Origin of the sequence: Acinetobacter sp. IK40 (genome assembly GCF_035615075.1) — a bacterium.
Taxonomy (GTDB): domain Bacteria; phylum Pseudomonadota; class Gammaproteobacteria; order Pseudomonadales; family Moraxellaceae; genus Acinetobacter; species Acinetobacter courvalinii.
On sequence record NZ_JANBOE010000010.1, the window covers coordinates 57,672 to 115,342 of the forward strand.

Below are 57,671 nucleotides of genomic sequence, written 5' to 3' on the forward strand. Positions count from 1 at the left end.
ATCAATTGAAAATTATTTTGATCGTAATTTTGAGCTGGAAACGACGTTAGAGCAAAAAAAGAAATTCGACTTGCTCAAAGAAATCACTGACATTCTGCCAAAACATGTCAGCGTGGTGAGTGTGCGTCAGCCACAGCCTTTGGGCCTTGGTCATGCGGTACTTTGTGCAAAAGATATTGTCGGCGATGAAGACTTTGCGGTGCTTTTGCCTGATGTGTTAGTAAAAAATGCAACCTCTGAAAATGATCTGTCCTTGATGATTCAACGCTTTGAAGCATCTCAAGCTGCACAAATCATGGTGGAGGCTGTGCCCGATCATCTGGTTGATCAGTATGGGATTGTGGATGTTGCGATTTCACCGAATGAAGGTGAGAGTATTGTGATGCAGGGCATTGTAGAAAAACCGGCAGTCGGTACGGCACCTTCGAATTTATCGGTGGTTGGGCGTTATATTCTGCCTGCCGAGATCATGGAACTGCTAGAAAATACCCCACGCGGTGCTGGCAATGAAATTCAGTTGACGGACGCGATTGCCACTTTACAGCAGGCACAAACCGTTGAGGCGTATCGCATGAAAGGTCAGACCTTCGACTGTGGTAGCAAGTTGGGTTATCTAAAAGCTGTGTTACATTATGGGATTGAGCATCCAAAACTGGGCGCAGAGTTTAAGGGCCTGATTAAGGAATTGGCCCTGTAATCATTGAGGGCAAGCATGTTATGAAAGTTGCAATCTTTGGCAATACCTTATATGCAGGCGTGATGTCTGCATTATTGTCTGAAACGGGGCATCTGGTGTATTGGTGCTCACAGCTCGATACCAAAGCGGATGATCAGCAATATTCCTTTCATGATGAAAATGTCAGTCATTTACTCGAAAAACAGCTGACTACGGGTTTTCTGCGCTATAGCGATTTAGCCAGTATTCCGCTAGATATCGATGCCTATCTGTTCAGTTTTAACCAGACGCAGGAGCAGCAGGTTTTTCAACTGTTGCACTCGCTGAAACAACGTCCGATCATTCATCCAAAACTGATGATCAATGCCTCAACCTTTGGTTTACGCGGAACTGAAAAGTTCCAGCAGATCTTGTCGGATGATGACTGGGTCTATTTGCCGGATACCATGCAGGAAGGTAATGCCTTACAGAGCTTGACTCAGGCGAAACAGCTGATAGTCGGCTGTACGCGCAGTGCAGTGCAGGTCAAGGTCAAAGAGTTGCTCAGACCCTTTTTTCCCTTAGAACAGCAATATCTATTTATGCCGATACTGGATGCCGAGTTTACCAAACTGAGTATTTCCGGCATGTTGGCGACCCGTATTAGTTATATTAATGATCTGGCCGTGGTGGCTGAAAAACTCGGAATTGATATTGCCTCGGTACGGCAGGGCATGTCTGCAGACAGTCGTATCGGCTCGGCGTATCTGGCACCTGGTGCCGGTTTTGGCGGGGAAAACTTCTCGCATGACATTTTGACCCTTGCCAATACCGTTGCCAATACCGGGGTGAAAAGCCAGTTGCTTGCCCAGGTCTGGGAGATCAATGAGCAACAAAAAGAGATCCTGTTCCGTAAGTTGTGGAATTACTACCACGGCGCTTTACAAGCAAAATCTGTTGCAATTTGGGGTGCTTCTTTTAAGGAGAATACCTCCAGCATTCAACATTCTCCAATCCATCAGATGCTTGCCGCCTTGTGGGCGCAGGGTGTCACCGTTCATCTGCATGATCCGCAGGCGCTGGATGAAATCGAGCTGATGTACGGACAGCGCAGTGATCTGGTGTTGCATCATGATCAATATGAAGCTGTACACAACGTACATGGGTTATGTGTTTTAACGGCTTGGAAACAATACTGGAGTCCGGATTTCAAACAGTTAAATCAATTGATGCAACATCCCTTAATTTTAGACGGTCGCAATATTTATGACCCGCACTATGTAAAAGCACAAGGTTTTGCCTATATGGGAGTGGGGCGTTAAAGATGACAAAACAGATACATCCTTTTCCGGTCAGGGAACAGACTTCGGTGGTAGAACAGTTAGCGGTTTTACAGAAACAATTTAAAGACCTGCATCTGAATACCCTGTTTGCAGCAGATGAGGCACGTTTTAAACGTTTTTCCGCTGAGTATGACCAGATTGTTTTTGATTTTAGTAAACATCGGATTGATCAGCAGGTTTTAAGCCAGCTGGTGGATCTGGCGCATGCGCAGGATCTGGATGGATGGATTAAACGTCTATTTTCATGTGAGCAGATTAACTACACGGAACAACGCGCTGCGATGCACTGGGCCTTACGTCTGCCTAAATCTAGTCCAACGCTGCCCGTCGTGAATCAGGCGGTCCAAGCGCAACTTGAGCAAATGTATGCACTGGTTGAAAAAATTCATGCCGGCCAATGTCGTGGCGCAACGGGTGAAGTGATTCAGGATGTGGTGAATATTGGGGTTGGTGGATCAGATCTTGGTCCACTCATGGTCACGCATGCACTTTCAGATTTTAAGGTCAAAACGGCAAAGCCCTTAGATATTCATTTTGTTTCAACCATGGATGGCAGCCAGCTCTCCGGGTTGTTGCATCAGCTGCGCCCTGAAACCACCTTATTTATTATTTCTTCCAAGTCGTTCGGGACCATTGATACACTTTCCAATGCCCAGACCGTACGTCAATGGCTAGAGAAAGCCTTAGGCAATAATGAAAAAATCCTCAAGAATCATTTTGTGGGGGTATCGACCAAACCGGATAAAATGACCGAATGGGGTATTGCAGCGGATAAGCAGCTTTTACTGTGGGATTGGGTCGGTGGCCGTTATTCATTATGGTCGTGTATTGGTCTGCCAATTGCACTGACCATTGGCGTGGAAGGCTTTAAGCAATTCTTGGCCGGAGCATACGCCATTGACCAACATTTCCAGACGACGCCGTTTGAACAGAATATTCCGGTATTAATGGGCCTGTTAGGGGCGTGGAATAATAACTTTCTCGATATCCAGACCCACGCCGTGCTGCCTTATGACGGACGGCTCAAGTATTTTGCCGCTTATTTGCAGCAACTGGAAATGGAATCGAACGGCAAATCCATCCAGCGCAATGGCGAAAAGGTCAGTTCAGTGACGTGTCCAATTGTGTGGGGTGAAGTGGGGCCGAATGCGCAACATGCGTTCTATCAGTTGTTGCATCAAGGTACCCATTCGGTCAGTTGTGACTTTATTGCTCCGGTCAAACGTTATAACGCTAATCAGTTTACCTATGCAGAAAGTGCCGAAGCCTTAGTCGAGCAACATCATCTGGCCTTATCCAACTGTCTGGCCCAGTCACGCCTGCTGGCTTTTGGTAATCAGGCCTTGGCGGCAGATGAACTGCAAGGCCTACCTGCCTATAAGCAATATGAAGGCAATCAGCCGAGTTCAACCATTTTACTCAAAGAGTTGAATCCATATAGCTTGGGGATGCTGATTGCGATGTACGAACATAAAGTGTTTGTGCAATCGGTATTGTGGAATATCAATCCCTTTGATCAATGGGGCGTTGAAAAAGGCAAGGAAATTGCCAATCAGCTGTTGCCGATTCTTAACCGTGAGCAGGAAGATCTATCTAGCTTTGATGCATCAACCCAAGGCTTGCTTAAAATATTGCTAGGAAAAACAGATGGCTAAGATTTTAGTCACCGGCGGGGCTGGCTATATCGGTTCGCATACCTGTGTAGAATTATTGGATGCAGGCCATGAGGTAGTGGTATTCGATAATCTATCCAATAGCTCGGAAGAGGCTTTACGCCGTGTCGAAAAACTGGCCAATAAAAGCCTGGTATTTATACAGGGTGATATTCGCCATGCCCATGAACTGGACCCTGTTTTTCAAAATCATCAGATTGATGCCGTAATTCATTTTGCTGGCTTAAAAGCAGTGGGAGAGAGCCAGCAAATTCCTTTGGCATATTTTGATCATAATATTGCTGGCAGTGTTCAATTGTTCAAGTCAATGGAGAAAGCTGGCGTATTTACCTTGGCCTTTAGCTCCTCTGCAACGGTATATGGTGAGCTGAATCCATCTCCTTATCAGGAAGACATGCCGCTGAGTTTGCCGAATAATAATTATGGTTATACCAAACTGATCATTGAGCAGATGCTAGAAAAAATGGCGCTGGCAGATACAAAATGGTCGATTGCCTTACTGCGTTATTTTAATCCGGTCGGTGCCCATAAGAGTGGACAGATTGGGGAAGACCCGCAAGGCATTCCGAATAACCTGATGCCGTATGTGACTCAAGTCGCTGTGGGACGTCGTGAAAAACTTTCTATTTTTGGTCATGATTATCCAACCAAAGACGGCACTTGTGAGCGGGACTTTATCCATGTAGTGGATTTAGCGAAAGCCCATGTGCTGGCGGTCACCAATCGGTTAAACAGTCACGGTTGTCGGGCCTGGAATATTGGAACAGGTACACCAATTTCAGTTCTACAAATTAAAGAAACCTTTGAAAAAGTGAATGGGATTCAGATTCCAACCGAATTTGCGGAGCGCAGAGCCGGGGATTTGCCAGCATTTTATGCAGATGCTTCGCGAGCGCAAGCTGAGCTCGGTTGGCAGCCGCAATATACGCTGGAAGATATGTTGGCGGACAGCTGGAACTGGCAAAAGCAAAATCCAAATGGTTTTAAATGAGTTTGGTTGTCATAAAAAAAGGAGCATAAAGCTCCTTTTTTTATTTGGACTAAATTAGCCCTGAATCAACGCAGTTAATTCATCGACATAGTGCTGCATCGGTTGCGGATTTTGATCGGCACGACTTTCAATATTTAAGCGCAATAATGGCTCGGTATTCGAAGCACGCACATTTAAGCGCCAAGCACCAAAATCCAGACTCACGCCATCCGTGCGGTCTACCTGTGGGTTTTGATCGGCATAATGATCAAAGATTTTTTGTACCGTCGCTTGGGTGTCTGCGACTTTAAAGTTGATTTCACCACTACACGGGAATTTGGCAATCATGTTTTCAACTAGGGTGGAAAGCGATTGACCTGTTTCTGACAGTAGCGCAATGGTGAGTAACCACGGAATCATCCCGCTATCACAATACGCAAAATCACGGAAATAGTGATGGGCGCTCATTTCGCCGCCGTACACCGCATTGTGTTCACGCATCACGTCTTTAATGAAGGCATGGCCTGATTTCGACTGTACCGCGACGCCTTGGTATTGATCGACGATATCAAAGGTATTCCAGACCAGACGTGGGTCATGCACGATTTTCTCGCCAGCCTGTTTGATCAGGAAAGCTTGTGCCAATAAACCGACAATGTAATAGCCTTCAATAAACTGCCCTTTTTCATCAAACAGGAAGCAACGGTCAAAGTCACCATCCCAGGCAATACCCATATCGGCCTGATGCTGCAGTACAGCATCACGGGTGCTGTCACGGTTTTCAATCAGGATCGGATTCGGAATACCATTTGGGAAGGTACCATCCGCTTCATGGTGGATTTTAATAAATTCCACAGGGATGTTGAGTTGCTGGAATTTTTGTTCAATCGCATCAATCACATGACCTGCTGCGCCATTTCCGGCATTCACTACCAGTTTAAGTGCTTTGATTTTTTGCGGGTCAATATAAGTGAGAAGATGCTCAACGAACTCAGGCAAAATATTATAGTTTTGCGTAGTACCTTTATTCGCAACTTCAGTGAATTGCCCTGATTCCGCTAGGGTCTGAATTTCTTTTAAGCCTGTTTCCGCACTGATCGGGCGTGCATTTTCACGTACCAGTTTCATGCCGTTGTAATCCATCGGGTTATGGCTGGCAGTGACTTCAATCCCGCCCTGGACATCGAGATGGAACGCTGCGAAATACACTTCTTCGGTGCCGGTCATGCCCAGATCAAGCACATTGACGCCTGCATCATTCAGACCCCGAATGGTGGACTGTTTTAGACTCTCACTGCTTAAACGGATATCACAGCCAATCACGACGGTTTTAGGCTGATAGATCTGTCCATAGGCACGACCAATGTTATAGGCAATCTCTTCATTCAGTTCAGTACCGAGTTTGCCGCGAATATCGTAGGCTTTAAAGCAAGTCAGTTGAGTCATATTGTTCAATTCATGGTGATGTGATTTGAGTTGTGAACACATTATACAGATATCGCCAGCAAGTCATATTTATAGTTCTGAGTAGGCTGGTTTAAGTTGAGTATGCTTTCGAATAGAGATCGTAAAGACAAATCATTTATCAGACTTTAGTCGAATGGGGAATAATGCGTGCAAGCTAAACAGGTTGATTTAATTTAATTATTATTGGTCATACCAATTATTGTTATTCTGGTAGGCTTGATCCTGAGAATTCATATAATTAAGATGCATAAGGATTGCAAATTGATGATATTTGCCAGTTTGGTTAATATTGGTCATACCAATATAAAAAGATTCGTTCAAGATCGAAGTGAAAACAAAATGACGCCCAGCATTTCAAGGAGATGAGAATGCTAAATGTGTGGCAACAAATTTATGATCCTTTCAATAATATCTGGCTATCCAGTGTGGTGGCGCTGATCCCGATTATTTTCTTCTTTTTGGCTTTGGCGGTATTTCGTTTAAAAGGCAGTGTGGCGGGAACCTGTACCGTTATCATTGCCCTGCTGATTGCGTTATTCTTTTATCAGATGCCCGCTGAAATGGCATTTGCTTCGGTGATTTATGGCTTTTTTTACGGCTTATGGCCGATTTCATGGATTATTATCGGTGCGGTGTTTCTGTATAAAATTTCCGTCAAAACCGGGCAGTTCGATGTTATTCGTTCCAGTATTTTATCGATTACAGAAGACCAGCGCTTACAGATGCTGTTGGTCGGTTTTGCCTTTGGGACCTTTCTGGAAGGCGCAGCAGGTTTTGGTGCACCTGTTGCGATTACCGCAGCCCTGTTGGTGGGATTGGGCTTTAAGCCGCTTTATGCTGCGGGACTCTGCCTGATCGTCAATACTGCCCCAGTGGCTTTTGGCGCAATGGGCATTCCGATTATTGTGGCGGGGCAGGTCTCGGGTGTAGAGACCATGGAAATCAGTCAGATGGTGGGTCGCCAGTTACCTTTCTTAACCCTTATTGTGCTGTTCTGGATCATGGCGATTATGGATGGCTGGCGCGGAGTAAAAGAGACCTGGCCTGCGGTACTGGTCGGCGGTAGTGCTTTTGCAATTGCGCAATATCTAACCTCAAATTTTCTGGGGCCCGAGCTACCGGATATTACGGCATCAATTGCTTCACTGGTCAGCCTGACCTTACTGTTCCGCGTCTGGAAGCCAAAGCATATTTTCCGTTTTGAGGGTGTAGAGCCACAAAATACAAGCTCAGCAGCGCATACGCCACAACGCTATAGCATTGCGCAGATTGCCAAAGCATGGTCGCCGTTTATGATTTTAACCGTGATGGTCACCATCTGGAGTGTGCAACCGTTTAAAGCCTTGTTTAGCAAAGACGGTGCCTTGGCGGACTGGATGGTTAAAATCGAAGTGCCGTATCTGCATAAGCTGGTAGAAAAAATGGCACCGATTGTGCCTGAAACCACGGCCTATGAAGCGATCTATAAATTTGACTGGTTCTCTGCCACAGGTACCGCGATTTTCATTGCCGCACTCATCACGATTATATTCCTGAAAATGAAAACCCGTGAAGCGGTCAGTACCTTTGCTGAAACCTTGAATGAATTAAAAACCCCGATTTATTCGATTGGTATGGTGTTGGCCTTTGCCTTTATTGCCAATTACTCTGGTCTGTCTGCGACGCTGGCTTTGGCATTATCGCATACCGGTCATGCCTTTACCTTCTTTTCTCCTTTCCTGGGTTGGCTTGGTGTCTTCCTGACGGGGTCGGATACCTCATCCAATGCGCTGTTTTCGGCCTTGCAAGCGACTACCGCTCAGCAAATCGGGATTCCAGAAGTATTGCTGGTGGCGGCCAATACCAGTGGTGGGGTAACGGGCAAGATGATTTCACCACAATCGATTGCGATTGCCTGTGCCGCGGTGGGCCTGGTGGGGAAAGAATCAGACCTGTTCCGTTTCACGGTAAAACATAGCATCATATTTACAGTCTTTGTTGGCATCATCGTCACGGTTCAGGCTTATCTGTTGCCGTGGATGATTCCATAACTCTACTCAAGGAAATGTGATGAGAATCTCCGATCAAGTGGTCATGAAATTACAGGCACTCATTGAGCAACGCCAGATGAAACAAGGTGATCGTTTGCCCGCCGAGCGTCAGCTTGCGACCAGTTTGGGGGTCTCTCGTCCGTCCTTACGTGAAGCGATCCAGCAATTAAATAGTCAGGGCGTGCTCAGTAGCCGCCGTGGTGACGGGACTTACATTCAACAGTTACCAGAGCAATGGTCACAACAGTTGATTGTGAATCCGATCAGTAACCTGATTGAAGAAGATCCGTTGTACCGTTTTGATGTGCAAGAAGCGCGTTTGTTGCTGGAAGGCGGCACCGCATGGTATGCGGCATTGCGCTCAACCGCTGAGGATCGCGCCAAAATCCATCATTATTTTGATGAGATTAGCCGCCATCAAAATGCAGGCGATTCGGCTCAGGCCGCTGTGGCGGATGCTGAATTCCACTTAGCGATTGCTGAGGCCTCGCACAATATTGTGCTGATCCAGATGATGCGCGGCTTGTTTGACCTGTTGCAATACAACGTCTTACTGGGACGCAAGAAAGTTTATAACGATCCTGTCAATGGTGACTTGCTCAGTGAGCAGCATTTTCAGGTGATGGATGCGATTGATCGTAAAGATCCCGAAGCTGCACGCCAGGCGGTGTGTGGTCATATTGAATTTGTGATTAATCATGTACGTGCTCTGGATGAAGATGAAGCTCGCCAGAAACGTGCAACACGTTTAAGTAGAGTTGACTCAAAATGATTATTTCTTCTGGCAATGATTATCGTGCTGCGGCACAACGTCGTTTACCGCCATTTTTATTTCACTATATCGATGGGGGCGCCTACTCGGAATACACCTTAAAACGCAATGTGCAAGACCTTTCTGAAATTGCCTTACGCCAGCGGGTGCTGAACGACATGTCGGCATTGAGTCTGGAAACCAGACTGTTTAACGAAACCTTGTCCATGCCAGTGGCTTTGGCACCTGTCGGTTTAACCGGTATGTATGCACGTCGTGGTGAAGTGCAAGCGGCGGTGGCAGCGGATAAAAAAGGCATTCCATTTACCTTGTCGACGGTTTCGGTCTGTCCGATCGAAGAAGTGGCACCTGCGATTAATCGTCCAATGTGGTTCCAGCTCTATGTATTGCGTGATCGTGGCTTTATGCGCAATGCCTTGGAACGTGCCAAGGTAGCAGGATGCTCAACACTGGTGTTTACTGTGGATATGCCGGTGCCGGGTGCACGCTATCGTGATGTGCATTCAGGTATGAGTGGGCCGAATGCGGCAATGCGCCGTTATCTACAATCCATGTTGCATCCGCATTGGGCATGGAATGTCGGGATGTGTGGCCGTCCGCATGACTTGGGCAATATCTCCAAATATCTGGGCAAACCGACCGGGCTTGAGGATTATATCGGCTGGCTGGGTTCTAACTTTGATCCGTCAATCTCATGGAAAGATCTGGAGTGGATTCGTGAGTTCTGGGATGGCCCGATGGTGATCAAGGGCATTCTGGACCCAGAAGATGCCAAAGATGCCGTGCGCTTCGGGGCAGATGGCATTGTGGTATCCAATCATGGTGGACGTCAGCTGGATGGGGTGATGTCTTCTGCACGGGCTTTGCCTGCGATTGCTGATGCGGTGAAGGGTGATCTGGCGATTTTGGCAGATTCAGGCATCCGTAATGGTCTGGATGTGGTACGTATGTTGGCCTTGGGGGCAGATACGGTGTTATTGGGTCGTGCCTTTGTGTATGCCTTGGCGGCGGCAGGCGGGCAAGGGGTGTCGAATTTACTGGATTTGATTGATAAGGAAATGCGGGTGGCAATGACATTGACGGGTGCGAAGTCGATTTCGGATATTAATGCGGATTGTTTAGTACAGGCGATGAAGCAAGGTCTTTAAGACATAGTAAGTAAAGCAGTAAGCACAGCCTCAAAATTTGGTAATTTGCTAATGTTTTACGTATAGGCATTTGTCACTTTTGAAAGGTCAAAAGTAACCAAAAACCTTTTGTTGAGCAAACAGTACTTCCTTGTACAGTTGCTCAACAGGCGGCATCCTTGCCGCCAATCGCGATAGTATCTGTAAGGGATTTAAATTTTAAAATTGTATTTTTTAATATAATTTTCAGTGTATTACGTAGATGATCCAAAGGAGCCATCATGCAAACATTTTCTCCTAAAGTGGTGATTGATCGTTTACAGCAGATTGTTGGACATCAGCATGTACTGAGTGATGATCAAAGTACACGGCAGTATCGTCAGGGCCGTCGTTTTGGTGAAGGCAAAGTATTTGCAGTGGTGATCCCTGGCACCTTGCTGGAACAATGGCAGGTGCTACAAGCCGCTATCGAAGCGGACTGTATCGTCATCATGCAAGCGGCCAATACGGGGCTGACCGGTGGTTCCACACCCTATGGCGATGATTATGACCGTCCTGTGTTAGTAATGAGTACCCGTCGTTTAAAAGGCATTCAGGTCATCCATGACGGCAAGCAGGTGATCTGTTTGCCGGGGGCGACTTTGGACAATCTGGAGCAGATATTAAAAGGCTATGACCGTGAGCCGCATTCGGTGATTGGTTCTTCCTGCATCGGTGCTTCGGTATTGGGTGGTGTCTGTAATAATTCAGGCGGTGCCTTGGTTCGTCGTGGCCCTGCCTATACCGAACTGGCGCTGTATGCACAGGTCAATGCCCAAGGTCAGCTGGAATTGGTAAATCATCTGGGCGTCAACTTGGGCTCAACTCCTGAAGAAATCCTGACCCGTTTAGAACAGCAACGCTATCAAGCCACAGATATACTGGATGATGCTGAAAAGCAGGCATCCGATCAACGTTATGCGCAAGACGTCACTCAAGTCGATGCCGACAGTCCGGCACGTTTTAATGCCGATCCTTCACGCCTGTTTGAAGCCTCGGGTTCGGCAGGCAAAGTCTGCGTGTTTGCGGTGCGTCTGGATACTTATGAAAAGGTAGAAAGCAGTGTGTTTTATATTGGCAGCAATGATGCCGATGATCTGACTGCGATTCGTCGTTATTTACTGACTTCATTGCCAAGCCTGCCAATTGCAGGCGAATATATTCATCGTGATGCGTATCATATTGGTGAAAAATACGGCAAGGATACCTTCCTGTTTATTGAGAAATTTGGCACCGCCAATGTACCGAAAGCCTTCGCGCTCAAGGATAAGATCGATGGCTTTTTAGAAAAGTTTAAAATCAAAGGGCTGACCGATCATATTCTACAAGCGCTCACGTCCTTGTTACCGAGCCATCTACCTAAACGGATGACGGAATATCGTGATCGTTATGAGCATCATCTGATGTTGCGCGTTGAAAACAATTGTAAGGCTCAGACCGAGCAATTTTTACAAGACTATTTTGCAGTGCATGCCTCAGGTAATTTCTTCCTGTGTGATGCGGAGGAAGGGCGTAAAGCCTTTTTGCATCGTTTTGCGGTGGCAGGTGCAGCAATTCGTTATCGTGATACCCATCGGGATGAAGTTGAAGATATTGTGGCGCTAGATATTGCTTTGCGTCGTAATGATCGTGAATGGGTCGAGCAACTACCTGCGCAGATGGAGCAGCAGATTATTCATAAGCTCTATTATGGACACTTTTTCTGTCACGTGTTTCATCAGGATTACATTCTGAAAAAGGGCAATGATCCTTTAGCGATGGAACATCAAATGTGGCATTTACTCGATGCCCGCCGTGCGGAATATCCTGCCGAGCATAATGTCGGTCATCTGTATATTGCCAAGCCTGCATTGGCCAATTTCTACCAGAAACTTGATCCGAATAACTGTTTTAATGTCGGGATTGGACAGACCTCTAAATTGAAGTATTGGGGCAAGGCCAAGTCCTGACTTTAAATAAAACAGGCCATAAAAAAAGGCGCTTGAAGCGCCTTTTTTATGCGTTACAACTTAAGCTGTTGCAGCAGATTTTGCTAAAACTTCAGCCACTGCTTTTGCAACTTTGTATACGTTGTTCATGTTCAGACCTGCAACACAGATACGGCCACTACGTACCAGGTAAATTGCATATTCTTCACGAAGAATGTCCACTTGCTCAGCGGTTAAACCGGTGTAACTAAACATGCCTTTTTGATTGACAAGGTAGCTAAAGTCACGCTCAGGCAGTGCTTTAGTTAGCTCGTCTTTCAAGATGCTACGCATTTTGATAATACGTTCACGCATCTCTTTGACTTCGCCTTGCCATTGTTGATTGAGATCAGCGTCATTTAACACCTGATCAACCAACCATGCACCTGTTGTTGGTGGGCTAGAGTAGATACGACGTACTGTGGCTTTCAACTGGCCGAAGGTGCATTTTGCTGCTTCAGCATCGTCACATACGAACGTCAAACCGCCAACGCGCTCACCGTAAAGTGAGAAGATTTTAGAGAACGAGTTGCTGACAATAAAGTTCAGACCGGCTTGGTCTAAGGCACGGATGGCATAAGCATCCTGTTCCATACCATCACCGAAACCTTGATACGCGATATCGAGGAATGGAATGAGGTTACGTTCTTTTAATACCACAATCACTTGATCCCATTGTGCCGGGTTCAAGTCTGCACCTGTTGGGTTATGGCAGCATGGGTGTAATAACACAATGCTTTGTTCTGGCAAGGTTTTTAAAGTAGACAACATGCCGTCAAAATCAACGCCACGTGTTTCAGCATCGAAGTACGGGTAGAAGTTGCTCTTGATGCCCGCACCATTGAAGATCGCAACGTGGTTGTCCCAAGTTGGCTGGCTTACCCAAACTTCTGAATTCGGGAAGTAGGTTTTCAAGAAGTCTGCACCGACTTTTAATGCACCAGAACCACCAAGCGTTTGAATTGTTGCAACACGACCTTGTTGAATTGCAGGGCTATTTGCACCAAACAATAACGCTTGAATCGCATCACGGTAAGGCTTGAAACCTTCCATTGGTAAATAAAGCTTGGTTTGCGTGTTTTTAGGAGCAATACGTTTTTGCGCTTCGATAATGGTATCAAGCTGAGGAACGATACTGTCTTCGTTATAGTACAAACCAATACTAAGGTTAACCTTTTCAGCACGCGAATCAGCATTGAACTGTTCCATGAGTGATAGGATCGGATCGCCTGCATAAGGTGGGATATGTTGAAACATTAACAATGTCCTTTTCTTCAACAAAGTGCATAGATGTCTGGGGAGGTCGGCTTCAGAAGCGGAACCTTCGATGCCCAATAATGTATCAATAAAGACTGCATGAAGCACGCTGTTATTTACATTTTGGTGCAGTATTTACTTACAAAATTTGTCGCCATGTAATCATTATAAAGATTGTCTACAATCAGGCTGTCATACCATGGTCGTAGCATGAACAGTCTAAGGCTGCCCAGTCGGTCGGATTGCAGGGCTAAATGATACATAGGTAATTGATTAAGTTATTGTTTTATATATTTATATATAATTTTTTTAGCAGTGCATTGATTCGCCGTTAAGTCAGGCTCATACAGTAGGATTGAAAGCATCAGTCTAATTTATTGTCGACAATTCTATTGCATTTTTTCTTTTATCTCGTTATAAAATCATCAAAACCGTAGAGATTGTCGACAATATGCAAGATACCCTTGTTCCTCAAGCCCTCAGCACCAGTCAGGGAATGACCCTGACGGAACACGTATTCAAGCAAATTCAGTCGGCGATTGTATTGGGACAGATCCCTGCGGGCAGCAAGATTTCAGAACCTGAGCTGGCACGGATGTATGGCATCAGTCGAGGTCCATTGCGTGAGGCGATTCATCGGCTGGAAGGGCAGAAACTGGTGGAACGAACGGCCCATGTCGGTGCGCGTGTGGTATCACTGTCGTTACAGCAGTTTCAGGAACTCTATCAGATTCGTGCCTCTTTAGAAGGTTTGGCCTGTAAACTTGCCGCGCAGCATATTGATAAAAAACAGATTCTGGCCTTGCGTGATGTATTGCGTATGCATGCCGAAGATGAAAATTTTAAAGCAGGTAAGGGCTATTATCTGCAAGAAGGCCAAGACGACTTCCATTACTGCATTATCAAAAGCAGTGGCAATAAAACTCTCGAAAAAATGTTATGCGATGAGCTGTATCACCTCATCCGTATGTATCGAATCCAGTTTTCAAATACCCCAGATCGACCAAGCAAGGCTTGGGACGAACATATCCGTATTTTAGATGCGATTGCTGAAGGTGACGGTGAGCTTGCCGAAATGCTGATGCACCGTCACATCAATGCATCCTACAAAATTGTTGAGCAAACATTGCTACAAAATCAAGGAGAACAACAACATGGCTAAACAGTCAGCTGGTCAGCTATTCCGCGACGCGGTCGCAAATGAAAAACCATTACAGGTGGTGGGTGCGATCAATGCCAACCATGCGTTATTGGCAAAACGCGCTGACTACAAGGCGATCTATTTGTCTGGTGGTGGTGTTGCCGCAGGCTCTTTGGGCCTACCTGATTTGGGTATCAGTAACCTTGATGATGTATTGACCGATGTACGCCGTATTACTGACGTGTGTGACCTGCCGTTATTGGTCGATGTCGACACCGGTTTCGGCGCTTCTGCCTTTAATATCGCACGGACCACCAAGTCGATGATCAAGTTTGGTGCTGCTGCAATGCATATCGAAGACCAGGTGGGTGCCAAGCGTTGCGGTCACCGTCCGAATAAAGCCATCGTGACCCAGCAAGAAATGGTCGATCGTATTAAAGCCGCAGTTGATGCACGTACCGATGACAGCTTTGTGATCATGGCGCGTACCGATGCACTTGCGGTTGAAGGCTTGCAGGCAGCGATTGACCGTGCCGGCGCGTATATCGAAGCAGGTGCAGACATGCTATTCCCTGAAGCGATCACTGAATTGGCGATGTATAAGCAGTTTGCAAATGCGACCAAAGTGCCTGTTTTAGCCAATATCACCGAATTTGGTTCTACGCCATTATTTACCACGGACGAACTGGCTTCTGCCGATGTCAGCATTGCGCTGTATCCACTTTCTGCATTCCGTGCCATGAACAAGGCCGCAGAAAATGTTTATGAGACCTTGCGTAAAGAAGGCACGCAAAAAAATGTAGTCGATACCATGCAAACCCGTCAAGAATTGTATGAACGCATTAACTACCATGCATTTGAACAATATCTTGATGGAACTTTTGCGAAGAATAAATAAGTAAAACCTTAATTAACAAGAATTTAGGTTGAAATTTGCTATGCAGAAAAGTCATCTGCAACCTGAGCAAACCAAAGCGATTGAAGCTTTGGTGTAGCGCAAGACAAGCGAAGTGCGTAGTTTTTTGTTCAAGCATAGCTTTCACCTTGCGGTACGGCAAAGATTATTAATCTTTGCTATTCGTACCTCAGGTTTTGCAGATGACAATGGTTTTGCCTACTTTTCCCGAATGAAAAGTAGGTCGAACCGAAGGTTTATCCTGAAACAGGATGAGAACTCGGCACGACTCCGTTGAGTTGCTCAAAAATAAATTAAATAGATAGAAAAGGACAATCTTATGAGCAGTAATGAAACAACAACAGGCTTCAAACCAAAAAAATCAGTTGCCCTTAGCGGACAAGTGGCAGGCAACACCGCACTGTGTACCGTAGGCCGCAGCGGCAACGACTTACACTACCGCGGCTATGACATTCTCGACCTTGCAGCAGGAAGCCAGTTTGAAGAAGTGGCACACCTGCTGGTACATGGCAAATTACCAAACAAAGCTGAACTCAAAGCCTATAAAGCAAAATTAAAGGCACTCCGTGGCTTACCTGCAGCACTGAAAACTGCACTTGAGCAACTGCCGCCATCAGCACACCCAATGGATGTGATGCGTACCGGTGTATCAGTTTTAGGTTGTTTAACGCCTGAACATGAAGACCACAACGAAGCAGGCGCAAAAGACATCGCTGACAAATTGATGGCAAGCCTAGGTTCAATGTTGTTGTACTGGTATCACTTCAGCAACAACGGTCGTCGTATTGAAGTTGAAACCGATGACGACTCGATTGCAGCGCATTTCTTGCATCTCCTGCATGGTGAAGCGCCATCGGAAGAGTGGATTCAAGCCATGCACACCTCTTTGATTCTGTATGCTGAGCATGAGTTCAATGCATCTACCTTTACCTCACGTGTGGTGGCAGGGACAGGTTCAGATATGTATTCAGCCATTACTGGTGGTATCGGTGCCCTACGTGGCCCTAAACATGGTGGTGCCAATGAAGTGGCATTCGTGATTCAACAACGCTATGACAATGCTGATGAAGCCGAAGCTGATATTCGTAAACGTGTTGAAAATAAAGAAGTCGTGATTGGTTTTGGTCATCCGGTGTATACCGTGTCTGATCCACGTAACGAAGTGATCAAGCAAGTGGCGCGTGAACTGGCTGAAGCGCAAGAAAATACCAAGATGTACCTCATCGCTGAACGTTTGGAAGCCGTGATGAAAGAAGTGAAGAACATGTTCCCGAACCTCGACTGGTTCAGTGCAGTAAGCTATCACTTGATGGGCGTACCAACGGCAATGTTCACGCCATTATTCGTGATTGCACGTACTGCGGGCTGGTCTGCACACGTGATTGAACAACGTCAGGACGGCAAGATCATTCGTCCAAGCGCCAACTATACCGGCCCTGAAAACCTTGAATTCAAACCATTGGCGGAGCGTGGTTAATGAACACAAAATATCGTAAACCGCTGGCAGGTACCCAGCTCGAATATTATGACGTGCGTCAAGCCGTTGAAGATATTCAGCCAGGCGCATACGCAAAGCTGCCATACACCTCGAAAGTACTGGCTGAGCAACTGGTGCGTAAAGCGGATGCCGAAAATTTAACGGCCTATTTAACCCAGCTGATCGAACGCCGTCAGGATCTCGATTTTCCGTGGTATCCGGCACGTGTGGTCTGTCACGACATCTTGGGACAAACCGCACTGGTGGATTTGGCTGGTTTGCGTGATGCGATTGCCGATAAAGGCGGTGATCCATCTAAAGTCAATCCAGTGGTGCCAACCCAGTTGATCGTCGACCACTCATTGGCAGTGGAATATGGTGGTTTTGATCCAGATGCCTTTGAGAAAAACCGTGCAGTAGAAGACCGTCGTAATGAAGACCGTTTCCATTTTATTGAGTGGACCAAGACTGCCTTTAAAAATGTTGACGTGATCCCTGCGGGTAACGGCATCATGCATCAGATCAACCTAGAGAAAATGTCTCCGGTGATCCAAAACCGTGATGGTTTGGCATTCCCAGATACCTGTGTTGGTACCGATTCACATACGCCGCATACCGATGCGCTTGGCGTGATTTCAGTCGGTGTCGGTGGTCTGGAAGCTGAAAACGTGATGTTGGGTCGTGCATCCTGGATGCGTCTGCCAGACATCATCGGGGTTGAGTTTGTCGGTCAGCGTCAGGCCGGTATCACCGCAACCGATATCGTGTTGGCATTGACTGAATTCTTGCGTAAAGAGCGTGTTGTTGGTGCTTATTTAGAGTTCTTCGGTGAAGGTGCTGACAGCATGTCGGTGGGCGACCGTGCCACCATCTCGAATATGACCCCTGAATATGGCGCAACTGCGGCGATGTTCTATATCGACCAGAACACCATCGACTATTTACGTCTGACCGGTCGTGAAGATGCGCAAGTGGCTTTGGTTGAGCAATATGCCAAAGAAATCGGGCTTTGGGCATCGGATATGACCCAAGCTGAATACCCACGTGTCCTTCGTTTTGACCTTTCAACAGTGACCCGTAACATTGCCGGCCCATCAAACCCGCATGCACGTGTCTCTACGGCTGATTTGAAAGAGAAAGGCATTGCCGGTGTGGTTGAAAACCGTACTGATGGCTTAATGCCTGATGGCGCAATCATTATTGCGGCCATTACCTCTTGTACCAATACCTCTAATCCGCGTAATACCGTGGCGGCAGGTCTATTGGCACGTAAAGCCAATGAATTGGGCTTGGTACGTAAACCTTGGGTGAAATCATCATTTGCACCAGGTTCTAAGGCAGCTGCGCTGTATTTAGAAGAAGCGGGTGTGTTGGGTGATCTTGAGAAACTTGGTTTTGGTATCGTTGCCTATGCATGTACCACCTGTAACGGTATGTCGGGTGCACTTGATCCCGTGATTCAGCAAGAAATCATTGATCGTGACCTGTATGCGACTGCGGTGCTTTCGGGTAACCGTAATTTTGATGGCCGTATCCATCCATACGCAAAACAGGCATTCCTTGCATCTCCGCCGTTGGTTGTGGCTTATGCAATTGCAGGAACGATTCGTTTTGATATCGAAAAAGATGCATTAGGTACAGACAAAGACGGTAACCCGATTTACCTGAAAGATATCTGGCCTTCAGATGCTGAAATTGATGCATTGGTTAAAGAAGCGGTCAAGCCTGAACAGTTCCGTAAAGTCTACATTCCAATGTTTGACTTGGGCGAAGTTGAACAAGCCGAAAGTCCGTTATACGACTGGCGTCCGCAAAGTACTTACATCCGCCGTCCTCCGTATTGGGAAGGGGCGTTGGCTGCACCACGTACTTTAGCCAATATGCGTCCGTTGGCGATCTTGGGTGACAACATCACCACCGATCACTTGTCCCCATCGAATGCAATCCTGATGGATTCGGCTGCGGGTGAATACCTGCACAAAATGGGTGTACCTGAAGAAGACTTCAACTCGTATGCAACGCACCGCGGTGACCATTTAACGGCACAACGTGCAACCTTTGCCAACCCGAAACTGTTTAATGAAATGGTGGTTCGTTCCGATGGCACGATCAAGCAGGGTTCAAAAGCGCGTGTCGAGCCAGAAGGCGAAGTGATGCGGATGTGGGAAGCGATTGAAACCTACATGAACCGTAAGCAACCGTTGATTATTGTGGCGGGTGCGGATTATGGTCAGGGTTCAAGCCGTGACTGGGCTGCCAAAGGCGTACGTCTTGCAGGTGTTGAAGCGATTGTAGCTGAAGGTTTTGAGCGTATTCACCGTACTAACTTGGTGGGTATGGGGGTTTTACCGCTTGAGTTTAAACCGGGTGTAAACCGTAAAACCTTAAAACTGGATGGTACTGAACTATATAGCGTGATTGGTAATATTGCGCCGCGTTCGACATTAACTTTAGTGATTGAGCGCGCCACTGCGGATGGTAAGGAAGAAATTCTGGAAGTGCCTGTAACCTGTCGTTTAGATACAGAAGAAGAAGTTTCTGTGTATGAAGCGGGTGGTGTATTACAGCGTTTTGCACAAGACTTTTTAGAAGGTCAAGTGGCTTAATACTTTAGCTAAAAGTAATTGATTCTGTTTAAAGAAAACCCTATCTTGATGATGGGGTTTTTTATGGGGAAATATTAATGGCTTCATTGGATTTTGAAAAAGAAAAAGTAATTTTTAGGGATTATTGGAATGAAAACTCTAATTTATTGAATCAAGCTAAAACGGCTTTTATAGCTATTATTAATGCCTTATTAATGGATGAATTTCCTATAGCTGCCGTAAGTGGAAGGGTTAAGTTACGAGAAGAATGTGTAAAGAAATTTTCATTAAAATATCAATCTGTTTTAGAACAAGACAATACACCTTATGAAATCAAAGATCATATTACGGATCTCATCGGTTTAAGGATAGTTTCACTATATGAAACAGATGTTTCCAAAATTAAAGATGCTTTAGCAGAAGAATTTGATGTCATAGAAGTGACTGATAAAATTTCGGCTATGGAAGCTAAAGACGACTCATTTGGGTATAAAGGGTTACATGTAGATTTGAAGTTAAAAAGTCCACGGACTGGAATGAAAGAATATAAAAGATATTCTGATTTAAGATTTGAAGTACAGATTCGTACAATAATTCAAGATGCTTGGAGTGTTTTAGACCATAAAATAAAATATAAAAAATCAATTCCAACATCAATGAAAAGAAGAATTAACACCTTGGCAGCATTATTTGAGTTAGCAGATAGAGAGTTTTATAATATTAAAAGTCAGACAGATGATCAACAAGCTGAAGCAAAAGTAAAGGTAGACCAAACTACCTCTATCACTGAAAAGTTAGATGCTTTTACATTCTTAGCTATTGTTGAAGATAAGTTTGATGATTTTAAATTTCAGCCTTATAAAATTGATGGATTTGTAGCCGAAATTGTTGAATATTCTAATGGAACTCTGAAGATTAAAGATTTTAAAGAAATTTTTGAAAAAGAATTTGATGAGGTTGAACAATATAAAGAATATTTAGGTAAAGAAGAAAATGATCCTCATGTGATTAATCCTTTTACCGAAATTCGTCATATTCTTTATAAAAGTGATAAAGAAAAATATAAAAATATATTATATAAAAATCAAAGAGATAGGTTTGATTCTTGGCTTGGGGAGAATCAGGACAAATAGAATTTTGAAAATGTTCTTAAATTTCATTCTTCACCTTTTCGCCATCACCACTCGTCGGAAAGGTCAATAAATAATCAAAACTATCACGCTATAGTATATGTACCATTTCTAAAATCTATGGAGAGCAAAGATGGTAACTGCTGGCGAAAAACCTGGAACAGGCTTCTATTTTTGTGTTCAATGCGGACACCGCACCTATTTAGAAATTGGTACTGATCGTTTACCTCCGTGTACCAAATGCCTTGGCAATCAATTCAACAGTAAGAATGCCTAAGCCGCAAAATACCAAACAGTTACCCACTGTTTGAATAAAAGCCCTATCCCTTGATAGGGCTTTTTGTTACCTTAAAAATAAGATGTAAATAACAAGATCTGTCATAGGCATAGAAAGGTAATCCGTGATGGAAACAATTTTAGGACTCTGTATTGGCATTGGACTCAGCGCAGCCTGTGGTTTTCGTGTCTTTGTGCCGCTATTGGCGATGAGTATTGCCACCCTCATGGGATGGTATCAACCTGCCCAAGGCTTTGAATGGCTGGCACTTCCATCGGTGTGTATGGCGCTGGGTTTTGCTACCCTCTGTGAAATTGCAGCCTACTATGTGCCTTGGGTGGATAACCTGTTAGATACTATTGCCACACCTGCGGCTGTGGTGGCAGGTACACTGACCACGATGGCGGTCAGCAGTGGTGAAATGTCACAGTTTGCGACTTGGGCCGCAGCGCTGATTGTCGGTGGTGGAACCGCAGGCGTGGTGCAAATGAGTACGGTAGCGGCACGCGGGGTTTCGACCGCAACCACAGGTGGGCTGGGTAATTTTGTGGTAGCTACCGGTGAACTGGTTGGCTCGATCTTATTGTCGATTCTGGCTTTTATCATGCCTGTGCTGATTACCGTTGTAGTGATCATTTTAGTGATCGTCACGGCACGCTGGATTCGTGCAAAACGCCAGCAGAAACTCAGCCATTCCCTGTAAAGGGCCATAACAGTAATCACGCCTTAAATGATGAAATAACAATGAATAAGAAATGTATTGTACTGATCTTGGCTTGCTCAAGCCTATCCATATTGCCGCAAACAACGTTTGCTCAAGCACAGCCGACAGCAGAAGAGCTGAAGCTGCGCAAAGATAAAATCACTTATAAAGCCTATATTCCTGCTAAATATCAATTGTTTGAAGCGATTGATGGCGACCTAAATAAAGATGGTCTGAAGGATGTGGTGCTGATCGTCAAAGCCACCGATCCCAAAGCTTTTGTACAGGATGAATATCGCGGGCGCTTAGACCGCAACCGCCGTGGTGTGATTGTATTGCTGAATCAAAAAGGTACATACAAACCGATTGTGACTAACCTAAATTGTTTTAGCTCGGAAAATGAAGATGGCGGGGTCTATTTCCCACCTGATCTATGGTTTGAAATTAAAAATAATCTATTGAGTGTCTATTATTCGCATGGCCGTTATGGTTATTGGCGTTATCTATTCCGTTTAGAAGGTAATGATCTACGCCTGATTGGTTATGATGATTCAAGCAATCACGGCCCGCTCATTCAAAGCCAGACCAGTATTAATTTTTTAACGGGTAAAAAACTCATTCGTGAAAATTTAAGCCAAGACCCAGAAGAAGATCCAAGATTTAAAGAAACATGGAGCAAAATCAAGCAGCCGCCGATTTATCTCTCCAAAGTGAAAGACTTTAATGATTTAAGTTTTTAAGCCATGGCGACTATCGAAAAAACAGCCAGAACCGCGTAAATTAGCGGCACTGATAATATTGCGTTCAAGCTTATGATGATCACTTGGATTCTGTTCACCCTGATGGCTGCATTCATGCAGGCTTGGCGCAATGCATTTCAAAAACAACTCAGCACCAGCGTCGATGTCTACGGTACTACGCTGGCGCGATTTATCTTTTCACCGATCTTTGCCTTTAGCTATCTGGCCTTTCTGTATCTGCATCAGCCTGTCATCGCATCGGTGCATTTTTCCGATAAATTCTGGCTCTATATCGTGATTGCAGGAATTAGCCAGATCTATGCCACGGCCTTGATGGTGAAACTGTTTCAGCAAAAGAACTATGCCATTGGCGTGGGACTCGCCAAAAGTGAAGCGATCTTGGCCGCCTTGGTCGGGGTACTGTTCTTACAGGAACATCTCAGCACATGGGGCTGGGTTGGCGTGGTGATTGGGGCACTGGCGGTATTCTTACTCAGTAAAGGAAAACAACAGTCTGATCTGTCCTTGAAAACGCTGATGATTGGGCTGGGCAGTGGGCTTTGTTTTGCCATCACCTCTTTATTGGTGCGTGAAGCCAGTCTGGAACTGAGCATGTTGCCATTCCTGCATCGTGCCGCTTGGGTGTTGTGCAGTCTGATCAGCTTTCAATGCATGGTATTGCTGATCTATCTCGGATTTTTTAGCCGCCCGACGCTCTATAAAATGTGGCAGCGTGTTGGCTTAACCTTAAAAGTGAGTATTTGTAGTTTTCTGGCCTCGGTCGGCTGGTTTAGTGCCATGAGTATGCAGACCGTCGCCATTGTCAAAACGCTGGGGCAGGTCGAAATCTTATTTAGTTTGTTGATTTCGGCCTTTTTCTTTAAGGAGAAACTCGCCAAAACCGATCATTTAGGTCTGTGGCTGGTGATTGTGGCCGCGATTATGGTGATTTGGGCCTAAATCACAATCTATTTTTGAAAAAATACACATGTAAATTTGAATTTATCGGAATATAAATCGTAGTTTTTTAATGGAAGTGGGAAATATTTCAAGATTTATCTTTTAGTATGCAAAATTATTTCATTGAGCGTTAAAAATAGCAGTTTTTAGGAAAACAATCCCGCCGTGATCTGCCTAAACTATGTCTCAAGGGTGTGAAAGGGATCGAAAAGAGTAGCATGCACCGACGCTTATAAAGCAAGTGTGTACGTACCCAAAAGGTCTCGATTCGGCTTAGGACGCTATAGATCAAAAGTTTATAGGCAAAGGTTATGGCTTACAAAGTCATAGGTGTTGAAGTAAACAACCTCTGTTTTCCCTTGATACCCTAAAAAATTTAACCAAATAGAAAATAATAATCAGCGCCAAATAATAAACACTGCATCAATAAAATCAAAAACGAATGTGATATCCATCCTGTAATCCTGCCATTATGAAGATAAGTCGATATTTTTATATTAAAAAACAAAATGATATAATTTTCTTTATACCTAAAAATCAAAACATGATCACAGGAACAGGTCAATACAAGAATGAATCAGTTTGAGCTTAAAATCCGCTATCCCCATCAGATCAATCCTAATGAAATCGATGCGATGGGGACATTTGATCTGGCCTCGATTTTAATTAAATTTGACGAGATGAGCTGGCGTCAGCAACTGGTTCGTCAATTACAGCTCAACGGTGCCGATACCCGTTTTATTGTGACCGATCTTGATACCGGTCAAAGCATTGCCATTACGCTGGATGCCTATGCCAAGTCACAACAACTGGAATTTAAACTGGACAGCGATGTTGTGGTGATTGTGCCGAAAAAAGACCTATTTGGACTGGTGACCCGTAAAAGCAAAGACACCATCGCCTTTAAACATTTAAGTCTGGCGCGGGCAAAAGACTATCTGATTGCCTTTTTAAACCGGGACATTGCCTTGCTGGAACAGAAATATAAAGACAACTTAAGCAAAGGCATCAAAGTTCATTCTTAATCATTCAACACTCTGGCCGATAACATCAGCCTGTTGCGAAACTGTTGTGCAGCATTATAATCGCTGCTGTTTCTGTCCTCGTGCCTGCCTGGCTATTTTCTCATGCCTTTAAATGACAACTTTGTATATGCTCCTCCACAACATCCCTTAGAAATCATCTATGAAGATGAGGACCTGATTGTGGTGAACAAGCCTGCGGGATTATTATCGGTGATGGGACGTTTACCCGAGCATCAGGACAGTGCCTATTTACGGGTTTTACAACAGCATCCTGCGGCCAAAGTGACGCATCGTCTGGATATGGCAACTTCGGGCTTACTTATGTTTGCCAAACATCGAGAAGCAGAAGTCGCCGTCAGTAAAATGTTTCAGGCACGAACCGTCAAGAAATACTATCAAGCACTGGTACAAGGCGAGATTCAGGCCGAGGGCAGTGTTGACGTTCCGCTGATTACCGATTGGGAAAACCGTCCACGCCAGATGGTGCATTTTGAACTCGGCAAGCAGGCCAAAACCTTATTCCAGCGTATCGATTATGATGCGGCAACCGATCAAAGCCGTGTCCGTCTGGAACCGGTAACAGGGCGTTCGCATCAATTGCGGGTGCACATGATGCACATTGGCCATCCGATCATGGGCGATAAACTGTATCATCCTGAGCCTGCCCGCTTTCATTTAACCCGCATGGCACTGCATGCCGCTTATCTGGCCTTTCAGCATCCACTCAGGCAGCATCAGGTTGAAATTCATTCTGAGGTAAACTTCTAAAAGACCATAAAAAACAGGCAAGCTGATGTATTCGATTCAACAGGTGCTTTGGCAGACCTTGCTGCCTACACAACAACGGCAACTCAAAACCTTGTTGCTGGAGGCCGATCCGGATTGGGCGGCGATAGAGGCCTATCTATTTAACTCAGATATGTTTGTGCTGCTCAATCAGCAGGCACAGATCATTGCCCAGCTGTGTTTATGCAAAAGCGATGATCAGGCTGAAATTAAAAATCTGGCTGTAGATGCAGGTTATCAAGGCCAGGGTTTGGCTAAAACATTGATTCAACATGCAATAGAATATGCTCAACAGTTGAAGGTCCATACGCTATGGGTCAAGACCGGGAATTCCAGCCTGGATCAGTTGGCGCTGTATCAAAAATGCGGTTTTAGGCTGTCACATATTGAAGCGGATGTTTTTAAAGATTATCCGGCGCCGATTTATGAAAACGGGATTCGCTGCCTCGATCAGGTGGTGCTATCGATTGTATTTGAGTGAGTGAATAGATCATTCACTGAAAGCTATTTATTTTTTCACTACAATAATGTTATTAACACGTCTAAAAACTGCAATAAAAATCGGTTAATCTATAGCCAAATATCAACTCCAAAACACAACAAAGGATATGCATATGACACGTGATTATGACAAATTTCCAGATAATGATAACGGCAACGTACTGTGGCAAATGGTTGAAGATGGTAATGACCTGAATGAACCGCATGAAGTTGAATTTTCGATTGTGTTTGAGACACAGCAACAGATTGAAAAATGTGCCTTACACCTGTTGCATCAAGAACAGAAAATTTCCCTGTTTCAGGAAGAACAGCACTCCGATGGCTCGGATCTGTGGGTATTGAATATTCACGTCAACATGACGCTGGAATACGAAGATATTGCTGATCTGGAAGAATGGATGACTAAGATCGCTCAGGAGTTCAATGGTGAATATGATGGCTGGGGCTGTATGAGCTATATTTACGATGAAGAAGATGAGTAATCGGATTGCTGTCTGAATAAAAGCCCTGATCGAAGGGCTTTTTTATTGTGTAGGCTTGGATGCTAGACACCCATATCCAGATATAAAGATTCTTTCACTTCCTCCATCACCACATAGCTATGTGAAGAGGCCGAGGCGGGTAGTTTTTTCAGTAAATCCCCTAACAGGCGACGATAGGCACTCATTTCTTTAAGACGTGCTTTCACCAGATAATCAAATTCTCCTGAAATCAGATGGCATTCCAGAACCTCTGGAATATCCACCAGATCACGTGCGACCTGATCAAAGACATCGCCCGATTTCGCCGACAGTTTGATTTCCAGAAACACCAACAGGTTTCGGTCGACGTATTCCGGATTGAGGCGGGCGTAGTAGCCCATGATGATGCCTTCACGCTCCAGACGCTTGACCCGTTCTGAACAGGGGGTGGTCGATAAGTTGACCCGTGAAGCCAGCTCACTGATCGCAATACGTCCTTCCCGCTGCAGAATATCTAAAATCAGGCGATCAATCCGGTCTAATTTACGCATCATATATTCCCTTTTATTTTAATTTTTCCGTGACGAAAACATCAAATTACCTGGATTATACCCATAAAATCAGTGAAAAAAACTATTGATCCAAAAATATACTAGTTAAATAAACTAGTGTGTGCGTGAGGGAACGACGATGCGCGTAATCGTTTTAGGAAGTGGCGTCATTGGTGTGGCAAGTGCCTATTATCTTGCACAACAAGGTGCGCAAGTGACGGTACTTGACCGTCAATCAGGACCTGCAAAAGAAACCAGCTTTGGTAACGCAGGCCAAATCTCCCCAGGATATTCAACGCCGTGGGCTGCTCCCGGCATTCCGTTTAAAGCGGTCAAGTGGATGTTCCAGCATCACGCGCCCTTAGCCATTAATATTGATGGCAGCATGTGGCAGTTGCAGTGGATGGCACAGATGCTGAAAAACTGTAATCCACAGAGCTATGCAGTCAATAAAGAACGCATGATGCGTGTTGCAGAATATAGCCGTGACTGCTTACGTGACCTAAGAGCGCAAACGGGCATCAACTACGAAAACCGCGCCAAAGGCACCTTGCAAGTGTTCCGTAGTGAAGCACAGCTTGAAGCGGTACAACGTGATATTGAAGTGCTGAAAGAATGTGGTGTTGATTTTGATTTACTCAATGCTCAGGAACTGGCAAGTGTTGAACCTGCTTTAGCACATACCGATAAACTGGTCGGTGGTTTGCATTTACCGAATGATGAAACCGGCGATTGTTATCTGTTTACCAATGCCTTGGCGAAACTGGCGCAAGACCTGGGCGTAGAGTTCAAGTTTGATCAAAATGTCGAAAACCTGATTGTTGAAGGCGACCAGATCAAAGGTGTGGTGGTCAATGGTGAAGTCCTGACTGCCGATCGCTATGTCTTGGCCTTTGGTAGTTATTCACGTGATTTCCTTAAACCGCTTGAGCTGAATTTGCCTGTGTATCCGGTTAAGGGCTATTCACTGACTATTCCAATTGTGGAACCAAAATTTGCACCTCAATCAACGGTACTGGATGAAACTTATAAAGTTGCCTTAACCCGTTTTGACCAGCGTATCCGTGTCGGTGGTATGGCAGAACTGAGTGGTTTTAATCTGGGGCTGAAAGAAGACCGTCGTGCCACGCTGGAAATGGTGACGCAGGACCTGTTCCCAGGCGGTGACTTGACTCAGGCATCGTTCTGGACAGGCTTACGTCCGATGACCCCAGACAGCACCCCGATTATTGGTGCAACAAAATATAAGAATCTGTTCCTGAATACCGGTCATGGCACGCTTGGTTGGACCATGGCGTGCGGTTCTGGCAAGTTGATCAGTGATCTGGTCATGAACCATCGTCCAGAGATCAGTACCGACGGTTTATCCATTCAGCGTTATTCACACGCTGCATAACCACGCTTTACAAGGAAGTTTAGTATGCCTCGCCCGATTACTGCGGTGATTCATGCCCAGGCCTTACGCCAGAATCTGGCGGTGGTCAGGCAGTCGGTTCCTAACAGCAAAGTCTTTGCCGTGGTCAAAGCCAATGCGTATGGACACGGGATTGAACGGGTCTATGATGCTTTTAAAAGTGCCGATGGTTTTGCCTTACTCGATCTCGAGGAGGCAAAACGTCTACGTGCTTTAGGCTGGACCGGCCCGATTTTATTGCTGGAAGGAATTTTCTCTCCGCAAGACCTGTTTGATTGTGCGCAATATCAATTAAGTTTTACCGTGCATAGTGAGCAGCAGCTGGTCTGGTTGCAGCAACATCCCTATCCCGCCCAATTTGATATTTTCCTGAAAATGAACAGTGGCATGAACCGTTTAGGTTTCAAGCCAGCGCAATATCGTGAAATCTGGCAGCAGTTGTCTTCGTCTGCTCAAGTGAGTTCCGTGACCCATATGATGCATTTTTCCGATGCCGATGGGGAGCGTTTCGGTCAGAAGGGCATTGACTATCAGCTCAGCGAGTTTGAAGCCACCATTCAGGATTTACCGGGCGAAAGATCGGTCAGTAATAGTGCTGCAATCTTAAGATATCAAACGCAATTGCAATCGGATTACGTGCGTGGCGGCATTATGCTGTACGGCAGTTCTCCCGATTATCCCAAACACAGCATTCAGGACTGGGGCCTTGCGCCAACCATGAGCTTGCGCAGCGAAATCATTGCCGTGCAACAGCTCAATGCCAATGAAAGTGTCGGTTACGGCTCCAGCTATATAGCCGAACAGCCAATCCGGATTGGTATTGTGGCGTGTGGTTATGCCGATGGTTACCAACGCATTTCAGCGACAGGTACGCCAGTACTGGTCAATGGGATTCGAACCCGAACCATTGGTCGTGTCAGCATGGATATGCTGGCGGTGGACCTGACCCCGATCCATGATGCACAGGTGGGCAGTGAAGTGGTGCTATGGGGCCAATCCAGCACAGGAACAATTTTACCGATTGACGATGTCGCGGCGACTTCAGGCACCATTGGTTATGAACTGATGTGCGGTGTCACGGCACGTGTCAATTTTATCTATCAGGAATAAGGAAATAAGCATGTCAAATTCAGATATTCAAAAGATCAACACCAACGAAGTCATGAGTGCGGTAACGGTATTCAATAAAGTGGTGTATTTGTCCGGTCAGGTGCCTAAAAATGCCGATCTGGATATTGAAGGACAAACCCGTGAAGTGCTTGCCACCATCGAACAGTTACTGGCTTCAGCAGGAACCGATAAATCACGTTTGCTCTCTGCGCAACTGTTTTTAAAGGATCTTTCAGATTTCCCTGTGGTGAATACTATCTGGATTGACTGGTTAAAAGGTCATGTTGCGCCTTCACGTGCCACCATTCAGGCAGATCTGGTCAATCCAAAGTGGTTGATCGAAATTGCGGTTGTTGCAGCACAAAAATAAAGCGATCCGCTTTATTTTTGCTTAAAAAATATAAAAAAAGAAGAAAAGTAACGTATTTGCAGTAGATAAAACGTAGTGAGATACGTATTTTCTTGCAATTAAAAATGAGTCAGCCCGCAGGAATGGACGGCTAGCAATAGCACAACAATAACAGGCTGGCTCATGAGGGAAACGTAAAAAGGAACTTTTGGTTATGACGGTTACACATCAACAGTCAGAAGGCGAACAGTCGCCCCATGACTTGCAGCGCAAACTCTCCAATCGCCATTTGCAACTGATTGCAATTGGTGGTGCCATCGGTACGGGCCTGTTCATGGGCTCAGGAAAAACTATTTCACTGGCAGGCCCATCGATTCTGTTTATTTACATGATTATCGGCGGGATGTTCTTCTTTTTGATGCGAGCACTCGGCGAGTTGTTGCTGGCAAATTTACACTATAAATCTTTTGTCGACATGGCGCATGACCTGATTGGCCCATGGGCTGGCTACTATATGGGCTGGACCTACTGGCTGGGCTGGGTACTGGTCGGAATCGCCGATCTGGCCGCCGTGATCAACTATTTAACCTTCTGGCTGCCCGAAGGCACTATGTTTACCCCGATCGGGCAGGCCGCAATCAGTGCCGGTTGTGTGCTGTTTGTGTTGTTCCTGAATCTGCTGACGGTGCGTCTGTTTGGCGAAATTGAATTCTGGTTTGCCCTGATCAAGATTCTGGCGATCGTCGGGCTGATTGGTGTCGGCGGTTATATGATCTTTAGCCATTTCCATGCTCCACATGGCGCGGTGGCATCGCTCAGTAATGTCTGGTCACATGGCGGGATGTTCCCTAAAGGGCTAGATGGTTTCTTGGCAGGTTTCCAGATCGCAGTCTTTGCCTTTGTCGGGGTGGAGCTGATTGGGACCACAGCGGCAGAAACCAAAGATCCGCATAAGAACCTGCCAAAAGCGATTAATGCCATTCCGATCCGGATTATCCTATTTTATGTACTGGCTTTACTGGTGGTAATGTCGGTCACGCCATGGAACATTATCCGTGCCGACAAGAGTCCGTTTGTGGAATTGTTCATGAATGCGGGGATTGTCACCTCAGCTATTATCATGAATCTGGTGGTCCTATCTTCAGTAATGTCATCGATGAACAGTGGCGTATTCTCGACCAGCCGTATGCTGTTTGGCCTGTCTAAAGATGGTCAAGCACCGAATGCATTTGCACGGTTATCCAAAAGTGCCGTACCTGCCAATGGTCTGATCTTTTCCTGTGTGTTCATCATGGGTGGGGCAGTACTGCAATACTTTGTACCGAATACTCTTGAAGCCTTTACCTTGGCGAGTTCATTGTGTGTCATTCTGTTCATCAGTGTCTGGAGTCTGATTATGGTGTGCTATATCCGTTACCGTAAGTTACGTCCGGAACTGCATGCACAATCGAAGTTCAAAATGCCGGGCGGCGTCTTCATGTCTTATGTGGTGATTGCCTTCTTGCTATTTGCACTGGTGATTTTGGCATTGGAACCGGATACTTTAAAAGCACTGTATGTCAGTCCGTTATGGGTGATTCTGTTGGCGGTGACCTATCAGCTGTTGTATAAGCCAAGAATGAAAAAACTCGGTCGTGAACTGGTGCAATAAATCCTGCCGAGTGGATGGAAGCCGATCTATAGTGATCGGCTTTTTTTATGCTCCGGTTGAATTGGTCTAGTCCACCAGTAGCTGTTGGTATTGATCTGCCTGCTGTCGTAAATAGTCCCAGACCAGTTTGATGCGCGGATCATGTTGTAGATCAACAAAGGTCAGCATCCAGAAGGTATGGGTAAAGCGCACCAGTTGTTGCAATACAGCTTCAAGCTCAGGTTTATCATCAGCCAGAAACTTGGGCAAAATCGCCAGTCCTGCACCTGCACTGACTGCAATCTGTTGTGCCAGAATACTGCTACTCCGGAAGTTGGCGCTCAATTTTAAGGGTAAGCGTTCCAGACAATACAGCTCCGGGCTATACACCAGATCATCAATATAATTAACGAAACGATGCTGGGTTAAATCATCCAGACCCCGAATCGGCGGGTTTTGGGCCAGATAGCGCTGGCTGCCATAAATTTTTAAACAATAATCGGAGAGTCGGGTAATGATATAAGGCCCCGAAGTTGGACGCTCAATCGACACCACAATATCCGCTTCACGATGCGACAGCTTGATCATTTTCGGCACCGGAATCAGGTCAATGGTGAGCAACGGGTACTGGATCGAAAACTCTGCCAGCAAGCGGGCTAAAAACGCCGTACCAAAGCCTTCCGGTGTGCCAATTCGCACACGCCCTTGCAAAGGCTGGTCGGGCTTTTCAATTTGCAGAAAGGCCTGTTCCATTTGTTCAACCCGCGGGACCAGCGCCATTCCTTCCAGCGTCAGCTCATAGCCTGTGGCTTCACGCTTAAACAGGGTGGTGCCTAAGGTCTGCTCCAAGGCCTGAATGCGTCTGGCGACAGTACTATGTTCGACGCCTATCACGCGTGCTGCATTGGTCAAGGTCTTGGTTCTTGCCAAAACCAGAAAAAATTGTAGATGATCCCAATCCACTTTCATTTTTATTGTATTCCCTGTGCATATTTGCACAATAATCGTGCATGAATTTGCATTGGTGGTCAAAGCTTTCTTTGTTAGTCTCAGATAAAAGCCCAATCAGGAAAATACCACCCGAGTGTATTTCCGATGATTTAACACAATAAAAATACGACCTATGGAGAGGTTATGAATACAATCCAGAACATCCAATTGGACACCGCCAAATTACTCATTAACGGCAACTTTATCGAGTCTGAAACCCAGCAATGGCAAGACATTGTCAACCCTGCGACACAGCAAGTGATTGGTCGTGTACCCTTTGCAACGGCTCAGGAAGTTGATGCTGCGATCCAGGCTGCACAAGATGCTTTTGCATCGTGGCGTCAAACCCCGATTCAGGCACGTATGCGTATCATGCTGAAACTGCAAGAACTGATTCGTGCCAACATGAAAGAAATTGCACAGGTACTGACTGCCGAACAAGGTAAAACGCTGGCGGATGCGGAAGGTGATATTCAACGCGGTTTGGAGGTGGTTGAACATGCCTGTTCAGTCGGGACCTTGCAAATGGGAGAATACGTCGAAGGTGTAGCGCGTGGTGTCGATACCTATACCTTGCAGCAACCGTTGGGTGTGTGCGCGGGCATTACCCCATTTAATTTCCCTGCCATGATTCCGTTGTGGATGTTCCCGATGGCGATCGTCTGTGGCAATACCTTTGTTTTAAAACCATCCGAACAGGATCCGTTGTCGACCATGATGCTGGTAGAACTGGCGATCCAGGCCGGCATTCCAGCGGGTGTACTCAATGTCGTGCATGGCGGTAAAGAAGTGGTGGATCGCCTATGTACCCATCCTGATATTAAAGCGATTTCATTTGTCGGTTCGACTGCGGTCGGCACCCATGTCTATAACCTTGCAGGACAACATGGCAAACGTGTGCAGTCGATGATGGGCGCGAAAAACCATGTCGCGGTAATGCCTGATGCCAATAAGGAACAAACCCTGAATGCCTTGGTGGGGGCCGCCTTTGGTGCAGCAGGACAACGTTGTATGGCGTTGTCAGTGGCGGTGATGGTCGGTGACAGCAAGCACTGGATTCCAGAACTGGTTGAAAAAGCCAAGACTTTAACAGTCAATGCAGGGCATGAGCCGAATACCGATATTGGCCCGGTCATTTCAAAACGTGCCAAAGCCCGTGTACTGGACTTGATCAATAGCGGTGTCGAGCAAGGGGCTGAGCTGCTACTTGATGGTCGCGATGTTCAGGTGCAAGGTTATGAAGCAGGTAATTTTGTCGGGGCGACAATTTTTAGTGGCGTGAATACCGACATGCGTATTTATAAAGAGGAAATCTTTGGCCCTGTACTGTCGATTATCTGTGTCGATACGCTTGAACAAGCGATTGCGCTGATCAATGCCAATCCATTTGGTAATGGCGTGGGCTTATTCACGCAAAGTGGTGCGATTGCACGGACTTTCCAGAACCTGATTGATATCGGTCAGGTGGGAATCAACATTCCGATTCCAGTGCCTGTACCGTTCTTTAGTTTCACAGGTTCGCGTGGTTCAAAACTCGGTGATTTAGGACCTTATGGCAAACAGGCAGTGCAGTTCTATACCCAGACCAAAACCATTACCAGTCGCTGGTTTGAAGACAGCCACGAAGTTGGCGCTGTCAATACCACCATCAGTTTACGTTAAGGGGATCACGGATGAATATCGCCTTTATCGGTCTAGGCAATATGGGCGGCAGAATGGCCCAGAACCTGCTCAAAGCCGGACTCACCGTCTATGGTTATGACCTCAGCGAAGTAGCCATTCAGCACTTTGCCGAGGCGGGTGGCGTAGTTTGCGACAGCCCGCAAGCAGCAGCGAAACAAGCCGATGTCGTGATCAGCATGTTACCTGCAGCAAAGCATGTTAAAGACGTTTACTTAGGTGACAATGGGGTTCTGGACGTGCTAAAAGCAGGCAGCTTATGCATTGACAGCAGTACCATTGACCCGCAAACCATCAAGGACATTGCAGCAGTTGCGCAAGCTAAAAACATTCATATTTGCGATGCGCCGGTTTCCGGCGGCACCATTGGCGCACAAGCCGGTACGCTGACCTTTATGGTCGGTGCCAATGATCAGACCTTTGATGAAGTGAAACCGGTACTCGGTCACATGGGCAAAAACGTGGTGCATTGTGGCGATGTCGGCGCAGGTCAGATTGCCAAAATCTGTAATAACCTGATTCTCGGAATTTCCATGGCGGCGGTGGCGGAAGGCATGGCACTGGGCGCCAAACTTGGCATTGATCCGCAGGCTTTGGCTGGTGTGATTAACACCTCAAGCGGTCGTTGCTGGAGCTCGGAAGTCTGTAACCCGTGGCCACATATCAGTGAAAATGCCCCTGCTTCACGGGGCTATCAGGATGGTTTTGCCACCCAGTTGATGCTGAAAGATTTGGGTCTTGCAGTTGAAGCCGCAGGGCAGGTGAAGCAGCCTGTGGTATTAGGCGGAATGGTGCAGCAGCTGTATCAGCAAATGTGCATGCGTGGTCATGCGCATCTCGATTTTTCCAGCATTATCCAGCAATACCTGCCGCCAGAGGCATAAAAACAAAAGCCCAAGGATGGCTTTTATTCAGAAATTAAACCCTGTCATGAATAACAATGAATCCAGACTGAGGGAACACAGATGTTGAATTATAAAGAGACGGTACAGGCTTTCGATCTGGAAAGCACTGCAAAACAAATGCTATCCGGTTCAATGCAGGCACTGAATGCCTGTTATGAATGTTGTGACCGACATGCGCAAGGCGACAAGGTTGCCTTGTACTGGCAAGGTAAAGACGGTCGCAAAGAACAATATACTTTTCATCAATTACAGCAATGGTCGAGTCAGTTTGCCAACTTTTTAAAGTCGCAAGGGGTGCAGGCGGGTGACCGTATTTCAGGTCTATTGCCGAGAACGCCTGAACTGCTGGTGACGATTTTCGCGGCTTGGCGTATTGGCGCTGTCTATCAGCCCTTATTCACAGCTTTTGGGCCCAAGGCAATCGAGCATCGTCTGCAACTGGCACAAAGCAAGTTGGTGGTGACCGATGTGACCAACCGCAGCAAACTGGATGAGATTGCACACTGTCCCGCGATTGTCACCGTTGCTGATCCACACGGTACGCCGCTGAAGTCAGGTGACTTTAACTTTTGGGATGCAGTCAAACAGCAGCCTGATCAATGTGAATTGGTGATGCGAAGTATCCAGGATCCCTTTCTACTGATGTTTACCTCGGGCACTACAGGGCCTGCCAAACCGCTAGAAGTGCCGTTAAAAGCCTTGCTAGCGTTTGGTCGTTATATGCAAGATGCCATTGGCTTGAGAGAACAAGATTCCTTCTGGAATATTGCCGATCCAGGTTGGGCTTATGGTTTGTATTACGCCATTACCGGGCCACTGTTCTTGGGTCATGCCACCTTGTTCTATGAAGGCGGTTTTAGTACCGATAGCTTGTGTCAGATCGTCAAGGATTATCAAATTACCAATCTGGCAGGAGCGCCAACGGCTTATCGCATGATGATGGCGGCTGATCCTGCTCAGATGGCGCCGTTAAAAGGCCAGTTCCGTGTGGTCAGCAGTGCGGGCGAACCGTTGAATCCTGAAGTGATTCGCTGGTTTAAGCAGGTGCTGGATGCCCCGATTTATGATCATTATGGGCAAACCGAAGTCGGCATGGTGGTGTGTAATCATCATGGTTTAAGTCATAGCATTCGTGCAGGTTCAGCCGGTTTTGCCAGCGCAGGTTATCGCGTTGCGGTGGTCAATGAACAGGGCGAGGAACTGCCCGCAGATACGCCAGGGATTCTGGCCGTGGATATTAGCCAGTCGCCGATGATGTGGTTTGGCGGCTATAAGGAAAGTCGCAAATCGCCGTTTGTCGGGCACTACTATCTCACAGGTGATACCGCCGAATTACATGCCGATGGCAGTATGAGCTTTGTTGGTCGTAGTGACGATGTGATCACCACCTCAGGCTACCGGATCGGGCCGTTTGATGTGGAAAGTGCCTTGCTGGAACATGATGCGGTGGTTGAGGCAGCGGTCATCGGTGTGCCCGATCCGGACCGTACCGAGGTGGTGAAAGCTTTCGTGATTCTGGCGGCGGGGGTTCAACCTCTGGAACAGTTGGCGGAAGAACTGAGCCAATTTGTGAAAAAACGCTTATCAGCACATGCTTATCCACGACTGGTCGAGTTCGTGACTGAACTGCCGAAAACACCAAGTGGTAAGATTCAGCGCTTTTTATTACGTAATCAGGAAATTGCCAAACAGCAAGCAAAGGCAGGGTAAGGAACACAAGATGCAATTGACCGAAGAACAAGTCTTAATACGTGATATGGCGAAAAGTTTCGCCCAAGAACAGCTTAAACCCAATGCCAGTGATTGGGATCGACATGGTACCTTTCCCAAAGATGCCCTTGCACAAATGGGACAGCTCGGTTTTATGGGCATGCTGATTCCCGAGCAATGGGGCGGTTCCGACACCGGTAATCTGGCCTATGTGCTGGCACTTGAAGAAGTCGCTGCGGCAGATGGTGCGACCTCAACCATTATGAGTGTACATAACTCGGTGGGCTGTGTGCCGATTTTAAAATTTGGTAGCGATGAGCAAAAAGAACGCTTTTTAAAACCCTTGGCACAAGGTGAAATGATCGGTGCTTTTGCCCTGACTGAACCGCATACAGGTTCAGATGCGGCAGCCATTAAGACCCGTGCAGTAAAAGATGGCGATGACTATATTCTGAATGGCGCCAAACAATTTATTACCTCGGGTGATAATGCGGGCGTGATTATCGTATTTGCCGTGACTGATCCAGGTGCTGGTAAAAAGGGCATTAGCGCTTTTCTCGTGCCACGCGAGACTCCAGGTTATGAAGTGATTCGGGTGGAAGAAAAACTCGGCCTGCATGCTTCGGATACCTGCCAGATTGCCCTGACAGATGTGCGTATTCATAAAAGCCTGATGCTGGGTAAAGAGGGTGAAGGTTTAAAAATTGCGCTGGCCAATCTGGAAGGGGGACGTATTGGTATTGCCGCACAGGCCGTCGGTCTGGCACGGGCGGCGCTGGAAGAGGCCACGCGCTACGCCAAAGAACGGCTGACCTTTGGCAAACCGATCTTTGAACATCAGGCACTAGCGTTTCGTCTTGCCAGTATGGCGACCGAGATCGAAGCGGCCCGACAACTGGTGCATTACGCTGCACGCCTTAAAGAAGCAGGACAACCCTGTCTCAATGAAGCCTCAATGGCCAAGCTGTTTGCTTCAGAAATGACAGAACGTGTCTGTTCAAACGCATTACAGGTATTTGGTGGCTATGGCTATCTGAAAGATTTCCCGATTGAGCGGATATACCGTGATGCGCGTATTTGTCAGATTTATGAAGGCACCAGCGATATCCAGCGTTTAGTGATCGCACGTAGTCTATAAAAGCAAAGCAAGGAATCAAGCATGCAGTGGAACAGTATTTTATTAGAAAAGCGTAATGGCGTTGGATTGATTACCCTGAACCGTCCGCAAGCCTTGAATGCGCTGAATAGTGAATTGATTAGTGAAATCAATCAGGCCTTAGACCAGCTCGAAAAAGATCGTGAGATTGGCTGTATGGTATTGGCAGGTTCTGAAAAGGCGTTCGCCGCAGGGGCTGATATTAAGGAAATGGCTGAACTACATTTTCCAGATATCTACTTCGACGACTTTTTCCATCTGGCAGATCGTATTGCACAACGCCGTAAACCGCTCATTGCGGCGGTCAGTGGCTATGCTTTGGGTGGTGGCTGTGAACTGGCACTGATGTGTGACTTTATCTATTGTGCAGACAATGCCAAGTTTGGTTTACCCGAAGTGACTTTAGGTGTCATACCGGGCATTGGTGGTACACAGCGTTTAACCCACGCGATTGGCAAAGCCAAAGCTATGGAAATGTGCTTTACCGCACGGCAAATGGGGGCGGTCGAGGCAGAACAAAGTGGTTTGGTGGCACGTGTATTTAGTAAAGAACAATTACTGGAGCAGACCCTACAAGCCGCAGAAAAAATTGCAGCGCGCTCTTTAACCGCCAATATGATGCTGAAAGAAACCATCAATCGTGCCTTTGAGGTCAATCTCACCGAAGGCTTACGTTTTGAGCGCCGTATGTTCCATTCGATTTTTTCAACTTCAGATCAAAAAGAGGGCATGCAGGCCTTTGTGGAAAAACGGCAGGCAAACTTTAAAAATCAATAAGGGGGCAAAAAAATGAATACAGAACAACACTTAATGGTTGAGCAACAAGGCCGTTTAGGCATGATTAGTCTGGATCGGGTCAAGCATTTGAATGCGCTATCGCTCGATATGATTGAGGGCATTTGTACACAGCTGCAACTGTGGCGCAATGATGCTGCCATTCAGGCGGTTTTGTTCAAATCGAATAGTCCCAAAGCCTTTTGTGCGGGTGGCGATATCCGTTATCTGTATGACAGTTATAAGAATGCAACCGCTGATTATAAAGGCTATTTCAGCGCTGAATATACCATGCTCAATCTGCTACGCGAATATCCAAAGCCCGTGATGGTCCTCCTCGATGGCTATGTACTGGGTGGCGGTTTTGGCTTGGCCCAGGCCTGTCACATTGTGGTGAGTAGTGAAAAGTCCAGATTTGCCATGCCTGAAACCGCGATTGGCTTTTTCCCAGACGTGGGTGCAACCCATTTCCTGTCTCGGCTGGATGATATTGGCGTGTATATGGCGATTACGGGAGAACAGATCAGCAGCAGCGATGCGCTCTATCTTGATCTGATCGATTACCATGTGCCGAGTGAGCAATTGTCTGCCTTACAGGCAGCGTTGATTGCAGCGCCAAACTTGAGCAAAGCCAATATTGAACAGATCATTGCCCGTTTTATTACTCGTCCTGCTGAAAGTGAACTCAAGCAACTCATTGAACCGATCCGTAAACATTTCGGTTTTCAACATCTGGATGAGATCGAGCATAGCCTTGAACATGAGCAGGAGGAACAGTTTAAAACTTGGGCCAGCAAGCTGCTGGATATTTTGCAGCAACGCTCCTTTATCGCCAAGCAAACCAGCCTGAAATTACAGTATCTAGGCCGTGGACTGTCTTTGCAGCAGTGCATGCAACTGGAACGGGATTTACAGGATATCTGGTTTGAGCATGGTGATTTTATTGAAGGTGTGCGCGCCTTAATTGTCGATAAAGACAAACAGCCCAAATGGCAACAGCGTAATCCTGAACTGGAACAGATACTGGAAAAACTAAGCTAAATACACACTCCCTTCTATCTACAAACCTCAAGGAGTATCAACCCTCTGAACATGCTGGTGATCAGGATTGAGCATCAGCACAAAAATATAAAACAAGAATATCCAAGCAAGGAAAATGACGATGCAAACAATACATGGAAACGGTTCATCTCCTAACAAGTCATCTCATCGACTGGCAGGTATCTCCAGTATGGTGGGGACCACCATTGAGTGGTATGACTTTTTTATCTACGGTGCAGCAGCAGCTTTAATTTTCAATAAATTATTTTTCCCCAATCTTGATCCACTGACGGGCGTACTCGCTGCCTTTGCGACCTATGCTGTGGGATTTATTGGGCGACCACTCGGTGGACTGGTATTTGGGCATTTTGGTGACAAGATTGGCCGCAAATCGATGCTGTTGCTGACCCTGATGCTGATGGGAATTCCCACAGTGCTGATCGGTCTGTTACCGACCTATGAATCAATTGGTTACTGGGCTGCCATTGGCTTGGTGATCTTGCGCTTTATCCAAGGGATGGCGATGGGTGGTGAGTGGGGCGGTGCCGTACTCATGGCTGTTGAACATGCGCCAGAGGGCAAAAAAGGCTTCTGGGGTAGTCTTCCTCAGGCCAGTACGGGCGGCGGGCTGATGCTGGCTTCGATTGCCTTGGGGCTGGTGTCTTTATTGCCTGAACAGGCCCTGTTTAGCTGGGGCTGGCGGATTCCCTTCCTGGCCAGCATTATTTTACTGGCAGTCGGTTGGTACATCCGGGTGAAGGTGCCGGAGTCGCCAGACTTTGAAAAAGTCAAACAACAGGCTGAAGCAGTTAAAGTGCCGGCCTTGCAGGTATTCAAGCAGCATCCTAAGCAATTGATCAGCATTATTGTGGCACGTGCGGCGGAGAATGCATGGTTTTATATTGCCTCTACCTTTACCTTGGCCTACACCACCACACAACTGGGCATTGCCAGACAGGAAATTTTATTTGCCACCATTTGCGGTGCCGCCGTGATTTTAGTGATGACACCTTTATGTGGGCATTTGTCCGATAAGGTTGGGCAGCGCAATATGTTCATGTTCGGTCTGTGTATGCTGGCGCTGTATTGTTATCCCTTCTTTAGCATGCTCAATAGCAAAGACCCGGTGCTGGTGTGGACGGCAATTGTATTGGCAATTGGTGTGGTCTTTCCGCTCATGTATGCACCGCAGGCACAATTGTTTGCACGGCAGTTTCCCGCAGAGATCCGTTATAGCGGTATCTCGATTTCGGTCCAGCTGGCAGGTGTCGTCGGTGGTGGTCTTGCGCCACTGATTGCGACAAAGCTACTTAGTGTCGGTGGCGGCAGCCCTCATCTGATTATGATATATATTGGCAGTATGGCGGTGATTGCGATTATCTCGACCACCTTTATGCCACGTGATCGAAAATATGGTGTGGTAGAAACTGAGATGAAAAAACAAAGTCTCAATTTGGATGCCAAGATGACTGAATAGATTTAATTTTATGTTCCACGTGGAGCATAAATGTTGTTCATGAATATGCTTAATATTGTGGGAAGAGCACTAAATCGTTTTGACCTATTTAGTGCTCTTTGAGATCGAAGAAACACGAAAAAATTTATAAAACTATAATTGAATCCATGTTGTTTTCAGCTGGGTGAATTTATCAATTGCATGTAAAGATAAATCACGTCCATAACCTGATTGTTTATATCCCCCGAATGGGGTGCTGACGTCCAAGGCATCCACAGTATTAATAGATACTGTACCGACCAAGAGCTGTTTAGACAGGAGGATTGCTTTCTGAATGTCTTTTGTCCAAATCGAGGCTGCTAATCCATAAATAGAGTGGTTAGCCAGTTCTACAGCGTCTTCTTTCGTTTCAAATGTTGTAATGGCGACAACTGGACCAAAAACTTCATTGTGGAAGATATTAAAATTAGGATCTATACCAATCAAAACTGTAGGTGCCACGTAAGTCGATACATCTAAATACGCGTCCAGTTGTAATTCAATAGTATGGCATTGTGCACCTTGAAGCTTGGCTTGATCAATGGCTGCTCTTACATTCTGCGCATGTTTTCGATCAATCAAACAGCCCATATTGGTATTCGGGTCCAAAGGATCGCCAACCACAAGATTTTTGGCTTTTGCTACAAATTTTTCTATAAATTGTTGAGCAATACTTTTTTCTAATAAGATGCGGGAATTGGCAGAACAAACCTCACCTTGATTATAAAAAGCACCGAAAATCGCTTTATCAACAGCTCGTTCTAAATCGGCATCAGCAAAAATAATGTTGGCACTCTTTCCGCCAGTTTCAGGCCATACAGGTTTCATATTAGATTCGGCTGAATAGACTAAAAATTTTTTTGCCGTTTCTGTAGAACCTGTGAATACTAAACAATCTACATCTGGATGTCGTCCAAGTGCCTGTCCAGTGATATGACCCAAGCCTGTAACCACTTGAAAAACACCATCGGGAATGCCAGCTTGCTTTGCGAGTTCTGCTAGTTTTAGCGCTGTAAATGGCGATTGCTCAGCTGGTTTTAACACAACGCAGTTTCCTGTAGCTAGAGCAGGTGCGAGTTTCCAACTCGCCAAATCAAGTGGGAAGTTCCAAGGTACAACTGCAGCAACTACGCCGATAGGTTCACGGCTCACCATTGCCAGTTGATCCTTACTTGTTGGTGCAATTTCATCGTAAATTTTATCAATACTCTCGGCATACCACTCAAAGCAGGATGCAGCGCCAGGAATATCAACATTGAGTGAATCTTGAATCGGTTTGCCGACATTTAATGTTTCCAGTAAAGCGAGTTCTTCTGCATTTTCACGAATAAGGTCAGCAAGTTTTTTTAATTTTTGTTTACGTTCGCGAGGTGATAAACAAGACCAGACACCGCTTGTAAAAGCATTTCTAGCACATTGAATGACCTGATCGACTTCATCAGCATCACATGCAGACATATCAACTAAATGTTCAGCTGTAGCAGGATTTGATACGCTATAGCTATGCTGACTCTTCACATATTTTCCATCCATAAAATAGGAAGATGGAAGTTTTGTTTGAGTAAGTTGATTTAACCAATCCTGTTTTAATTTCATTGAATTTCCCTGCAATTCTAGCTATATAGAATGCTTAAACGTATTATTTTTAGCTAATTTTGTGAATTCGCTTTATATAAGCCTTAGGTTAAGAAAAAACAAATTAGATATTTGTTTGGGCACATCTCTCATTATTTAATCAACACAATCTGATTTAAATGTTAATGACGAATCGCATTGAGTAAGCGTTCAAAAAAATCATCACATTCCTGCATTTGTGAGATCTCGATATATTCATCTGGTTTATGTGCAACTTGAATAGAGCCTGGGCCACACACTAAAACAGCGGAATTCAATTGTTGGTGAAACAGTCCTCCCTCAGTTCCAAATGAAATTTTCTGTAGCTCTGCAGCTGGATCAACGAGAGTTTGTAAGAACTTAACCGCTTGTATTGTTGTTGACGTATTCAAGCCCGGGTATTGATTGATTTCCTGAAAACTTACAAATTTTGCATGAGGGCTTTGCTCAATATAGTTAAAAATTTTCTCTTGAACCGAATTTATATTTTGTTCAGCGATATTACGAATTTCATAATCTAAAATGCATTCATTGGGGACGATATTTAATGCTTTTCCTCCCTGAATTTTTCCGACATGCACAGTGGTAAAAGGGACGTCGTAGGCCGTATCTAAACGTGGACCTTCAGCAATCTCTTTTTGAGTAAATGTGATTGCCTCAATAACGCTTTGCGCACAGTGAATCGCATTTACATATAAAGGGGCTAAAGCAGAGTGCCCCTCTTGCCCATGACAAATTGCTTTGAATACAGCTTTACCCTTATGTCCTGTCGCAATATTCATACTGGTGGGTTCGCCAATAATGCACAGCTCTGGTTGAACAATTAATTCAGAGAGTTGCTTGAGAATTCCTCGTACTCCAATACAGCCAATCTCTTCATCATATGAAAGGCATAAATGTAGCGGTTTAATCAATTGTTGGGTCTGTGCTGCTTTAAGCATGGCATGAATCGCACATGCGATAAAACCTTTCATATCCGCTGTGCCACGGCCATAAATTTTATTATCTTTAATAGATGCTTGAAACGGTTCAGCACTCCAAGCTTGACCTGTAACGGGCACGACATCTGTATGCCCAGATAGCAATATCCCAGCTTGATCTTGAGGACCTATACTTGCCAATAAGTTGGCTTTGGTCTGCTCTGTATTGAAATTTAAAGTAATACGAATCCCTTCAGGTTCAAGTAAATCTTTTACAAACTGAATTAACGCTAAATTGCTTTTATAGGAAGTTGTATCAAATGCAACAAGTTGCTTGAGTAAGTCAATACTCGACAGATTAGACATCTGAAGAATCCTTGTGGGTTTGAGTTTTAATATGTGGATCATAGAAATGAGCAGAGCTCATACCGGGGATAAAGTGATCTGAGATAAAGCTTTTACAACGGCTAATAAAAGCTTGCACAACAATATTTGTTGGTACGTTTTTAGGTGTAGCAATACCTATATGCATAGGCCGATGTTCATCGGCAATACGGATGCGGATTAGGCGTTTACCATCTAGGCTGTAATTGTTCTTAGGGCGGACATTTAAAATGGTGTAGCCAATATTATTGGCAACCATTGAGCGTACCACATCAATATTTTTTGAAGATCGTACAACGTTTGGATTTAGATTTTGGGTGCGAAATAGAGATAAGAAATATTCATTGCTATAGGGCATATCTAGAAGAATCATTGGATATTGTGATAGTTCTTCTAAAGTTACTGCTGGCGATGCGGCTAAAGGGTGTTCCTCACTCACGAGCGCATGTGGTGGCAGTTTAGTTAAAGACTCAAAATGAATCAGATGTTCATCAATATTAAGATCGTAAGTTAAAGCAACATCGAGATCATTGCGTATCAGAGAACTCAGAAGAGCTTGTTGATCATCTTCATAAAGATCTAAAGAAACCTGTTTATATAAATTGGAAAATCCATGGATGATATCTGCGTAGACCATCGGAGCAAAAGCGGGAAAACAGCCGAGCTTTAATGGTCCGCGGATTGAGCCTGAAAATTCTGCGGCGAGAGAGTATAGGCCCGAAGCTTGGTTCAAAATGTGTTTACATTCCAACATGACATTTTTACCTACAGCAGTTGGAATTAAGCCTTTAGCATGTTGACGAATAAATAGTTGGGTTTGTAATTCTGATTCAATATGTGCGATTGCAGCAGAAATAGATGGAGAAGATACATGTATCTTCTCCGAAGCAATAATGATGCTGCCACATTCAGCAGTTGCAACAAAGTATTCCATTTGTCTTAAAGAAATTCGATTTAACACTTTGGATACATCTCCATTGTATATCCCAAAAAAGTTTATTCATTTCCTGGAACACCATAGCTAGGAGCACTTGTTGGGTCTAAAGCTCTTAAAACATAATCATCAACTTGAGGTTCATATATTTGCCATAGTGCTATAAGTTCAGAAATGGGTTGATCTGACCAGTCCACTCGCAAATCGATAATTGGCCACTCCAATTTGTCAACAACCAAGAGACCAGCAGAATGTACATCTCCAGCTTCACCACCTGCTTGTTCTCCAGCTTGCAGTGCATACAGTAGGCGCTCAGCTAAAGCGCCTTTACTTTGCTCGAACTGTTCCAGCATAGCGCGAGTCACATTTATATTATCGAGTAAATTACCTGCGCAAACCACATCTGTCCCCAGATGTTGAGCATAAATACCCAGAGTATTTTCCCCGCTAAAAGCAAATGGTGCATTATGTGCATCAAGCAGAGTAAGTTGGCGATAGTCAATAAAATCAGTATTTTTAGTTAACTCATCGATAGCATTTTGAGGTGAGATATTATATTTAACCATTTCAAGCAAAATGCTGGCCAATTGTGGATCAGTTACATTTTGACTGGCAGCCACACCAATACCTGCTTTTGCACGTATACATCTTGCTGCGACGGCTGGAGAGGATGAACTGATCGCTGCACCGAACTGTCCTGTTTCACTACATCTAGCAATGATTGAAAATGTCATGTTGCTCTCGTTTTTTAGTCTGGAATAACAGCGATTGCATCAACTTCTACCAGCCATTCGGGACGTGCCAAGGCTGAAACTACGAGTCCTGTTGAGACGGGATAAACACCTTTGAGCCATTTACCAACTACGCGGTACACATCTTCACGATAGCGTGGGTCTATGATATATATAGTAATTTTACAAATATCGGCCAATTCTCCGCCTGCTTCTTTGAGTAACATGTCAATGTTATACATTGCTTGTTCGGTTTGACCCGTGACATCCGCAAGAGCAACACTTTCCGATGTGTCTAGGTTCTGTCCGATTTGTCCGCGCAGAAAAACAGTTCGACCACGCGCAACGACAGCTTGGCAAAGATCATTATCTAAGTTCTGTTCTGGATAGGTTTTTTTTGTGTTAAATGTACGAATACGAGTATGTTTCACTGCATAATCCTAGGTAAATAATTATGTTTATCTAGTATGCGCAGTTCGAGTGTAGTCACAATTTTTGTTTTCCTTTCTATTAATTTACTTTTTCCGTATTAATGACAAAATTAAAATTTTATTTTGAATAAATCTATTTATTTCATTTGTTTATAGCCTTGGTTCAGCTTTTTTGAGCCACTTGTTCTGAATATCCTATTTTCTCTTTGTTTCAGTGCTACCTATATTTTTCCTAAAAGCGTTGAGTGTTGTCTTGAAGCTTGGAACTTTCATTTTTCAAAAACAGAAATATGAAAATCACATATCCAAGTTAAGCAACGTGAGATCGACAGTTGATAGTAAACGTGTACCAGACGTTTAAAAAAGTTGCTATGAGCAACTGACTCCATTCGACAAGGAAAAATGATGAGCTTAGATAAATTAGAAATAGATACGGTAGTTGTTGGTGCAGGTCAGGCAGGGGTTGCGATGAGTGAGCATCTTACCGAGCTAAAAATTCCACATGTGGTATTAGAAAAGGATCGTATTGCAGAAGCATGGCGCACACGTCGCTGGGATTCATTGGTCGCGAATGGACCATGTTGGCATGATCGATTTCCTAATATGGAATTTGAGGCTGATCCAGATACCTTTGTGCATCATGATCAAGTTGCTGAATATTTTGAAAAATATGCAAAACGATTTAATGCTCCAATTCATAGCAATGTTGAAGTCAAAAAAGTTCAATTAAATAAGCAAGGTGCTGGTTTTATAGTTGAAACGTCTAACGGTACTTTGAAAGCACAACGTGTCGTTGTTGCAACAGGACCTTTCCAAAAAGCAATTATTCCCCCGATTGCCCCTAAAAATGATGGTTTATATCAAATCCATTCCGATCAATATAAAAATCCCAAGCAACTGCCTGATGGCGCTGTTCTAGTCATTGGTTCAGGTTCTTCTGGTGTACAAATCGCGGATGAGTTAAATCGTGCAGGTAAAAAGGTGTATTTATCTGTAGGGGCACATGAGCGACCTCCACGAGTTTATCGTCAACGTGACAATGTTTGGTGGTTAGGTGTATTGGGAGGTTGGGATAGCAGTAAGACAGATACTGGGCCTTTGAAAGGTTTGGCTGTTAGTGGAGCGTATGGTGGGCACTCCATTGATTTTAGACGCTTAGCGTTAGACGGCATCACACTGTTAGGTATGACGAAACAGTTTGAAGGTGAAAAGGTCAGCTTTCAAAATGATTTACAAACGACATTACAGGACAGTGATAAAGCTTATTTCGAATTTTTAGATGCTGCGGATGCTTATGTGCAGCGTACAGGCATTGACTTACCTGAAGAGCCAGAAGCTAGAACTGTTTTAGGTGATGCTGAGTGTATTCAGCAACCTATTTTAGCACTTAATTTGGCACAAGCAGGGATTACCTCGGTGATTTGGGCATCAGGTTTTGGCTTCGATCATAGCTGGCTAGAAGTCGATGCCTTTGATGCTACTGGCAAGCCCAATCATAAATTGGGTGTATCAACAGAACCGGGTATTTATTTCATTGGCCTTCCTTATTTGTATGGCCGTGGTTCAAGCTTTATTTGGGGTGTTTGGCACGATGCAAAACGCATTGCAGGACATATCGATATTCAGCGCAACTATTTAGAGTATCAAGATAAAAACCAAAGAGATGCTTTTGAAAAAGAAGCAAAAACTGCATGAGATAACGTTTAAAAGTTCAATCTCCACGTTAGGATGAGCGTATGACGGTACATAATGATAAGCAAGGAAGCCGCTTAATCAATCAGGTCAGAGTGATTGGTAAAAAACAATTAAGTTTATTTGATTTAATCGCTATTGCTGTTGGCTTGGTGCTATCACAAGGTGTGATGGTAATGATTTTGCAAGGATTTGGATTGAGTGGAATCAGTTTTTTTATTCCGCTCATTATTGGATTCCTATTGGCGTTGACCTATGCGGCATCTTTTGCAGAATTAGCCCTATTAATACCTAAAAATGGCAGTATCAGTGATTATAGTCTGGTCGCAACAGGGCATCTACCTGCGATGCTTTCTGTATTTTGTGGCTATATTGTGGTTGCGATGTTTGCTGTTTCTGCTGAGCTGATTTTAATCGATGGCATTATACAACAGATATTTAAGCTTGATATTCCGTACTTTGGTATTGGTGTTCTTATTTTATTGATGTCAACAGGTCTGAATTTACTCAAAATTGATATCTTTTCAAAAGTACAAAATACCTTGGCTTTTGTCATGGTGATGTTATTGCTTGTACTGGGGGTAGCGGCATTGAGTGGTTGGTTTTATCCACATACACAAGTGATCGATTATCAGCTTAATTTCGATACCAACACTGTTGCACTCGTTGCGTTGGCCTTTTGGGGGTTTGTAGGTGCAGAGTTTGTTGCGCCTATGATCGAAGAATCAAAAAATGCCAGTCGAAATATCCCTCGCTCGATGTATATCGGTTTAACCACAATTTTTATCACTATTTCATTATATGGGGTAGGAGCACTTTATTTCTTGCCTAAAGAGCAATTGGTTAATTCTTTGACCCCTCATATTGAGTATGCAACAGCTGTATTTGGGCCGTCAGGTTTACTCTTTATCGTTATTGGTGCGGTATTTGCAACCTTGAGTACCTTAAATACGACTTTGGCTGCCTTACCAAGGATGTTGCAAGGCATGGCGACAAATAAACAAGTTTTATCCATTTTTGCGCGCACCAATCATAGAAATAACGTGCCTTGGGTGGGGGTATTGTTTATTGCATTCATTATCATGATCCCGATGCTGTTTTCACACCGTGAAACTGAGGTCATTAAAGTACTGTTAACCGCTGCCTGTATTTCTTGGTTGATTGCTTATGTGATTGCACACACGAACGTGATGGTGTTACGGCAACGTTACCCACAGATGGCCCGACCTTACAAAGCACCATTTTATCCATTCCTGCAGATCTTCGGCATTATTGGCATGCTCCTGACGATTTTCTATGCAGTGCCGAGTCCAGAGCTGAGCGTCAAAGTCTTTAGCTGGGTGGGAATCGTCATCGGTTCGACCACTATCATAAGCATCCTTTGGATCAAATTAGCGATGAAGAAACAACTCTTTCAACCTGAATCAATCGAAAGCTTGATGAAATAAAACTAGAATTTTAACAAGGAGTAATAACATGAATCAGTTATCAACAACACAAATCACCGAAATTTGGCAAAAAGATAAAGATCACCATATTCATCCATGGACTGACTTTGCAACATTTAAAGATGAGGGAGCCATGATCCTTGCACAAAGTGAAGGATGTTATGTTTTTGATGCTGAAGGCAATAGATATCTCGATGGTATTGGCGGTTTATGGTGTGTGAACGTTGGGTATGGGCGCCAAGAAATAGCAGATGCGATTTCAGAACAGGTTATGAAAATTCCATACTATTCCGCATTTGGGCATCATACCTCTATTCCTGCTGCAAAATTATCGGCAAAAATAGCTGAATTGGCGCCAGGAAATCTTAATCATGTTCTATTTGGCTGTGGTGGTTCAGTTGCCAATGATACCGCTGTGCGGGTCATTCACTTTTATTTTAATCAACTTGGTAAACCAACGAAGAAAAAATTAATTTCTCGAAAAGATGGCTATCACGGTAGTACATATATCAGTATGTCATTAACAGGGGTCGAGTTTGACCATATCGGTTTTGATATCGAGCGTGAACTGGTGCATCACATTTCCTGTCCTAATCCATATCGTAGGGCAGAAGGTCAGAGCTTAGAAGATTTCTGCGACGAAAAAGTTCAGGAATTAGAAAATAAAATTCTAGAATTAGGCCCAGACAATGTTGCTGCTTTTTTTGCCGAGCCCATCATGGGGGCAGGCGGGGTAATTGTGCCGCCTGTTGGTTATCATAAGAAAACCTTAGACGTCTGTCGTAAATATGGTGTGTTATACGTATCAGACGAAGTCGTTACCGCATTTGGTCGCTTAGGGCACTTTTTTGCTTCAGAAGCTGAATTCGGCATTGTTCCAGATATTATTACTTGTGCCAAAGGTTTATCTTCTGGTTATTTACCTTTGGGCGCAACCGTTATTTCTGATGACATCTATAACGTCATTAGTAAGCCTCAGGCAGATGGTGCGCTATTTACGCATGGTTTTACCTACTCTGGTCATCCTGTTTCTTGTGCCGCAGCCTTAAAAAATATTGAAATTATTGAGCGTGAAAATTTACTCCAACATGTCAATGATGTCGGTCAATATTTTGAAGATCAATTAAAAACATTGGTTGACTTGGACATTGTGGGTGAGGTGCGCGGTAAGAAATTTATGATGTGTATTGAAAACTTAGCCAATAAGAAAACCAAGGAGCTTTTCCCGAGTTCAGTTAATGTCGGATCTCGCATTGCCGATTATTGCCAACAAGATGGTTTGATCATTCGACCCGTTGGTCATATGAATATTATGTCGCCACCTTTAATTTTAAATAAAGAACATGTGGATTTCATCATCAGAACATTGCGAAAAGCAATTTTAAACACAATGGCTGATCTTAAGGGGGAAGGTTATTTAGCTGCTTAGATTTTGAAAAGTAAGATTCAAATGAGAGGCATGAATCTTACTTTTTCATTTTAAATGAAGCTTTTATTTTGATTACTACTATTTTTCGAATTTTCTATATCTCTGAATAGTTGATGCTCACCACAAGTGAATGACTTGCTTTTTGAATAGAGGCAGAGAAAGTCACATTCTAAATTTTTTAAAAGGGAATTTTACATGCTGAGATTTCATCAAAGCTTGATGGTAATGCTGTTGTTCTCTAATTCTATTTATGCAGAAGAGAGTAATAAAAAAATGAATATTTCTGGTTCATTAACATTGGCTTCGGATTATGTTCTGCGTGGTGCAACGAATTACCCTGAGAAATCTGATGCCACATTACAGGGTGTTTTAACACTAAGTTATGACAATATCTATGTAAGTTATTTTGGTTCTAAATTAGGTTATTCGTTTTCTGAGATGCAACATAAAAATAAAATTTTAACCGATCCTAACTTAACTGATCGTGAGAAAACAGAAAATATTGATACATTAAGAAAGCCTTCATCAGACTACTATGAGCATGATCTTATTTTAGGCTATAAAACTAGCTTAGATAAATGGGACTTAGATTTTAATATAGCGACCTATCTATATCCTGGCGGGGAAAATACAACCAGTGTCGAGATGGGTATCTTTTTGAATCGTTTGTTAAGTGACAGTATTGGGAATAGCATAAACTTGACATTTCAAACCTATTTAAATGATGTTGTTTATGCGAATCAATTGGATACCTACTTAACCTTGAGCTATATCCATCCTTTAATCAATAATTTTAGCCTCAGTCTTTCTAGTGCATTTTCATATTTTAATGATAATGGGAAATATGAAGGTGGTTCATTTCTGAATACAACTGAAGATTTTGCGTGGAGATTTACTGCTGTTGAGTTATCTCGTCCAATTTTAAAAGATCAAAGTGCTTTGGTATCAATGAAGTATATTTTTGGTGGTGAAAACCGTTCTGGAGAAGCGCAGAAGAATATGCCTATTTTTAGTATGAGTTATAATTTTTAAGAAGTATCGATATTTGCTTAAAGAATTCCTTTAAATAAAAAAATATTGAAATATCAACATAAAAAAAGCCCTCATCTTTCGATAAGGGCCTTTTAAATTTGGAGCGGGAAACGAGACTCGAACTCGCGACCCCAACCTTGGCAAGGTTATGCTCTACCAACTGAGCTATTCCCGCATATTGAGCAGTTTTTACTAAAACTTACACTTAAAAAAACCAATCTGGAGCGGGAAACGAGACTCGAACTCGCGACCCCAACCTTGGCAAGGTTATGCTCTACCAACTGAGCTATTCCCGCGTGCCAGCTATAATACATTAAGCAAAACAAGGGTCAACAACTTTATGCAAAGAAATTGTTTAATTGCATAAAATAAAAGCATTTTCATTCAAAAATAACCTAAAAAGCAAAAAAATGGATAAAAGTTTCGCTTCAAGAGAGGTCATGTATACTAATGAACTATCTCAATCTGACCGGACAGCCTGACTCATGAATTTAGAACAACAGTTGATTGAACGTTTACAAACACTGGCACCCACTCATCTCGAAGTGATTAATGAGTCAGCAGGACATGGTGGTTATTTCCCAGGGAAGGAATCACATTTTAAAGTGATTGTGGTCAGTGATGAATTCCAAGGCTTACGTCTGGTACAGCGTCATCAAAAGATTTATGCCGTTGCTGCCGAGCTAATGAGCCCGGGTCGTATCCATGCGCTGGCGATTCATGCCTATATCCCGAGTGAATGGCAAGGTGAAGCACCTGCCAGTCCTGACTGTGCACATGCACCAAAAGCTTAAGGACGGATCATGGACCTACATCTCATCACGAAAATGCTGCATCTGCTTGCAATGAGCCTGTTGATTATTGCTTTTGTATTACGCGGTTCAACCTTATTTGTGGGTATACAGGATCAGCAGCCCAATCTAAAGGCCCGTAAAGCGATGGTGGGCTTACAGCATTTTTCGTTGACCCTGATTATTGTTACGGGTGTAATCTTGCTGGCAATGAAGAATTTTGATGTACAGCCGTGGTTCTATGCCAAAGTGATCCTGTTCTTTGTGTTGTGGTCATCATTGATCAAAACCTATAAGCAAGACAGCAGTATCTTGCTGGAACAACGCCGTGCAGGGTTGCTGATTGGTACAGTGGCCATGGTCGGGATTCTCGGTCTTGTGATGATTAAACCGGTTTTTGCCTGATTGTTGGACATTGTATTTAGAAATTGTTTTTGCACTAGGTTAAACTGCGTGCAGTTTAAAAAAAACAGGGTAGAGGGAAATCATGTTAACGCGTGTGGTGTTTAACCAGAAAGGTGGTGTGGGGAAATCGAGTATTACGGTTAATCTGGCTGCAATTAGTGCAAAACAGGGCCTGAGAACACTGGTCATTGATCTTGATCCACAAGCAAACTCAAGCCAGTACCTGTTAGGTGAGGATGCTACCTATTCGGCGGACAAAGCCGCGTTAGAACCCAATATTGAAAATTTCTTTGATGATGTTTTGGGCCAGACCCAGCAAAAAGGGCTGATTGGCAATGCCATTGGTTCGATTTTAAAAGCACCTCGTGGCAAGGGGCTGGACAGTTATGTGCATCGCTCATCATTCGAGAATCTGGATGTCATTCCGGCCAGTCCAAGTCTGGGTAGCTTAGAGCATGCACTGGAAAGTAAACACAAAATCTATAAATTGCGTGATTCAATTCAGTCACTCAGCGCACGTTATGACCGGATCTTTATTGATACGCCGCCTGCCTTTAACTTCTTTACCTTATCTGCGCTGATCTCAGCAGACCGGGTGCTGATTCCATTCGATTGTGATGTATTCTCCAAACGCGCGTTACAAACTTTGATTGAAAATGTGCTCGAAACCCAAGATGATCATAATGATCGCCTTGAGATTGAGGGAATTGTGGTCAACCAGTTCCAGTCTCAGGCAAAGTTACCTCGAGAAGTGGTTCAACAACTCAAAGATGAAGGTTTACCTGTGCTGGATAGCATGTTGCCGCCATCGATCTTGATGAAAGAATCACATCAAAAGAATTTACCATTGGTTCATCTGGCATCTGAACACAAGTTGACGCTTGCTTATGTCACCCTGTTCAATGAGATTGAATCGAAGCAATAAGAGAACATTATGAAACGTTTATATTGGATGCCTGTTCTGGCGGCAAGTATGCTTTTGGGTGCTTGTGCATCAACGGTTAAGCCAGCTTATGTTTCACCGACGCAATATCAGGGCTTGAACTGTCAGCAATTACAGGCCGAGTACAACCGTATTCAGCTGTATATTGAAAACGGGGTTCAAACACCAAAACGTACCGGCATGGGCGTGGGGGTAGGACTCGGTGGTGGCTGGGGCCGTGGTGGTTGGGGCTTCGGTCCATCCATTTCTGTCAACATGGGCCAATCGATGAATACCAAGAATACCGAACTTGCCAATGTGCTAGGACAGCAAGATGCGATCGTGCAGGCAGCCAAGTTTAAAGGTTGCCCGATTATCGTAAAACAGCGTCCGAAATCTTAATTTCTACCCGTTTATCACCATAATTCGTTATGGTGATAAATAACTAAATTATCGCAAAATGTTTCAAAAAATAATCATAAAAATCAATTTTTTAAAAAATTATCTCGTCTAAATTCCGCTATTTACCCTGCTGTTTTTATTACCGAAATTTGTATTTTTGCCCTAAATTCGTTTAAGGTGGCGCCCATGTATAGTCGTTCGGTATGTGTATGATTGAGAGTTGGTTTTTTGTTTTGGCGATGTTGGCAGTGTTACTGATTCCAGGTCCGACCAACGCTTTACTTGCCAGTGCAACCCACCAACAAGGTGTACCCAAAACCATTAAATTTATTCCAATCGAATGGTTGGGATATATGTACGGCATCAGTTTATGGGCACTGTTAATTCATCTTTTTGATCCGATCTGGCCTGCACTGGGTGCGATTTTACATACCGCAAGTTTGCTTTATGTGCTCTGGATGGCTTTTCATCTCTGGAAAAGTTCACATCTGCAAAAACATGATCAGCATCATCCGCATATCCGCAAGCGACAGTTGTTCATGTCGACCTTAAAAAATCCGAAAACGGTGTTGTTGGCAGCAGGCATTTTCCCGAGTGAAACCTGGAATTCAATCGAAAATGCGCTCATGGTATTTGCCGTGTTTAGCCTGATTCTTTTACCGGTCAGTATTTTCTGGATGATCTTCGGACGTGCATTAATGGCGGGAAGTCTGATTGGAATTAAAGCCGATCATTTATATAAAGGATCGGCTGTGTTATTGCTGATTTGTATGTTACCCATGATCTTTCGCTTGTTTTAAAGCGGCTATCGATTATTGACCTTTACGGTTACTGAGTTTCTGACGAATAAAACCAATCACACCCGGTAATACACTGATAATAATGATACCGAAAATCAGGTGCGTGAAATTATCCTTTACAATCGGCATGTTGCCGAATAAATAACCCAATGTAATAAACGATGCAATCCAGCAGAACGCACCAATCACGTTATAAGTCAGGAAGAACTTATAGTTCATGCTGCCTGCACCGGCAACAAAAGGTGCAAAAGTACGGGCAAAAGGCACAAAACGGGCGAAAATAATGGTTTTACCGCCGTGGCGTGCAAAGAAATGCTGGGTTTTGATCAGGTGCTGTTTATTGATAAAGCGTGAATTGGTTTCAAAGACCCGCGGACCAATATAACGTCCAATATGATAATTTACGGTATCGCCGAGTACGGCAGCAATAAATAATAAAATACCGAGTACCCATGGATCCATGGCACCTGTTGAAGCGGCGAGTGCCCCTGCGGCAAATAACAGGCTGTCACCGGGTAAAAATGGCATCACCACCAGACCGGTTTCAACAAAGATAATTAAAAACAGGATGGCATAAATCCACACGCCATAATTGGTAATAAATTCTAAAAGGTGTTCGTCAACGTGCAGAATAAAATCAATGAGTTCCATGAAGATGTTAACACTGTAAATGTGAGCTAAATCCTAGCAGTGCCTCTATAGAATGTCAGTATAAAAAGCAAATTAATTGGTAACTTTGCAGGGGGGTGAGGGGAGGGAGCACATTCAGATCATGCTTTTATTGTTGCAAATAAAGAACGATATGTTAACTAATTTGGTATTTATTGCATAATTAAAGATACATAAACTTGCTAACATGTTAAAAAACAAACCGTATGGGATCAACCATGTTTAATCCGAATGTTGTTGTAAAAAATATCGTAACGCAAACTGGCGTAGCAAATGGTGTTATTTTGGTTGCACGTTTACTGCTCGCTTATATCTTTCTTGTGGCTGGCTGGGGCAAGATTGTCGGCTATGCAGGCACCGCTGGCTATATGGAATCCATGGGCGTTCCGGGTGCTCTATTACCCTTAGTGATTCTGGTTGAGTTTGGTGGTGGCTTGGCCTTACTATTTGGCTTCCAGACCCGCTTTGCATCATTAGGCTTAGGTATCTTTAGCATTCTCACAGCCTTTATCTTCCATGGTGGACCAGATGATGCGATTAACTTTATGAAGAACTTTGCAATGGCAGGTGGTTTCTTCGCGTTAATGCTGTATGGCGCAGGCCGTTTCAGTCTGGACCATCTCATCGAAAAATAATCAAAAAATCCTAAAGCCCGCGCTGAGACGCGGGCTTTATTTTGTCCGTACATAAAGTTCACGCTTGATTACAAACTTAAGCCGACATGCACAGCTATTTCTGTTTAGATCATAAGTCTTGAGAATAAAACAGGAGATGACATGAAAAAATTCATCGCAAGTTGCGGGATTGTGATTTTAGCGGGACTATCAACCACGAGCTGGGCAGGTAAAGATGACCACGTGATTGTGCAGGAAGCGGCAAAGAATGTGGTAACAGTCAGTCAGGTGGCAAAACTTGCCGATGAAACCGGTATTACGCTCACGGGTCAGATCACCAAACAATTAAAAGGTGATCACTATGAGTTTAAAGACAAGAGCGGGACTATTGGAGTCGAAATCGATGATGACATCTGGCGTCAGGCCCAGCTCAAAGTCGGTGATCATGTCCGTTTGGTTGGCGAAGTCGATACGCATCGTTATAAGCCGACCGATATTGAAGTGGTCAAAATTGAAAAACTTGCCCATTAATTAAAAAAGGAAGCCTAAGCTTCCTTTTTTAATATCTTTCATTACCTTAAAGCATAAAGTGAATCTGCATTTCCCCAACGAGAAAACCCAGTACCGCACCGACAATAATCAAAGACCATTCATCTTCTTTAAAGGCCGGACGCAGCATGCCTTCAAACTCTTCCGGACTCAGTTTTTGCATGCGCTCAACCAGAGTATTACGCACGTTCATGGCATCTTCAGCATAAGATTCCACGTAGCGCATAGTGTCTGGAAGCTGTTTTAAAATCCGCTCCGCCACATCAGCTTTCAGGTTTTGATATTTTTCACCGCCAATGGCGTAGACCACTAACGGACGTACAATACCGGCCTGTAAATCAATTTCCTGTTTGACCTGACGGCTGACCAGTTCGATGACCTTGTCTGAATGGGTGCCGGAAAACAGCTCTTCCATCATGTTACGTGAGGTGAGGAGCTGTTTTGAAATCAGGGCTGCATAATCAGCCGCTACTTCATTCTGACGTTTAATGAATAAACCTTGCCAGGTATAGCCCATAATCTTTTTCGGATATAAAGGGCGGAACATCATTTGCAGCGCCATCCAGTCACTAAAGAAACCGACAAAGCCGCCAAACATCGGCAACATCCATGGATATTTACCTTGCGTGACGATCCAGCACAGCATCTGTACCACACCAATCGCGAAACCAAATACAAAACCGACATTACTAAAGAACTTGAATTCCTGTTTGCCGACTTTTTTAAAGATTTCATTCAGCAGGCGTTTATCTTTGAGCAGGTTGTTGACCACCATATGCTTGATATCGAAATACTTGGCCACATCTTTCTGTACTTCACTCATGATGTGTTCAACAATTTCCGGGGCTTTGGCCTGAACCCGCTTGATCAGTCGCTGACGGGCAAACTCTGGCATGCCTTCCCATAAACCCGGCTGATATTGCTGCGCGACTTCTCGGGTAATATCTTCGGCCGCCGCCATTAACGGCTTTTCGATTTCCTGGGCAATCCGTTTGGGGTCGAGTCTGGCAAAGATTTCTTCCGGTTTGATAAGCTTGGAGGTCATCAGCTCAACGGCTGTGGTTGCCATTTTCTCAGCTTTGCGCGGCACGATCCCT

54 protein-coding genes and 2 tRNA genes (2 of these 56 cut by a window edge) are annotated in these 57,671 nt (G+C 44.6%); 43 read left to right on the top strand and 13 right to left on the bottom strand.

The features are described 5' to 3' along the window. The 4 genes in view from galU to galE are tightly spaced (at most 20 nt apart) and all read left to right on the top strand, a layout consistent with a single transcriptional unit that may run on beyond the window. On the top strand, positions 1-697 hold the 3' portion of the coding sequence (gene galU / locus MSG93_RS16505; RefSeq protein WP_324622540.1) for a UTP--glucose-1-phosphate uridylyltransferase GalU. It extends 179 nt beyond the left edge of the window; the window shows 697 of its 876 coding nt (coding positions 180-876); its start codon lies off the left edge, out of view; the stop codon is at positions 695-697. Between the two features lie 20 nt (positions 698-717). After that, positions 718-1,977 carry a nucleotide sugar dehydrogenase gene (locus tag MSG93_RS16510; protein WP_324622541.1) on the top strand — a complete coding sequence of 420 codons (1,260 nt, stop codon included), beginning with the start codon at positions 718-720 and terminating at the stop codon, positions 1,975-1,977. A 2-nt stretch (positions 1,978-1,979) separates the two neighbouring features. Then, complete coding sequence (gene pgi / locus MSG93_RS16515) at positions 1,980-3,653, top strand: glucose-6-phosphate isomerase (protein ID WP_324622542.1); 1,674 nt, start codon at positions 1,980-1,982, stop codon at positions 3,651-3,653. Then, the gene (gene galE / locus MSG93_RS16520; RefSeq protein ID WP_324622543.1) at positions 3,646-4,662 is read left to right on the top strand and encodes a UDP-glucose 4-epimerase GalE; all 1,017 of its coding nucleotides are present in this window, start codon (positions 3,646-3,648) and stop codon (positions 4,660-4,662) included. Before pgi ends, galE begins: the two co-directional genes overlap by 8 nt. Positions 4,663-4,716: 54 nt before the next feature. Here galE and MSG93_RS16525 read toward each other — a convergent pair whose 3' ends face one another. Then, positions 4,717-6,087, bottom strand: coding sequence for a phosphomannomutase CpsG (locus MSG93_RS16525; protein WP_324622544.1), 1,371 nt, complete (start codon positions 6,085-6,087; stop codon positions 4,717-4,719). A gap of 383 nt (positions 6,088-6,470) precedes the next feature. Between MSG93_RS16525 and lldP the strand changes: the two genes are divergently transcribed. From lldP to dld, 4 genes are all read left to right on the top strand, one after another. Then, complete coding sequence (lldP, locus tag MSG93_RS16530) at positions 6,471-8,138, top strand: L-lactate permease (RefSeq protein ID WP_324622545.1); 1,668 nt, start codon at positions 6,471-6,473, stop codon at positions 8,136-8,138. A gap of 19 nt (positions 8,139-8,157) precedes the next feature. Next, on the top strand, positions 8,158-8,910 hold the full coding sequence (lldR, locus tag MSG93_RS16535) for a transcriptional regulator LldR (protein WP_005228317.1): 753 nt from the start codon (positions 8,158-8,160) through the stop codon (positions 8,908-8,910). Beyond that, positions 8,907-10,058, top strand: a complete 1,152-nt coding sequence (gene lldD / locus MSG93_RS16540; protein WP_324622546.1) for an FMN-dependent L-lactate dehydrogenase LldD — start codon at positions 8,907-8,909, stop codon at positions 10,056-10,058. The genes lldR and lldD overlap by 4 nt, the downstream gene beginning before the upstream one ends. Before the next feature lie 260 nt (positions 10,059-10,318). Further along, positions 10,319-12,025, top strand: a complete 1,707-nt coding sequence (gene dld / locus MSG93_RS16545) for a D-lactate dehydrogenase (protein ID WP_324622547.1) — start codon at positions 10,319-10,321, stop codon at positions 12,023-12,025. Between the two features lie 60 nt (positions 12,026-12,085). Here dld and MSG93_RS16550 read toward each other — a convergent pair whose 3' ends face one another. Further along, positions 12,086-13,300 carry an aromatic amino acid transaminase gene (locus MSG93_RS16550; RefSeq protein WP_032876694.1) on the bottom strand — a complete coding sequence of 405 codons (1,215 nt, stop codon included), beginning with the start codon at positions 13,298-13,300 and terminating at the stop codon, positions 12,086-12,088. 451 nt (positions 13,301-13,751) lie between these two features. Here MSG93_RS16550 and MSG93_RS16555 point away from each other — a divergent pair, with 451 nt between their 5' ends. The 13 genes from MSG93_RS16555 (at position 13,752) to MSG93_RS16615 (ending at position 26,023) form a co-directional block, all read left to right on the top strand. Next, the gene (locus tag MSG93_RS16555) at positions 13,752-14,462 is read left to right on the top strand and encodes a GntR family transcriptional regulator (RefSeq protein ID WP_005228321.1); all 711 of its coding nucleotides are present in this window, start codon (positions 13,752-13,754) and stop codon (positions 14,460-14,462) included. Next, positions 14,455-15,339, top strand: a complete 885-nt coding sequence (prpB, locus tag MSG93_RS16560) for a methylisocitrate lyase (RefSeq protein WP_324622548.1) — start codon at positions 14,455-14,457, stop codon at positions 15,337-15,339. Before MSG93_RS16555 ends, prpB begins: the two co-directional genes overlap by 8 nt. 337 nt (positions 15,340-15,676) lie before the next feature. Beyond that, on the top strand, positions 15,677-16,834 hold the full coding sequence (prpC, locus tag MSG93_RS16565; RefSeq protein ID WP_005228323.1) for a bifunctional 2-methylcitrate synthase/citrate synthase: 1,158 nt from the start codon (positions 15,677-15,679) through the stop codon (positions 16,832-16,834). Further along, complete coding sequence (acnD, locus tag MSG93_RS16570; RefSeq protein ID WP_324622549.1) at positions 16,834-19,440, top strand: Fe/S-dependent 2-methylisocitrate dehydratase AcnD; 2,607 nt, start codon at positions 16,834-16,836, stop codon at positions 19,438-19,440. The genes prpC and acnD overlap by 1 nt, the downstream gene beginning before the upstream one ends. 77 nt (positions 19,441-19,517) lie before the next feature. Next, positions 19,518-20,552 (top strand): (p)ppGpp synthetase, encoded by a 1,035-nt coding sequence (locus MSG93_RS16575; RefSeq protein WP_324622550.1) that lies wholly within the window; start codon positions 19,518-19,520, stop codon positions 20,550-20,552. 130 nt (positions 20,553-20,682) lie between these two features. Then, a complete protein-coding gene (locus tag MSG93_RS16580; protein WP_004637424.1) occupies positions 20,683-20,826 on the top strand; it encodes a zinc ribbon-containing protein in 144 nt (47 codons plus the stop codon). A gap of 127 nt (positions 20,827-20,953) precedes the next feature. After that, positions 20,954-21,529, top strand: a complete 576-nt coding sequence (locus tag MSG93_RS16585; protein WP_324622551.1) for a DUF4126 domain-containing protein — start codon at positions 20,954-20,956, stop codon at positions 21,527-21,529. A gap of 41 nt (positions 21,530-21,570) precedes the next feature. Then, positions 21,571-22,269: a hypothetical protein gene (locus MSG93_RS16590; protein ID WP_324622552.1), complete on the top strand. Its 699-nt coding sequence runs from the start codon at positions 21,571-21,573 to the stop codon at positions 22,267-22,269. Positions 22,270-22,341: 72 nt separating this feature from the next. Then, entirely contained in the window at positions 22,342-23,229 is an 888-nt protein-coding gene (locus MSG93_RS16595) for a DMT family transporter (protein WP_324622553.1), read from the top strand. 572 nt (positions 23,230-23,801) lie between these two features. Next, on the top strand, positions 23,802-24,254 hold the full coding sequence (locus MSG93_RS16600) for a hypothetical protein (protein ID WP_324622554.1): 453 nt from the start codon (positions 23,802-23,804) through the stop codon (positions 24,252-24,254). Positions 24,255-24,356: 102 nt separating this feature from the next. Then, positions 24,357-25,022: a pseudouridine synthase gene (locus tag MSG93_RS16605; protein ID WP_150956828.1), complete on the top strand. Its 666-nt coding sequence runs from the start codon at positions 24,357-24,359 to the stop codon at positions 25,020-25,022. A 25-nt stretch (positions 25,023-25,047) separates the two neighbouring features. Continuing rightward, positions 25,048-25,521 carry a GNAT family N-acetyltransferase gene (locus tag MSG93_RS16610; RefSeq protein ID WP_324622555.1) on the top strand — a complete coding sequence of 158 codons (474 nt, stop codon included), beginning with the start codon at positions 25,048-25,050 and terminating at the stop codon, positions 25,519-25,521. Positions 25,522-25,654: 133 nt separating this feature from the next. Continuing rightward, positions 25,655-26,023, top strand: coding sequence for a ribonuclease E inhibitor RraB (locus MSG93_RS16615; RefSeq protein ID WP_005228335.1), 369 nt, complete (start codon positions 25,655-25,657; stop codon positions 26,021-26,023). A 62-nt stretch (positions 26,024-26,085) separates the two neighbouring features. Here the strand turns inward: MSG93_RS16615 and MSG93_RS16620 are convergent, their stop codons facing one another. Continuing rightward, on the bottom strand, positions 26,086-26,553 hold the full coding sequence (locus MSG93_RS16620; RefSeq protein ID WP_004773316.1) for an Lrp/AsnC ligand binding domain-containing protein: 468 nt from the start codon (positions 26,551-26,553) through the stop codon (positions 26,086-26,088). A 139-nt stretch (positions 26,554-26,692) separates the two neighbouring features. Here MSG93_RS16620 and MSG93_RS16625 point away from each other — a divergent pair, with 139 nt between their 5' ends. From MSG93_RS16625 to MSG93_RS16640, 4 genes are all read left to right on the top strand, one after another. Then, positions 26,693-27,949 (top strand): D-amino acid dehydrogenase, encoded by a 1,257-nt coding sequence (locus MSG93_RS16625; RefSeq protein ID WP_005228336.1) that lies wholly within the window; start codon positions 26,693-26,695, stop codon positions 27,947-27,949. A 24-nt stretch (positions 27,950-27,973) separates the two neighbouring features. Then, on the top strand, positions 27,974-29,077 hold the full coding sequence (gene alr / locus MSG93_RS16630; RefSeq protein ID WP_324622557.1) for an alanine racemase: 1,104 nt from the start codon (positions 27,974-27,976) through the stop codon (positions 29,075-29,077). Between the two features lie 10 nt (positions 29,078-29,087). Then, entirely contained in the window at positions 29,088-29,447 is a 360-nt protein-coding gene (locus tag MSG93_RS16635; protein ID WP_004773310.1) for a RidA family protein, read from the top strand. 193 nt (positions 29,448-29,640) lie between these two features. Next, complete coding sequence (locus tag MSG93_RS16640) at positions 29,641-31,077, top strand: amino acid permease (RefSeq protein ID WP_262769438.1); 1,437 nt, start codon at positions 29,641-29,643, stop codon at positions 31,075-31,077. A gap of 66 nt (positions 31,078-31,143) precedes the next feature. Here MSG93_RS16640 and MSG93_RS16645 read toward each other — a convergent pair whose 3' ends face one another. Continuing rightward, positions 31,144-32,025, bottom strand: a complete 882-nt coding sequence (locus tag MSG93_RS16645) for a LysR family transcriptional regulator (protein ID WP_324622558.1) — start codon at positions 32,023-32,025, stop codon at positions 31,144-31,146. A gap of 165 nt (positions 32,026-32,190) precedes the next feature. On the opposite strand from MSG93_RS16645, the gene MSG93_RS16650 reads away from it, so the two are divergent. The 7 genes from MSG93_RS16650 (at position 32,191) to MSG93_RS16680 (ending at position 40,789) form a co-directional block, all read left to right on the top strand. Continuing rightward, the gene (locus MSG93_RS16650; protein ID WP_324622559.1) at positions 32,191-33,708 is read left to right on the top strand and encodes a CoA-acylating methylmalonate-semialdehyde dehydrogenase; all 1,518 of its coding nucleotides are present in this window, start codon (positions 32,191-32,193) and stop codon (positions 33,706-33,708) included. Positions 33,709-33,719: 11 nt separating this feature from the next. Beyond that, on the top strand, positions 33,720-34,610 hold the full coding sequence (mmsB, locus tag MSG93_RS16655; RefSeq protein ID WP_324622560.1) for a 3-hydroxyisobutyrate dehydrogenase: 891 nt from the start codon (positions 33,720-33,722) through the stop codon (positions 34,608-34,610). Positions 34,611-34,691: 81 nt separating this feature from the next. Then, the gene (locus MSG93_RS16660) at positions 34,692-36,341 is read left to right on the top strand and encodes an AMP-binding protein (protein WP_324622561.1); all 1,650 of its coding nucleotides are present in this window, start codon (positions 34,692-34,694) and stop codon (positions 36,339-36,341) included. 10 nt (positions 36,342-36,351) lie between these two features. Further along, a complete protein-coding gene (locus MSG93_RS16665) occupies positions 36,352-37,479 on the top strand; it encodes an acyl-CoA dehydrogenase family protein (protein ID WP_262476257.1) in 1,128 nt (375 codons plus the stop codon). Positions 37,480-37,500: 21 nt separating this feature from the next. Then, positions 37,501-38,274 (top strand): enoyl-CoA hydratase, encoded by a 774-nt coding sequence (locus MSG93_RS16670; RefSeq protein WP_324622562.1) that lies wholly within the window; start codon positions 37,501-37,503, stop codon positions 38,272-38,274. A gap of 12 nt (positions 38,275-38,286) precedes the next feature. Beyond that, positions 38,287-39,312 carry an enoyl-CoA hydratase/isomerase family protein gene (locus MSG93_RS16675; RefSeq protein WP_324622563.1) on the top strand — a complete coding sequence of 342 codons (1,026 nt, stop codon included), beginning with the start codon at positions 38,287-38,289 and terminating at the stop codon, positions 39,310-39,312. Positions 39,313-39,433: 121 nt separating this feature from the next. Then, positions 39,434-40,789 carry an MFS transporter gene (locus MSG93_RS16680; protein ID WP_324622564.1) on the top strand — a complete coding sequence of 452 codons (1,356 nt, stop codon included), beginning with the start codon at positions 39,434-39,436 and terminating at the stop codon, positions 40,787-40,789. Positions 40,790-40,921: 132 nt separating this feature from the next. On the opposite strand, the gene MSG93_RS16685 is transcribed toward MSG93_RS16680, so the two are convergent. The 5 genes from MSG93_RS16685 to MSG93_RS16705 all read right to left on the bottom strand — a co-directional run bounded on the left by MSG93_RS16685 (position 40,922) and on the right by MSG93_RS16705 (position 45,821). Further along, a complete protein-coding gene (locus tag MSG93_RS16685; protein ID WP_324622565.1) occupies positions 40,922-42,403 on the bottom strand; it encodes an aldehyde dehydrogenase in 1,482 nt (493 codons plus the stop codon). A 161-nt stretch (positions 42,404-42,564) separates the two neighbouring features. After that, a complete protein-coding gene (gene argE / locus MSG93_RS16690) occupies positions 42,565-43,707 on the bottom strand; it encodes an acetylornithine deacetylase (RefSeq protein ID WP_324622566.1) in 1,143 nt (380 codons plus the stop codon). After that, complete coding sequence (locus tag MSG93_RS16695; RefSeq protein WP_159885526.1) at positions 43,700-44,686, bottom strand: LysR family transcriptional regulator; 987 nt, start codon at positions 44,684-44,686, stop codon at positions 43,700-43,702. The genes argE and MSG93_RS16695 overlap by 8 nt, the downstream gene beginning before the upstream one ends. 35 nt (positions 44,687-44,721) lie before the next feature. After that, positions 44,722-45,393 carry a DUF1028 domain-containing protein gene (locus MSG93_RS16700; RefSeq protein ID WP_324622567.1) on the bottom strand — a complete coding sequence of 224 codons (672 nt, stop codon included), beginning with the start codon at positions 45,391-45,393 and terminating at the stop codon, positions 44,722-44,724. 14 nt (positions 45,394-45,407) lie between these two features. Further along, complete coding sequence (locus MSG93_RS16705; protein ID WP_324622568.1) at positions 45,408-45,821, bottom strand: RidA family protein; 414 nt, start codon at positions 45,819-45,821, stop codon at positions 45,408-45,410. Positions 45,822-46,226: 405 nt separating this feature from the next. Between MSG93_RS16705 and MSG93_RS16710 the strand changes: the two genes are divergently transcribed. The 4 genes from MSG93_RS16710 (at position 46,227) to MSG93_RS16725 (ending at position 51,422) form a co-directional block, all read left to right on the top strand. Beyond that, the gene (locus MSG93_RS16710) at positions 46,227-47,516 is read left to right on the top strand and encodes an NAD(P)/FAD-dependent oxidoreductase (protein WP_324622569.1); all 1,290 of its coding nucleotides are present in this window, start codon (positions 46,227-46,229) and stop codon (positions 47,514-47,516) included. Positions 47,517-47,557: 41 nt separating this feature from the next. Then, positions 47,558-48,961 (top strand): APC family permease, encoded by a 1,404-nt coding sequence (locus MSG93_RS16715; protein WP_324622570.1) that lies wholly within the window; start codon positions 47,558-47,560, stop codon positions 48,959-48,961. Positions 48,962-48,989: 28 nt separating this feature from the next. Continuing rightward, positions 48,990-50,390, top strand: a complete 1,401-nt coding sequence (locus MSG93_RS16720; RefSeq protein WP_324622571.1) for an aminotransferase — start codon at positions 48,990-48,992, stop codon at positions 50,388-50,390. A 195-nt stretch (positions 50,391-50,585) separates the two neighbouring features. Then, the gene (locus MSG93_RS16725; RefSeq protein ID WP_324622572.1) at positions 50,586-51,422 is read left to right on the top strand and encodes a hypothetical protein; all 837 of its coding nucleotides are present in this window, start codon (positions 50,586-50,588) and stop codon (positions 51,420-51,422) included. Positions 51,423-51,521: 99 nt separating this feature from the next. On the opposite strand, the gene MSG93_RS16730 is transcribed toward MSG93_RS16725, so the two are convergent. Continuing rightward, positions 51,522-51,597: transfer RNA gene (locus MSG93_RS16730), tRNA-Gly, on the bottom strand. Between the two features lie 45 nt (positions 51,598-51,642). Then, positions 51,643-51,718: transfer RNA gene (locus tag MSG93_RS16735), tRNA-Gly, on the bottom strand. 189 nt (positions 51,719-51,907) lie between these two features. Here MSG93_RS16735 and MSG93_RS16740 point away from each other — a divergent pair. From MSG93_RS16740 to MSG93_RS16760, 5 genes are all read left to right on the top strand, one after another. Then, positions 51,908-52,216, top strand: coding sequence for a BolA family protein (locus tag MSG93_RS16740; RefSeq protein WP_005228347.1), 309 nt, complete (start codon positions 51,908-51,910; stop codon positions 52,214-52,216). Between the two features lie 9 nt (positions 52,217-52,225). Continuing rightward, the gene (locus MSG93_RS16745; RefSeq protein ID WP_324622573.1) at positions 52,226-52,618 is read left to right on the top strand and encodes a SirB2 family protein; all 393 of its coding nucleotides are present in this window, start codon (positions 52,226-52,228) and stop codon (positions 52,616-52,618) included. Positions 52,619-52,700: 82 nt separating this feature from the next. Next, positions 52,701-53,543 carry a ParA family protein gene (locus tag MSG93_RS16750; RefSeq protein WP_005281283.1) on the top strand — a complete coding sequence of 281 codons (843 nt, stop codon included), beginning with the start codon at positions 52,701-52,703 and terminating at the stop codon, positions 53,541-53,543. 9 nt (positions 53,544-53,552) lie between these two features. Further along, complete coding sequence (locus tag MSG93_RS16755; RefSeq protein WP_005228352.1) at positions 53,553-53,942, top strand: hypothetical protein; 390 nt, start codon at positions 53,553-53,555, stop codon at positions 53,940-53,942. Positions 53,943-54,151: 209 nt separating this feature from the next. Beyond that, a complete protein-coding gene (locus MSG93_RS16760) occupies positions 54,152-54,742 on the top strand; it encodes a LysE family translocator (protein WP_005228353.1) in 591 nt (196 codons plus the stop codon). A 12-nt stretch (positions 54,743-54,754) separates the two neighbouring features. Here the strand turns inward: MSG93_RS16760 and MSG93_RS16765 are convergent, their stop codons facing one another. Continuing rightward, positions 54,755-55,393 carry a DedA family protein gene (locus MSG93_RS16765; RefSeq protein WP_005228354.1) on the bottom strand — a complete coding sequence of 213 codons (639 nt, stop codon included), beginning with the start codon at positions 55,391-55,393 and terminating at the stop codon, positions 54,755-54,757. A 236-nt stretch (positions 55,394-55,629) separates the two neighbouring features. On the opposite strand from MSG93_RS16765, the gene MSG93_RS16770 reads away from it, so the two are divergent. Further along, a complete protein-coding gene (locus MSG93_RS16770; protein ID WP_005228355.1) occupies positions 55,630-56,046 on the top strand; it encodes a DoxX family protein in 417 nt (138 codons plus the stop codon). 141 nt (positions 56,047-56,187) lie between these two features. Beyond that, positions 56,188-56,556 (top strand): NirD/YgiW/YdeI family stress tolerance protein, encoded by a 369-nt coding sequence (locus tag MSG93_RS16775; RefSeq protein WP_005228356.1) that lies wholly within the window; start codon positions 56,188-56,190, stop codon positions 56,554-56,556. Between the two features lie 46 nt (positions 56,557-56,602). Here MSG93_RS16775 and MSG93_RS16780 read toward each other — a convergent pair whose 3' ends face one another. Then, on the bottom strand, positions 56,603-57,671 hold the 3' portion of the coding sequence (locus tag MSG93_RS16780) for a DUF445 family protein (RefSeq protein ID WP_171062171.1). The gene runs 158 nt beyond the window's last position; only the last 1,069 of its 1,227 coding nucleotides appear in the window; the start codon falls outside the window, past its right edge; its stop codon occupies positions 56,603-56,605.

What these genes read in the sequence shown, in the direction of transcription:
- MSG93_RS16510 (WP_324622541.1), top strand. Translation starts at nt 718, where the DNA reads ATGAAAGTTGCAATCTTTGGCAATACCTTATATGCAGGCGTGATGTCT.
- pgi (WP_324622542.1), top strand. Translation starts at nt 1,980, where the DNA reads ATGACAAAACAGATACATCCTTTTCCGGTCAGGGAACAGACTTCGGTG.
- galE (WP_324622543.1), top strand. Translation starts at nt 3,646, where the DNA reads ATGGCTAAGATTTTAGTCACCGGCGGGGCTGGCTATATCGGTTCGCAT.
- MSG93_RS16525 (WP_324622544.1), bottom strand. Translation starts at nt 6,087, where the DNA reads ATGACTCAACTGACTTGCTTTAAAGCCTACGATATTCGCGGCAAACTC.
- lldP (WP_324622545.1), top strand. Translation starts at nt 6,471, where the DNA reads ATGAGAATGCTAAATGTGTGGCAACAAATTTATGATCCTTTCAATAAT.
- lldR (WP_005228317.1), top strand. Translation starts at nt 8,158, where the DNA reads ATGAGAATCTCCGATCAAGTGGTCATGAAATTACAGGCACTCATTGAG.
- lldD (WP_324622546.1), top strand. Translation starts at nt 8,907, where the DNA reads ATGATTATTTCTTCTGGCAATGATTATCGTGCTGCGGCACAACGTCGT.
- dld (WP_324622547.1), top strand. Translation starts at nt 10,319, where the DNA reads ATGCAAACATTTTCTCCTAAAGTGGTGATTGATCGTTTACAGCAGATT.
- MSG93_RS16550 (WP_032876694.1), bottom strand. Translation starts at nt 13,300, where the DNA reads ATGTTTCAACATATCCCACCTTATGCAGGCGATCCGATCCTATCACTC.
- MSG93_RS16555 (WP_005228321.1), top strand. Translation starts at nt 13,752, where the DNA reads ATGCAAGATACCCTTGTTCCTCAAGCCCTCAGCACCAGTCAGGGAATG.
- prpB (WP_324622548.1), top strand. Translation starts at nt 14,455, where the DNA reads ATGGCTAAACAGTCAGCTGGTCAGCTATTCCGCGACGCGGTCGCAAAT.
- prpC (WP_005228323.1), top strand. Translation starts at nt 15,677, where the DNA reads ATGAGCAGTAATGAAACAACAACAGGCTTCAAACCAAAAAAATCAGTT.
- acnD (WP_324622549.1), top strand. Translation starts at nt 16,834, where the DNA reads ATGAACACAAAATATCGTAAACCGCTGGCAGGTACCCAGCTCGAATAT.
- MSG93_RS16575 (WP_324622550.1), top strand. Translation starts at nt 19,518, where the DNA reads ATGGCTTCATTGGATTTTGAAAAAGAAAAAGTAATTTTTAGGGATTAT.
- MSG93_RS16580 (WP_004637424.1), top strand. Translation starts at nt 20,683, where the DNA reads ATGGTAACTGCTGGCGAAAAACCTGGAACAGGCTTCTATTTTTGTGTT.
- MSG93_RS16585 (WP_324622551.1), top strand. Translation starts at nt 20,954, where the DNA reads ATGGAAACAATTTTAGGACTCTGTATTGGCATTGGACTCAGCGCAGCC.
- MSG93_RS16590 (WP_324622552.1), top strand. Translation starts at nt 21,571, where the DNA reads ATGAATAAGAAATGTATTGTACTGATCTTGGCTTGCTCAAGCCTATCC.
- MSG93_RS16595 (WP_324622553.1), top strand. Translation starts at nt 22,342, where the DNA reads ATGATGATCACTTGGATTCTGTTCACCCTGATGGCTGCATTCATGCAG.
- MSG93_RS16600 (WP_324622554.1), top strand. Translation starts at nt 23,802, where the DNA reads ATGAATCAGTTTGAGCTTAAAATCCGCTATCCCCATCAGATCAATCCT.
- MSG93_RS16605 (WP_150956828.1), top strand. Translation starts at nt 24,357, where the DNA reads ATGCCTTTAAATGACAACTTTGTATATGCTCCTCCACAACATCCCTTA.
- MSG93_RS16610 (WP_324622555.1), top strand. Translation starts at nt 25,048, where the DNA reads ATGTATTCGATTCAACAGGTGCTTTGGCAGACCTTGCTGCCTACACAA.
- MSG93_RS16615 (WP_005228335.1), top strand. Translation starts at nt 25,655, where the DNA reads ATGACACGTGATTATGACAAATTTCCAGATAATGATAACGGCAACGTA.
- MSG93_RS16620 (WP_004773316.1), bottom strand. Translation starts at nt 26,553, where the DNA reads ATGCGTAAATTAGACCGGATTGATCGCCTGATTTTAGATATTCTGCAG.
- MSG93_RS16625 (WP_005228336.1), top strand. Translation starts at nt 26,693, where the DNA reads ATGCGCGTAATCGTTTTAGGAAGTGGCGTCATTGGTGTGGCAAGTGCC.
- alr (WP_324622557.1), top strand. Translation starts at nt 27,974, where the DNA reads ATGCCTCGCCCGATTACTGCGGTGATTCATGCCCAGGCCTTACGCCAG.
- MSG93_RS16635 (WP_004773310.1), top strand. Translation starts at nt 29,088, where the DNA reads ATGTCAAATTCAGATATTCAAAAGATCAACACCAACGAAGTCATGAGT.
- MSG93_RS16640 (WP_262769438.1), top strand. Translation starts at nt 29,641, where the DNA reads ATGACGGTTACACATCAACAGTCAGAAGGCGAACAGTCGCCCCATGAC.
- MSG93_RS16645 (WP_324622558.1), bottom strand. Translation starts at nt 32,025, where the DNA reads ATGAAAGTGGATTGGGATCATCTACAATTTTTTCTGGTTTTGGCAAGA.
- MSG93_RS16650 (WP_324622559.1), top strand. Translation starts at nt 32,191, where the DNA reads ATGAATACAATCCAGAACATCCAATTGGACACCGCCAAATTACTCATT.
- mmsB (WP_324622560.1), top strand. Translation starts at nt 33,720, where the DNA reads ATGAATATCGCCTTTATCGGTCTAGGCAATATGGGCGGCAGAATGGCC.
- MSG93_RS16660 (WP_324622561.1), top strand. Translation starts at nt 34,692, where the DNA reads ATGTTGAATTATAAAGAGACGGTACAGGCTTTCGATCTGGAAAGCACT.
- MSG93_RS16665 (WP_262476257.1), top strand. Translation starts at nt 36,352, where the DNA reads ATGCAATTGACCGAAGAACAAGTCTTAATACGTGATATGGCGAAAAGT.
- MSG93_RS16670 (WP_324622562.1), top strand. Translation starts at nt 37,501, where the DNA reads ATGCAGTGGAACAGTATTTTATTAGAAAAGCGTAATGGCGTTGGATTG.
- MSG93_RS16675 (WP_324622563.1), top strand. Translation starts at nt 38,287, where the DNA reads ATGAATACAGAACAACACTTAATGGTTGAGCAACAAGGCCGTTTAGGC.
- MSG93_RS16680 (WP_324622564.1), top strand. Translation starts at nt 39,434, where the DNA reads ATGCAAACAATACATGGAAACGGTTCATCTCCTAACAAGTCATCTCAT.
- MSG93_RS16685 (WP_324622565.1), bottom strand. Translation starts at nt 42,403, where the DNA reads ATGAAATTAAAACAGGATTGGTTAAATCAACTTACTCAAACAAAACTT.
- argE (WP_324622566.1), bottom strand. Translation starts at nt 43,707, where the DNA reads ATGTCTAATCTGTCGAGTATTGACTTACTCAAGCAACTTGTTGCATTT.
- MSG93_RS16700 (WP_324622567.1), bottom strand. Translation starts at nt 45,393, where the DNA reads ATGACATTTTCAATCATTGCTAGATGTAGTGAAACAGGACAGTTCGGT.
- MSG93_RS16710 (WP_324622569.1), top strand. Translation starts at nt 46,227, where the DNA reads ATGAGCTTAGATAAATTAGAAATAGATACGGTAGTTGTTGGTGCAGGT.
- MSG93_RS16715 (WP_324622570.1), top strand. Translation starts at nt 47,558, where the DNA reads ATGACGGTACATAATGATAAGCAAGGAAGCCGCTTAATCAATCAGGTC.
- MSG93_RS16720 (WP_324622571.1), top strand. Translation starts at nt 48,990, where the DNA reads ATGAATCAGTTATCAACAACACAAATCACCGAAATTTGGCAAAAAGAT.
- MSG93_RS16725 (WP_324622572.1), top strand. Translation starts at nt 50,586, where the DNA reads ATGCTGAGATTTCATCAAAGCTTGATGGTAATGCTGTTGTTCTCTAAT.
- MSG93_RS16740 (WP_005228347.1), top strand. Translation starts at nt 51,908, where the DNA reads ATGAATTTAGAACAACAGTTGATTGAACGTTTACAAACACTGGCACCC.
- MSG93_RS16745 (WP_324622573.1), top strand. Translation starts at nt 52,226, where the DNA reads ATGGACCTACATCTCATCACGAAAATGCTGCATCTGCTTGCAATGAGC.
- MSG93_RS16750 (WP_005281283.1), top strand. Translation starts at nt 52,701, where the DNA reads ATGTTAACGCGTGTGGTGTTTAACCAGAAAGGTGGTGTGGGGAAATCG.
- MSG93_RS16755 (WP_005228352.1), top strand. Translation starts at nt 53,553, where the DNA reads ATGAAACGTTTATATTGGATGCCTGTTCTGGCGGCAAGTATGCTTTTG.
- MSG93_RS16760 (WP_005228353.1), top strand. Translation starts at nt 54,152, where the DNA reads ATGATTGAGAGTTGGTTTTTTGTTTTGGCGATGTTGGCAGTGTTACTG.
- MSG93_RS16765 (WP_005228354.1), bottom strand. Translation starts at nt 55,393, where the DNA reads ATGGAACTCATTGATTTTATTCTGCACGTTGACGAACACCTTTTAGAA.
- MSG93_RS16770 (WP_005228355.1), top strand. Translation starts at nt 55,630, where the DNA reads ATGTTTAATCCGAATGTTGTTGTAAAAAATATCGTAACGCAAACTGGC.
- MSG93_RS16775 (WP_005228356.1), top strand. Translation starts at nt 56,188, where the DNA reads ATGAAAAAATTCATCGCAAGTTGCGGGATTGTGATTTTAGCGGGACTA.